General features: G+C 55.2%; 43 protein-coding genes (2 of these 43 only partly in view). 24 read left to right on the top strand and 19 right to left on the bottom strand.

Annotated elements, in window-relative coordinates:
- On the top strand, positions 1–200 hold the final stretch of the coding sequence (locus DDZ13_RS05810) for a hypothetical protein (protein ID WP_110130491.1). Its footprint begins 298 nt before the window's first position; only the last 200 of its 498 coding nucleotides appear in the window; its start codon lies beyond the left edge, outside the window; the stop codon is at positions 198–200.
- Between the two features lie 137 nt (positions 201–337).
- On the opposite strand, the gene DDZ13_RS05805 is transcribed toward DDZ13_RS05810, so the two are convergent.
- The 3 genes from DDZ13_RS05805 to DDZ13_RS05795 all read right to left on the bottom strand — a co-directional run bounded on the left by DDZ13_RS05805 (position 338) and on the right by DDZ13_RS05795 (position 3491).
- On the bottom strand, positions 338–1486 hold the full coding sequence (locus DDZ13_RS05805) for a phosphoserine transaminase (RefSeq protein WP_199221057.1): 1149 nt from the start codon (positions 1484–1486) through the stop codon (positions 338–340).
- A gap of 80 nt (positions 1487–1566) precedes the next feature.
- Positions 1567–2619 (bottom strand): glutamyl-tRNA reductase, encoded by a 1053-nt coding sequence (gene hemA, locus DDZ13_RS05800; RefSeq protein ID WP_110130489.1) that lies wholly within the window; start codon positions 2617–2619, stop codon positions 1567–1569.
- 11 nt (positions 2620–2630) lie between these two features.
- Positions 2631–3491, bottom strand: coding sequence for a cytochrome C assembly family protein (locus tag DDZ13_RS05795; protein ID WP_158279811.1), 861 nt, complete (start codon positions 3489–3491; stop codon positions 2631–2633).
- A gap of 322 nt (positions 3492–3813) precedes the next feature.
- Between DDZ13_RS05795 and DDZ13_RS15450 the strand changes: the two genes are divergently transcribed.
- A complete protein-coding gene (locus DDZ13_RS15450; protein WP_158279810.1) occupies positions 3814–3981 on the top strand; it encodes a hypothetical protein in 168 nt (55 codons plus the stop codon).
- A 9-nt stretch (positions 3982–3990) separates the two neighbouring features.
- On the opposite strand, the gene DDZ13_RS05790 is transcribed toward DDZ13_RS15450, so the two are convergent.
- Positions 3991–7104, bottom strand: coding sequence for a DUF6288 domain-containing protein (locus DDZ13_RS05790; protein ID WP_110130487.1), 3114 nt, complete (start codon positions 7102–7104; stop codon positions 3991–3993).
- Positions 7105–7154: 50 nt separating this feature from the next.
- Positions 7155–8816, bottom strand: coding sequence for a sialate O-acetylesterase (locus DDZ13_RS05785; RefSeq protein WP_158279809.1), 1662 nt, complete (start codon positions 8814–8816; stop codon positions 7155–7157).
- Between the two features lie 369 nt (positions 8817–9185).
- On the opposite strand from DDZ13_RS05785, the gene DDZ13_RS05780 reads away from it, so the two are divergent.
- Positions 9186–10511, top strand: a complete 1326-nt coding sequence (locus DDZ13_RS05780) for a sialate O-acetylesterase (RefSeq protein ID WP_110130485.1) — start codon at positions 9186–9188, stop codon at positions 10509–10511.
- 71 nt (positions 10512–10582) lie between these two features.
- On the opposite strand, the gene DDZ13_RS05775 is transcribed toward DDZ13_RS05780, so the two are convergent.
- A complete protein-coding gene (locus DDZ13_RS05775; RefSeq protein ID WP_158279808.1) occupies positions 10583–13477 on the bottom strand; it encodes a glycosyl hydrolase family 28-related protein in 2895 nt (964 codons plus the stop codon).
- Positions 13478–13704: 227 nt separating this feature from the next.
- Here DDZ13_RS05775 and trpA point away from each other — a divergent pair, with 227 nt between their 5' ends.
- Positions 13705–14526, top strand: a complete 822-nt coding sequence (gene trpA / locus DDZ13_RS05770; protein WP_110130483.1) for a tryptophan synthase subunit alpha — start codon at positions 13705–13707, stop codon at positions 14524–14526.
- Positions 14527–14559: 33 nt separating this feature from the next.
- Here the strand turns inward: trpA and DDZ13_RS05765 are convergent, their stop codons facing one another.
- Positions 14560–16920, bottom strand: coding sequence for a LamG-like jellyroll fold domain-containing protein (locus DDZ13_RS05765; RefSeq protein ID WP_110130482.1), 2361 nt, complete (start codon positions 16918–16920; stop codon positions 14560–14562).
- A 95-nt stretch (positions 16921–17015) separates the two neighbouring features.
- Positions 17016–17759 (bottom strand): PEP-CTERM sorting domain-containing protein, encoded by a 744-nt coding sequence (locus DDZ13_RS05760; RefSeq protein WP_110130481.1) that lies wholly within the window; start codon positions 17757–17759, stop codon positions 17016–17018.
- Between the two features lie 162 nt (positions 17760–17921).
- On the opposite strand from DDZ13_RS05760, the gene DDZ13_RS05755 reads away from it, so the two are divergent.
- The 3 genes from DDZ13_RS05755 to DDZ13_RS05745 all read left to right on the top strand — a co-directional run bounded on the left by DDZ13_RS05755 (position 17922) and on the right by DDZ13_RS05745 (position 21801).
- Positions 17922–19940, top strand: a complete 2019-nt coding sequence (locus DDZ13_RS05755; protein ID WP_158279807.1) for a sensor histidine kinase — start codon at positions 17922–17924, stop codon at positions 19938–19940.
- A 5-nt stretch (positions 19941–19945) separates the two neighbouring features.
- Positions 19946–20590: a response regulator gene (locus tag DDZ13_RS05750; protein WP_110130479.1), complete on the top strand. Its 645-nt coding sequence runs from the start codon at positions 19946–19948 to the stop codon at positions 20588–20590.
- A gap of 353 nt (positions 20591–20943) precedes the next feature.
- On the top strand, positions 20944–21801 hold the full coding sequence (locus tag DDZ13_RS05745) for a PEP-CTERM sorting domain-containing protein (RefSeq protein WP_158279806.1): 858 nt from the start codon (positions 20944–20946) through the stop codon (positions 21799–21801).
- 13 nt (positions 21802–21814) lie between these two features.
- Here the strand turns inward: DDZ13_RS05745 and hemE are convergent, their stop codons facing one another.
- Both hemE and hemF read right to left on the bottom strand, forming a co-directional pair.
- Positions 21815–22846 carry a uroporphyrinogen decarboxylase gene (gene hemE, locus DDZ13_RS05740; protein ID WP_110130477.1) on the bottom strand — a complete coding sequence of 344 codons (1032 nt, stop codon included), beginning with the start codon at positions 22844–22846 and terminating at the stop codon, positions 21815–21817.
- A gap of 58 nt (positions 22847–22904) precedes the next feature.
- Positions 22905–23828: an oxygen-dependent coproporphyrinogen oxidase gene (gene hemF / locus DDZ13_RS05735; protein WP_110130654.1), complete on the bottom strand. Its 924-nt coding sequence runs from the start codon at positions 23826–23828 to the stop codon at positions 22905–22907.
- A 40-nt stretch (positions 23829–23868) separates the two neighbouring features.
- Here hemF and DDZ13_RS05730 point away from each other — a divergent pair, with 40 nt between their 5' ends.
- The 6 genes from DDZ13_RS05730 (at position 23869) to DDZ13_RS05705 (ending at position 31463) form a co-directional block, all read left to right on the top strand.
- Positions 23869–24783: an NAD-dependent epimerase/dehydratase family protein gene (locus DDZ13_RS05730; protein WP_110130476.1), complete on the top strand. Its 915-nt coding sequence runs from the start codon at positions 23869–23871 to the stop codon at positions 24781–24783.
- A 370-nt stretch (positions 24784–25153) separates the two neighbouring features.
- Entirely contained in the window at positions 25154–26608 is a 1455-nt protein-coding gene (locus tag DDZ13_RS05725; RefSeq protein WP_110130475.1) for an ammonium transporter, read from the top strand.
- 45 nt (positions 26609–26653) lie between these two features.
- Entirely contained in the window at positions 26654–26992 is a 339-nt protein-coding gene (locus tag DDZ13_RS05720; protein ID WP_110130474.1) for a P-II family nitrogen regulator, read from the top strand.
- A 355-nt stretch (positions 26993–27347) separates the two neighbouring features.
- Complete coding sequence (locus DDZ13_RS05715) at positions 27348–28970, top strand: fatty acid CoA ligase family protein (RefSeq protein WP_110130473.1); 1623 nt, start codon at positions 27348–27350, stop codon at positions 28968–28970.
- 101 nt (positions 28971–29071) lie between these two features.
- Complete coding sequence (locus tag DDZ13_RS05710; protein WP_110130472.1) at positions 29072–30064, top strand: NAD-dependent epimerase/dehydratase family protein; 993 nt, start codon at positions 29072–29074, stop codon at positions 30062–30064.
- A gap of 58 nt (positions 30065–30122) precedes the next feature.
- Positions 30123–31463, top strand: coding sequence for a hybrid sensor histidine kinase/response regulator (locus DDZ13_RS05705; RefSeq protein ID WP_146209257.1), 1341 nt, complete (start codon positions 30123–30125; stop codon positions 31461–31463).
- Here the strand turns inward: DDZ13_RS05705 and DDZ13_RS05700 are convergent.
- Positions 31460–32269: a TrmH family RNA methyltransferase gene (locus DDZ13_RS05700; RefSeq protein ID WP_110130653.1), complete on the bottom strand. Its 810-nt coding sequence runs from the start codon at positions 32267–32269 to the stop codon at positions 31460–31462. The genes DDZ13_RS05705 and DDZ13_RS05700 overlap by 4 nt on opposite strands.
- Before the next feature lie 55 nt (positions 32270–32324).
- Between DDZ13_RS05700 and DDZ13_RS05695 the strand changes: the two genes are divergently transcribed.
- On the top strand, positions 32325–33545 hold the full coding sequence (locus DDZ13_RS05695) for a class I SAM-dependent RNA methyltransferase (protein WP_233246091.1): 1221 nt from the start codon (positions 32325–32327) through the stop codon (positions 33543–33545).
- Here DDZ13_RS05695 and DDZ13_RS05690 read toward each other — a convergent pair.
- The 3 genes from DDZ13_RS05690 to DDZ13_RS05680 form a co-directional block, all read right to left on the bottom strand.
- The gene (locus tag DDZ13_RS05690) at positions 33542–33754 is read right to left on the bottom strand and encodes a hypothetical protein (protein ID WP_110130469.1); all 213 of its coding nucleotides are present in this window, start codon (positions 33752–33754) and stop codon (positions 33542–33544) included. The two genes, DDZ13_RS05695 and DDZ13_RS05690, sit on opposite strands and share 4 nt — an antisense overlap.
- 311 nt (positions 33755–34065) lie before the next feature.
- Positions 34066–34791, bottom strand: coding sequence for a bifunctional demethylmenaquinone methyltransferase/2-methoxy-6-polyprenyl-1,4-benzoquinol methylase UbiE (gene ubiE, locus DDZ13_RS05685; RefSeq protein WP_110130468.1), 726 nt, complete (start codon positions 34789–34791; stop codon positions 34066–34068).
- A 62-nt stretch (positions 34792–34853) separates the two neighbouring features.
- Positions 34854–36452: an AAA family ATPase gene (locus tag DDZ13_RS05680; protein ID WP_110130467.1), complete on the bottom strand. Its 1599-nt coding sequence runs from the start codon at positions 36450–36452 to the stop codon at positions 34854–34856.
- Positions 36453–36544: 92 nt separating this feature from the next.
- Here DDZ13_RS05680 and DDZ13_RS05675 point away from each other — a divergent pair, with 92 nt between their 5' ends.
- The 5 genes from DDZ13_RS05675 to DDZ13_RS05655 all read left to right on the top strand — a co-directional run bounded on the left by DDZ13_RS05675 (position 36545) and on the right by DDZ13_RS05655 (position 40601).
- Positions 36545–36865 (top strand): HU family DNA-binding protein, encoded by a 321-nt coding sequence (locus DDZ13_RS05675; RefSeq protein ID WP_110130466.1) that lies wholly within the window; start codon positions 36545–36547, stop codon positions 36863–36865.
- Between the two features lie 31 nt (positions 36866–36896).
- The gene (gene hisS, locus DDZ13_RS05670) at positions 36897–38243 is read left to right on the top strand and encodes a histidine--tRNA ligase (RefSeq protein WP_110130465.1); all 1347 of its coding nucleotides are present in this window, start codon (positions 36897–36899) and stop codon (positions 38241–38243) included.
- Between the two features lie 176 nt (positions 38244–38419).
- Positions 38420–38833, top strand: coding sequence for a hypothetical protein (locus DDZ13_RS05665; protein WP_110130464.1), 414 nt, complete (start codon positions 38420–38422; stop codon positions 38831–38833).
- A gap of 56 nt (positions 38834–38889) precedes the next feature.
- Complete coding sequence (locus DDZ13_RS05660) at positions 38890–39375, top strand: NYN domain-containing protein (protein WP_110130463.1); 486 nt, start codon at positions 38890–38892, stop codon at positions 39373–39375.
- A 38-nt stretch (positions 39376–39413) separates the two neighbouring features.
- The gene (locus DDZ13_RS05655) at positions 39414–40601 is read left to right on the top strand and encodes a DUF2851 family protein (protein WP_110130462.1); all 1188 of its coding nucleotides are present in this window, start codon (positions 39414–39416) and stop codon (positions 40599–40601) included.
- A gap of 395 nt (positions 40602–40996) precedes the next feature.
- On the opposite strand, the gene rpmB is transcribed toward DDZ13_RS05655, so the two are convergent.
- Positions 40997–41227 carry a 50S ribosomal protein L28 gene (rpmB, locus tag DDZ13_RS05650; protein ID WP_110130652.1) on the bottom strand — a complete coding sequence of 77 codons (231 nt, stop codon included), beginning with the start codon at positions 41225–41227 and terminating at the stop codon, positions 40997–40999.
- Positions 41228–41307: 80 nt separating this feature from the next.
- Positions 41308–42300: an SAM-dependent methyltransferase gene (locus DDZ13_RS05645; RefSeq protein WP_233246090.1), complete on the bottom strand. Its 993-nt coding sequence runs from the start codon at positions 42298–42300 to the stop codon at positions 41308–41310.
- A gap of 79 nt (positions 42301–42379) precedes the next feature.
- On the opposite strand from DDZ13_RS05645, the gene tsaD reads away from it, so the two are divergent.
- The gene (tsaD, locus tag DDZ13_RS05640) at positions 42380–43405 is read left to right on the top strand and encodes a tRNA (adenosine(37)-N6)-threonylcarbamoyltransferase complex transferase subunit TsaD (protein WP_110130460.1); all 1026 of its coding nucleotides are present in this window, start codon (positions 42380–42382) and stop codon (positions 43403–43405) included.
- Positions 43406–43424: 19 nt separating this feature from the next.
- Here tsaD and DDZ13_RS05635 read toward each other — a convergent pair whose 3' ends face one another.
- The 3 genes from DDZ13_RS05635 to DDZ13_RS05625 all read right to left on the bottom strand — a co-directional run bounded on the left by DDZ13_RS05635 (position 43425) and on the right by DDZ13_RS05625 (position 47000).
- Positions 43425–44054 (bottom strand): hypothetical protein, encoded by a 630-nt coding sequence (locus tag DDZ13_RS05635; RefSeq protein ID WP_110130459.1) that lies wholly within the window; start codon positions 44052–44054, stop codon positions 43425–43427.
- Positions 44055–44490: 436 nt separating this feature from the next.
- Entirely contained in the window at positions 44491–45558 is a 1068-nt protein-coding gene (locus tag DDZ13_RS05630; RefSeq protein WP_110130458.1) for a type IV pilus twitching motility protein PilT, read from the bottom strand.
- Positions 45559–45560: 2 nt separating this feature from the next.
- Positions 45561–47000, bottom strand: a complete 1440-nt coding sequence (locus DDZ13_RS05625) for a type IV pilus twitching motility protein PilT (protein ID WP_110130457.1) — start codon at positions 46998–47000, stop codon at positions 45561–45563.
- Between the two features lie 108 nt (positions 47001–47108).
- Between DDZ13_RS05625 and DDZ13_RS05620 the strand changes: the two genes are divergently transcribed.
- The 4 genes from DDZ13_RS05620 to DDZ13_RS05605 form a co-directional block, all read left to right on the top strand.
- Positions 47109–47312, top strand: a complete 204-nt coding sequence (locus DDZ13_RS05620) for a SlyX family protein (protein WP_110130456.1) — start codon at positions 47109–47111, stop codon at positions 47310–47312.
- Positions 47313–47583: 271 nt separating this feature from the next.
- Entirely contained in the window at positions 47584–48135 is a 552-nt protein-coding gene (locus tag DDZ13_RS05615) for a sigma-70 family RNA polymerase sigma factor (RefSeq protein WP_110130455.1), read from the top strand.
- A gap of 55 nt (positions 48136–48190) precedes the next feature.
- Positions 48191–49660 (top strand): hypothetical protein, encoded by a 1470-nt coding sequence (locus DDZ13_RS05610; protein ID WP_110130454.1) that lies wholly within the window; start codon positions 48191–48193, stop codon positions 49658–49660.
- A gap of 458 nt (positions 49661–50118) precedes the next feature.
- Positions 50119–57671, top strand: partial view of a putative Ig domain-containing protein gene (locus DDZ13_RS05605; protein ID WP_110130453.1) — the 5' end (the start) only. Its footprint extends 7885 nt past the window's final position; only the first 7553 of its 15438 coding nucleotides appear in the window; it begins with the start codon at positions 50119–50121; its stop codon lies beyond the right edge, outside the window.

Here is a 57671-nt window from a genome sequence, read left to right as displayed (position 1 = left end):
AAGAAGGCGTCATCACTTACAGCGGCAAGGCCATGTCAAAAGTCTCCGAAGGCACTTATGGCACCTCCTCCACGCTCAAGTCCTCCGAAGTGATCTTTTATGGAAAAACCAAGTTGGCTGAGCTTGTCCAGGTCCAGTTCGAGGGTGCCGACGGCACCCCCGAGGAGATTCTCATCCACTTTGGTCCGACAGAAGAGTAGAATCTTTCAGAAGACAGAAGACAGAAGACAGAAGACAGAAGACAGAAGACAGGTTTTGGGGTCGACGCCGAGATCACTGACTTCGATACGGAATCGCTGTTGTTTTTTATCTCCTCTGATATCCTGTTCTTTGGCCATTAGGTTGACTTGATCTCTTCGAAGGCCCAATCGAGCCAGGGAAGGAGGGCTTCGATGTCGGCTGTCTCCACGGTGGCGCCCCCCCAGATGCGAATGCCTGCGGGGGCATCACGATAGCTGCCGAAGTCGTAACCAACCCCTTCATTATCCAGGAGGCTGACAATCTGTTTGGCTTTAGCGGCCTGTTCCTCTTCCGGCAGGGCTTGGTACCAGTCGGCCGTGATTTTCAGGCAGATGGACGTATTGGAGCGGGTGGCCGGGTCCTCGGCGAGGAAGTCGATCCAGTCGCGTGTTTCCGCCCAATCGGCAATGGCTTTCAGGTTGGCGTTGGAGCGTTCAAGCAGGGCGGGTAGGCCGCCGATTCCTTCGGCCCACTTTAGGCCGTCGAGAGCATCTTCCACGCAAAGCATGGAGACGGTATTGATGGTGGCGCCTTCAAAAATTCCATCGATGAGTTTGCCGCCTTTGGTCATGCGGAAGATTTTGGGCAGTGGCCATGCTGGGGTGTAGCTTTCCAGACGCTCGATAGCGCGGGGGCTGAGGACGATCATTCCGTGAGCGGCTTCGCCGCCCATGACCTTTTGCCAGGACCAGGTGACGACATCCAGCTTGCTGTAGTCAATATCCATGGCGAAGACGGCCGAGGTGGCATCGCAAATCGTCAGGCCGGCACGGTCGTCGGGAATCCAATCCAAATTCGGCACTTTTACTCCGGAGGTGGTGCCGTTGTAGGTAAAGACCACGTCGTTGTTGAAATCGACTTCGCTGAAATCGGGGAGCTGTCCGTAATCGGCGAGCAGTTTCCGGGCATTCTCAAGCTGCAGTTGCTTGATGACATCAGTCACCCAGCCCGAACCGAAGGACTCCCAGGCCAGCATATCGACACCACGGGCGCCGAGCAGCGACCACATGGCCATTTCCACCGCGCCGGTATCGGAGGCTGGAACAATTCCGCAAACGTAACCTTCGGGTATGCCAAGAATCGACTTCGATTTTTCAATGACCTCCTGGATGCGAGCTTTGGCGGCTTTGGCGCGGTGGGAGCGGCCAACGAGTGCTCCGTCAAGTGCATCGAGCGACCAGCCGGGGCGCTTCGAGCAAGGGCCGGATGAAAAGAATGGGCGGGTGGGTTTTGTCGTTGGTTTCATGATCAAATAAAAATTAAGTCCCTAGAAACTGGAAACCAAAATAGAGATGTCGAGATCGCTTGTGGGTCAGAGCAAATATTTTAGATCCCGCGCATCAATTCACGCCGGCGCAGTTGTAGCCAGAGGTTCCAGGCGTGCCCTTTCAGAATATCCCGGGCGCGCTCAATTTCGGACTGTCGGGCGGCCAGGTTTTCGTTGGCAATTTTGGAGAGGTCGTCGAGATTGTAGAGGTATACATTCTCCAGATCCTCAACTTTCGGGTCGATATCGCGGGGCATGGCCAGATCGATAAGGAAGAAGGGTTGATCCGGGCGTGAACGTATGGCGGTTCGAACAACTTCCTTGCTTAGAAGAGTTCCCGGCGCTGCGGTGGAACCAATCACAATGTCGAAATGGTAAAGTTGTTCGATGAAGTCGTCGAAGTCGATCGCCGCGCCCTTGAGTTCGTGGGCCAGGCGATGGGCGTTTTCGTAGGTCCGGCTGCTGACGGAAATATCCGCCACACCCCGGCTCTTGAGGGCCTGGGCTGTCTTTTCGCCGACCTCACCGCTACCCAGCAGCAGCACACGGCTTTTATCGAGGTTGCCGAAAATACGGCTGGCCAAATCTACCGCGACATTCCCGATACTGACCTGGCCGCGGGTAATACCGGTTTGAGTTCGGGCTGATTTGGCGGCCTGAAAGCTTTTTTCAAAGAGGCGGTTCAACACGGTGCCGGTTGCCTTGGCGGCTTTCGCCTGTGCGTAGGCCTCTTTCATTTGTCCGAGGATTTCTGTTTCACCGACCATTTGAGAGTCCAAACCGGCGGAGACCTCCAAGGCGTGCTGGAGCACATCAAGGTTGGTATGCCAGAATGAGTGTTCGTCGAGCAGTTCCCGGCTTACGCCCTGGGCCTGGCAGAGGTAATTGCGTACGGTTTCTTCCGTCTTTTCGCCGGGATTGGCTAGACCATAGATCTCAAGACGGTTGCAGGTATTGACTACCAGACATTCCCGGATGGCGCTGTCCTCCAGTAAAGTACGCTGAAGCTGTGCGAGTTTCTCCCCGCTGAGAGCCAGCCGTTCGCGCACCTCAAGGGGCGCTTCGTTGTGCGAACTGCCCAAGACAAACAATGACTTTAATGAATCACCCATCAGAGACTGCTTTACTTGGTGGCGGAGGCAGGTGCCTCGATAGCACTGTGCGCTTCTTTATGAGCTGACTGCACCGGCCATAGAGAGGCCATGGCCAGAAGGAAAAGGATGATGGCTGCGATGGCGTGACGCCGCGTGACAAGCCGCTTCTGCATGCGCAGCACGACGACGATGACGTAGCCTAGCCAGATCAGGCAGGTCGCCGTGAGTTTGAAAATGGGCACCAGGTCGAGGTTGTTGATCCAGAAGACAGCGCCGAAGACAAGCGCCGCGGTCAGGACGATAACACCGGTCACCAGCAAACGTTTGGCCATGAGATCGAGTTGGTGGACCGAGGGCAGGTATTGGTAGATGCCCTTGAACTGTTTCTTTTTAAGCCCGTGCTGCTGGATGAGAAACATGACCGAGACCAGAGCGAGAATAGCGAAGACGCCGTAGCTGAAAATGGCGAGCGCCGCGTGCAACTCAATCCACGGATTGCCGCCAAAAATTCCGGGTGGATAGGGGCGGTCCCAGTTTGGCACGAGAAGCGCCCCGCCGGCGATCACTGCCGCCAATCCCGAGGTGAAAAAACCCAACAGCCGAAGCTTGAATGCGGGTCCGACAATAAAGAAAAGCAGCACCAGCGACCAGGCAATAAACTGGGCGATTTCGAAGCTGTTGCCCAGTGGGCAAGCCTTGATCTCGGCACCACGCAGGTTCAGCCCCAGGGTCTGCATAAGAAAGCCCCCGGTCAGTAAGGCAAACATGACGGCCCGTGAGTAGGGCTTGCGCAGCAGCAACATCACCAACCCGAGAAGGAAGGCGACAAGGTAGATTCCGGCTCCGGCGGCAAAGGCCGTACGGTCCGTCAGGGCGAGCTCGCTGAACATAGGTGAAATTGAAAGGGCTTCGGCTCCTCTGGCAACCGCGAACACATGTTCGGCCAAAACAACGTGCATTCGTATTACCTGCGATAACGGTGCGAACCAAGGATCATGGCGAAGCGAACTGACGCGGGGCAGTTTTATCTCCTGTTCACGGAAATATTCGACGATGATAGCGCACCATTGCTACGGAAATAAGTTCAAACCTTCTTTTGAAAAGGTCTCTCACATTGTTTGGTCGCTTTCTTGTGACGACTGGTCATGTTACAATCAGGCCTGCGTCAATTCATGAGCGCGGCGCCGCAAACTGTCTATCCCCCATAAAAGATTGAAAAACATAATTACCCCTTCTCAAATTCTGGTCACATTAGGCGTGATTCTCTTGGTGATTGTCATGACTCAAAGCTCCAGCGACATACTTCGTGCGTCCGGCGGTGAAGCTTTGATCGCTGCGGCTATTTTTCTCAGCAGCGGGCTCATGCTCTTGAAGCGGTGAGACTTGGTATTAATCGCCAATGATATCGGACAGGCGAAGGCCTTCGACGTAGAGGTCCATTTGTGCGGCGGGCTCCTTGGTCTTTTTATGGTATTCCATATTCCCGTAGGCCGCGAGGACGTTGGTCCCTTTCTTTAGTAACTTGGCTTCCTGCGGACTGAGGGGGAAGCGCCGGTAGGCGGGCATATCTTTCCACCAGACGTAGTTTTCGACTAGCTTGCCGTTCAGGTAAACATCATATCCCTGACGGGCGAGGATGCGGAGCCGGAAGGCATCATAATCCAGATCCTCGACCTCGAAGGTGGTGCGCATGATAATGAACTCGCCTTCGCCCCAATCCGTCACGTTCGGGATTTGCACGCCGCGGAATTCATCGGGGCCCTTGCCGATCGGGCCTCTGCCGGTGCGCCAAGCGCGGTCATCGAAGTCGACGTTCTGCCAGCCATCGAGCTGCTGCGCCATCTGCACGCGGCGGAAGCGCTTGCGTTCGCGCGGGTGCATTTCGTCTTCTTCACGCATGGGATCGAAGGTGGTGAAGCGCCAGATCCGGTCTTCCGGTTTGAGTGTGCCCAGCGGCTGCCAGCCGGCAGCATCTTCTTTCAACTGGGTGAGATCGATCAGAGTGTCGACCAGAGCCTGATCGTAAGGGCGTTCCTCCTGCTTGATGCGGGCAATGAATTCCTCGCGGTAGGTCCCGTAGAGTGCATCGACCAATGCGTCATGCTGATCGCCTTGAAGGGTTTCCAGGGCAGGATAAAGTCCGTTTTTGGGCACGCGTGCATTGGAGTTGGGCGTACCCACAAGTGTGATCAAGCTACCGGTATCGAATGAGTCCATCCGCTGGCGGATCATTTCAGCGACAGCCATGGCGGTGGACGGGTCACGCTCCAGGCAGAGCTTGGCGGCCTGCATCACATTCCAGGCGCCCTCGGGGGCGCGTAGCCCGTCTTTAATCTCACTTTCCTGCACGGAGTCCTTCAGGCCAGCAACGATGGTCGAGCCGATGTCACTTTTCTCGCCGTGCTTTCTCAGCATGGCATTGAAATGATTAAGCATGCGGCCGCGGGGCATGGTGTGGTATTCATTCGCCAAAATATCGAGCATCAGGGGAAGCACCTTTTGATAATGTTCCGGATCCTTCTCGGTCCCGGAAAGGGCGACAAAGGCATCTTCCCGCAGCCACCAGTCGCTGTGCTGGGTCCATGGTTTGATAAGTGGCAGCATGGCAATAATCTCTTCGGCCGATGCTTGCTTGAGCAACATGAGCGCGCCATCGACGACCCACCAGGATTCTTCGGGGTCACTCAACATCCGACGTACGGCCTTGAGCATGCCGGGGGTGAACTGCTCCGGCTTGACCGGGTTCTTGCCCATCGCAAACCAGTAGCGGTAGTCGATCAGACCGTCGATCCCGGCCCGGCGCACCCGCGGGTCAGGGTCACTGAGCAGATTCTCCAAGTCATCGAGGCGCCCCATCACGAGCATGGCTTTGGCCGCCTGTGCCCGAATCATGTAGCGGCGGTGGTAAACGTTCTTCAGCATCTTTTCCCGGGTGTGCACCTCAGGGTCCCACTCGGGCGTCCAGTAGGCACTGCCGAAAGTCCAGTAGGGAATATGGGTCGGTTCTTCGCCGCCGTAATTGTAGTATTTCGGATTGTGGTCAATGGAGTGAAAGGCGAGGTCCGCTTCCGTCCCCCAGAGTTGCTCCGGCAGTTTGTAATCGACCGAGTGTTCCGTGCGCGGCGCCCCGGTAATGCGGAGGGTTTTGCGCGGCGCAGTGTAAGAGAGTCCGACGCCGGCCCCGGAGGAGCCCAAGTCGCCGTTGCGCCATTCGAGCGTCGCAAACTCGAGAGCGCCGCTGGGCAGGCGGCTCAAATCATGCCACCATTTCAGGCGGTCCATGGCGGTGCGGTATTGTTCGGGGCGCAGGTCCATCAGGTAGTGGCTCACAAGACTTCGCCAGATCGCGTCGCCACGGCCCTTATCACCATGGCCCACCACGAGGCCGGAGTAACTGGTCATCATGGAGAGCCCTAAATGCTTGCGGGCTTCTTCATAAATCGTGGTGTCTCCACTGGAACCACAGGCGATCTGCATGGCGGCGGCAATCATACCGTCCTTGCCATTTGAGCCGAGGGCACCTTCGCCCCGGTGGTCGCCGTAAGGTACGGTGCCCTTGCCGGCAAAACGGTAGAAATAACGCAGCGAGCCGAGCAGGGTGTCTTCATCCACATCCACACCGCACTCCTTGGCAAGAAGTAGGGTGGTGAGTACCTGGGCCCCCGCCGGATTCATAAGGCCGCCGGCGACGTAGCGCGGGTTGACACCATCGCCCCAGTGGATCCAGCCCACACCGAACTTCTGGCGGCGCTCGGCATCGTCGGCGTAATACTGAATAATCGGCAGGACGGACTTATCGCCGGTGCGTAGGTAGTATTCGGCACAGGCGATGCCGTTGTACCCGTTGTTCCAGGTGTGCTTGCCAATTTGCTCAACTTTATCGGGGAAGTTGTCGAAGTAGGCTTTGACTGTCGGCAGGTATTTATCGTCGCCGGTGGAGAGAAGGAAGAGAGCCGTCAACGCTCCGGGCATGCCGGTATCCTGGAGCCATTTCGGATCCGAGAAAAACTCGGCAGCCTCACGGACGATCTTGTCCGACTTCGCGCAATCGAGAGGCCAGGTCTCACTGTAGGGACCATAAACCGGAATGGTAATCGTTTGTTTGCGGGTGGCTTTTCCCTCGGGTGAGCGTACGTCGAAGGTGAGTTTTCCGTTCGTTGCTTCGGCTTCGGTCAGGGCGTTCCCGAGAACCACGAAAGGATTTTTGCCTTGCAGCTGCACGCCGTTCACGCCGGTCAGGATATCGCCGACAGCAAACTTTCCGTCGGCGGGCGAGCCTTCAATAAGTGATTCGACCCGGACTTCCACGCCGGGATAGATGCGTGCAAATATACCTGTCGCTCCAACGTGGCCAAAAGCGCGCTCTTTGTCTTCTGCCGGTCGTAACTGGTAAACTTGATCGGGCCCCGCGTTGTTGTTGCCGGCGGCTGTGGCCAGACTTGGTAGTAAAAGACCCAGCGAAATGAACAGGGGATGGGAGAAATATTGTATTAAGTTTTGCATCTAAATGAACTTGTTATGTTGGCTTCAGCCGGTGTGTCGACTTACTGTGCTTACTCGCAGGAAATGCAGGTGAGTTGTTCGAAGATCTTCGGTTCGCCGCCGGCCATCAAATTGGCCAGACTCCGGCCCATGGCATCGCCCATCAGCAGGAAGCATTTTGCGCTGCCGTGGTAGTGGAACCCTTTATTGCTGGTGGCTCGTTTAAGGATGTCCATGGCCTTGGCATGTTCCGGGTCCTCCTTATCCATGCCAGTGCGCACGTTGTGGGCCATGTCCAATTCGAGTGGGAAATAGGGGGCGGTATTGACGACATCCATCGTGCCGCGCATCCCGGGGAACTGTGCGGCCTGGATCATGCCGCCGTTCACGTTGCCTTCAAGAGCCATATGTCTGTAAGCAGGCATGCCAAGCGTTCCGGCCACAAAAGGCATGTCGGGTGTATCGACTTGATCACGCATGAAATTGACCAGCTCGACCAAGTGTTCCCCGTAAGCCGGATTGTTTTGATCGCTGTAGCCCTGGAACCAGACCATGCCGCCGATCTCGTAGCCAAGATCAGGATCATACTCGGGGTGGTATTTACCGGGGTCGGCCAGCACCTTTTCGATATGGGGCAGGGTCATGCCCCAGCAATAGGAAAGCTCACCGGTTTTTTTCGGCGCCGGTACAGGAGTATATTCACGCCCCTCGGCTTCGGCCCGGGCCGCCATCTTTTTGTTCCAGGCCTCGCGGGCTGCTTTCTCGGACGGTGTCTCGACACCGTCCAGTGTGGGCGGACGCCAGGCATCCTTGATCGCGGTGTTCCCCCAGGAGCATTTGACGAGAAGAATGGGCGCATCCACCATGCGTTCAAGTGCGATACCGATTCCGTATTCCGGGCCGATCTTGTTGATACTTCCACCGAAGCCGACGCTCAGCGGGCCGTGAGTGGTGTAGCGGTTCTTCTCACCTTCCGATCCATCCACATGACCATGGGCGACGATGTGGACGCGCTCGGCGATCGGCAAATTGACATGTTCCCGGGCCAAATGAGCATAGGTACTCCGCCATTGCTCGACGTCGCTTTCCAGATTCCGCGGAATCTTGGCGGCCTTGATGGCATCCTGAAAAGATTGGAAATCCGAATGGTCGGCATCCTGTAGGTATTCTCGGCGCACAAGTTCGATCTCATCGGCAATTACCTTATCCCGGGCGATCAGCTCCTGATAGGCGGCTTCGACTGTAAACTCGTTGTCCGGGTGTCCGATAATGGCGTCCATTCGTTCGTAGATGCCTTCCTCGGCGGCTTTCGCATCAAGATAGGGATACATCACGCCGCGGCCCTTGCCCTCCGGTTTTTTACCCCAGGCCTCCTGCCAGGGGCCATGTTGTCCCTTGACCCGCTGCCGCCACTTCATCCGCGACATGCGGCGCTCTTCAACGAGTGCATCGAGTTCGTCCTTGTATTTCTGCGGGCCCTTAAAAGTACGCACACCCTGCCAGTAAAGGTTTTGCCAATCGAAGAACTCCGATTTCTTGGTGACAAAATCTTTAGGCGGCACATAAGCGGGCTCGGTCAGGTAAACCGCCGTCTCCGGATCGGCCAGACCCACCATGTTGGATTGGCCCATGAGAAAGACGATCTGCAGCTTTTCTTTCTTGAGTTTGGTTTCGGCGTTAGCCGTCAGGGCGAGTAGGCCTGCTAAACTGCAGGCGATATATAGTGTCTTCATGAGATGGTTCAGGTGGGGATATTGGAAGTGTGTTAGCTTGGACCGCGCGCAGCGGTGAAAGTGCAGTAACAGGCTGAATTTTGCCAAGTCGGTTATGGCGAAGTTTTTTACAAAAACCTTCATTCCATATACTGCCCGGCGCATCGGACTGGCAAGGATGAATCAGATATTAAACGGTATGATTGCTGATATGATGCCGGCTAATCTTATTATTTAGACGTATTAACGGGGCAGATATTTTGTCAAATTCCTTGTCTGTCAGCGTGGATTGCCGATGATCCACCGAAGACCAATTACATCACACACGTTTGGGTCGACCATTGCTAAGTCTTATTCAGCCCGCCGCATATTTAAAATAAATCATAATCAATGAGAACACTCCTGACTCCTCTGCACCTATTTTCGATCCTCTTAATCACGATGCCGCTTGCCCGCGCCGAAGTTGTGCTGCCGGAGATCTTTCAGGACCACATGATCCTGCAGCAGGGGGTGCCCAACTGCATCTGGGGCACGGCGGAACCGGGCGAGAGAGTTACGGCGGGCTTTGCCGGCCAGCAGGTTTCCGCCAAGGCGGATCACGATGGAAACTGGAAGCTTTATCTTGCTCCTCTAGCGGCAAGTTCCGAGCCGCGGGAGTTGACTGTGGAAGCGAGTAACCGTATCGCGCTGCAGGACGTTCTGGTCGGTGAGGTTTGGTGGGCCTCCGGGCAATCCAATATGGCCACCGGGATCCGGCAATCGCGCGGGGATCAGCAGAAAGTCTTTGCCGCACAAAAAGACAATAAGCGTGTGCGGGCCTACATCCGGGGGAAGTGGTACCTTCTCTCAGAACAGGCGACACAAACCTCAGCGGTCGCCTTCTTCTTCGCCTTGAAGTTGGAGCAAACTCTGGATGTGCCGGTCGCTTATGTGGTGGTCGCCCAGAACGGCTCGAAGATCGAGCCTTTCGTCCCCCCGGCCGAAGCTGAGGCTTACGAGCTGGGCCCGAAAAGTTCAAAGATCTACAACGAGCGGGTGGCGCCTTTGACGGATTATGCCATCAAGGGCGTTATCTGGTATCAGGGAGAGTCCAACCGTGGTGCGGACAACTACTTTGATTCGCTCAAGGCCCTATACTCCGGTTGGTCGCGCGTTTTTGAGATGCCGGAACTTCCATTCTATCAGGTGCAGATTGCCCCCTTCAACAAGCAGGAAGAGAAGACTTCTCTGATTAGTGACAGTGTGTGGGCGGCCCAGTATCGTGCGGCCGAAGAGATTCCGGGCATGGGAATCATCCCGCTGCACGATACTGGCATCAGCGTCAAACGCATCCATCCTAGATCCAAGCAGCCGGTGGGCGAGCGTTTGGCGGCTCTGGCTTTGAAACATCAATACGGGAAGGATGTGGTTACCACAGGGCCGGTCTTTTCCCGGGCGATTCGCCAGAGCGACAAGATCTTGGTCCGCTTTGATCACGTGGATGAAGGCCTGACAACGACAGACGGGAAATCGCCCAGCTATTTCGAACTTTCCTCGGACGGGAAAAACTTTGTCGAGGCCGAAGCCCGGATCAAGGGCGAGCATGTCGAAGTCATGGCCGAGGGCGTTTCCGAGCCGGAGTTTGTCCGCATGGGCTGGTTCGACATCGCCATTCCCAATCTCACCGACAAAAACGGCTGGCCGGTCTTCGCCTTTCCGGCCCAGCCAGTCGAATGAGGAACAGGCGTAGGGCTTCAGCTTGCTGAATGCCGCATCCAGCTAGAAGCCGGCTACATTCTCCGGGGCGGTCAGAGGGTGTTCTGCTGGACCAGAATTCTGATAAAGAGCTGGGGCAAGACTTCGCTCGCGGTGGCGGTTACCGTCGTTATGCCCTCCACCGATGTCGAGGCGTCGAAGCTGACGGTTGCCCCGCCACTCGGCCCCTCGGAGCCGGGATACCAATCCTCCAGGTTGGGCGACCATTCATACGTGGCGCTGAGGTCGGATGGGGGGCGCAGATTTTTAGGGTGCGTGAAAGTAGAGACGGTGCCATCGGTCGTTATGTCGGCTACGTTGCCAGTGGCTGCGCTAGGATCGGTGCCGAAAAAGGCTTCGATACGATTCGGGATGCCGTCGGCGTCCGGATCATCTTCGGGAGCGGTCAATCCGCCCAAGTCGTAGGCGGCCGTCCAATCGCTGAGCGTCCCGGGCATGGTCCGTATCGTCAGTCCGGAAACCGACGCCGAATCTTCCAGAATATACCGGTTGAGGGCGCTGCCACCTAAGCCGCCGTAGTCCCGGTCGAGGTTGAAGCGCAGGGCGGCTTCGGTTTGGTTGGGTCGATTGCCGCTGTAGTAACTCTGTAACAAGGTGAGGGCTTCGCCGCTGTCGAGTGTCAACGTGACATTGGCCGGATCAGGCAAGGTGTAAGAGTTGTTATGAGGCGAGGATTCATAGTGACTGCCGATGAAAGCATGGCTGGCGTCATCGGGGCCATGGTAAAACAGGTCCGTGCCGGTCGTTGTGGGATCGGCCGTATTTAAGAGATAAACATCCAGTTCATAATTGTCGCCACTGTGATCCCGGATGGCATTAATTTGGAATTGAATGGATAGTCCGCTGACGACTTCACCCGCCGGCAGGGTCGGCAGGTTGTAGCGGTAGACGACATTGCTGTCGGTCCGGCTGCCGTTGCTTCCGGTGCCCCCGACGACCTTGTTGGATGAATCCACATAGTAGCCCAATGGATTTAAGTTCGTATCCTGCGAACGGCCCAGTATCTCATCCACCGCAACACGGGAGGCCGTGTTCTCGAGCGGAGGGATAATCTCCTGCACGGCGGTGATTGTGATCTGATCGGAGACGGATGTGGTTCCATTGTCGGCGGTCAGTTCCAAGACGTAGGTGCCTTCGCTCGGGAGGGCGACCGTGGTGCTCAAGGCGAAGGGGTCTTCGAATGTGGTGCTCGGGCCGCTGACTTGCGACCAGCTATAGGTTGGCTCCCCGCTTTCATAATTGTAGACGGTCGGGCTTAGCGGGTAGGCCGAAGTTATTTCGACGGTGGCATCCGCTTCCATGGCAAGCAGCAGGCCCTGGGCGCGTTTGGCCACTTGATCGGCGTAGATGGATTGAGGCTCCAGGTTGTTGCCTTCGCCGACCCCTTCCAGAATGTCGATGGGCGAGGTGTTTCCCCCGGTCGGGGTGGAGGCGCCGTTCTGACTGCCACTGGTTCCAATGATGTATCCGTAGCGGCCTTGTTCGCTTCGAACAATTGTGCTGTTATTACCTTCTCCGCTGGTATTCCAATACACGCCGTGAGCTGAGCTCAGGCCATGAGGGATCGTACCAGAATTACCGCGGTGGCTGGCGGTAAAGAAACTATTATAGACGTGGCACTGGTCGAAAAGGTTGGAGTGGCTGAAATGCATATGGTGGTCACTCCCGGAGCCGCCGGTCGAATAACTACCGCTCGAACCGGTCGAACGTCCTGTATTGCGGTCTTCACAGCGGAGGAAGACATTCCCGGACGTACCGCCATGGGAAATGACGAAGCCGTGGCGGGAGAAGTCGGCGATGGAATCACGGATCAGGTTCTCATGGCTGTGCTGGATGCGGTACATGTAGCCGTTCCCGCCGCCGCCTCCGTATTGAGAGCGTCGCATGGCACAGTCCGCCACCGTTACGCGGAAACAACGGAGCAGTCGCAACCCATTTGAGAGCATGTGGCAGGTATAGGTGTTGCCGGGCGCCTGATAGCTTTCCACGCCGGTGATCCATGAATCGGACGTGTCCTCTGCCGAAATCAGCCAACTGGCGTGGACTTGATAAGCCGGCTTGGTGGGGTCGTTGTAGTCACCGTTGTTCCAGGTGGTGCCGGGGTGCTGCAGGTTGCCGATGGAAAAATCCTCCAGTCCCACATGGGAAAGCATCCCGCCGATCGTATGTACTCTGGAATTATCGCGGGTTTTCATGCTGTAGCGGGTGGGGGTGTCGACTTCGATCCAGCCGGCACTGGTATCCACCGCGAGGACTTCCCTGAGGTACTGGGCGTCGGCGGGAGTCTCACCGGTTGATGCGTCCCAGTAGCTGCCTTGGTTATGCTCGTCGATCCAGGCCTGAGTGAAGGTCCATCTCATTCGTACAATATCCCCGACGCTGAAGGCAGAAGTGTCCGCCACCGGGATCCGGCGGGTCGGATTCAGCAGGTCATTCGTTATCGCAATTTCGTTTCCGAAACTGGTCGAAGGCGGCTTGATCAGCAGCACTTGTTTGCGGCGCATCTCATAGGACGTATTAAGGATGAAGGTCTGTCCCACGCCGTCGCCACGGAGCACGATATTTGAATCCTGAATACGTAGTGCGGAGTCATTCGTGCCGGGATCGACCCGGTAGGTCCCCGCCGGCAGATAAATCACGCCGCCTCCGGCGGCTGCTGCGTCATCGATCGCGGCCTGAATCGCCGCCGTATCATCGTTCGCATCGGTCGGGTCGGCACCATAAGCCGGGTCCGTCACGTTGTATACCGGACTGGTGATGTTTGGAATGCTCTCATCCCCGCTCCGGTAACCGGCGTAGGAAAAGTCCTGTATGAACGGGTCGGTATCAAAGGAGGCATTCTCGGGGGGTGTCCAGCTATCCGGGTACAAGCTGGACCGCCAGGCTTGGGCTGGAAGTGCGAAGCCAAGGAGGAGAAAGAGAAGCAAGGACCTCTTAAGGCCCGTGCTTAATCGTAAATCATGGGGAGAGGGCATTGAAAGCACTGTAGACGATGATTGTTGGAATGGTTACGGATAACTTAACAAAGCGATTGCACCAACCGTGTCAAAAGCGATGCAGCGGTCAAGTTGCCCCTAAAAGGGCTCGTTTTAGGTAATTTGAATTGCGCACTTTCCAACTTTACACCCTCTAAGCTACCCACCTTCATACCGGTATGAGTGATTCGCGAATTACAGATGCCTTTGCCAAAGCCCGGGACGAGAACCGTGCCGCTTTTGTGGCCTATCTCTGTGCCGGTGACCCGGATATGGAGACTTCTCTGGAGGCCTGTCGCGCTCTGATTGAAGCGGGCATCGATGTGCTGGAACTGGGCGTCCCGTTTTCCGATCCGCTCGCAGACGGCTTGACCAACCAATTGGCCGCCCAGCGTGCGCTGGAAAGCGGAATGACCGGTGAGAAGGTACTGGAGTTGGTCCGCCGCGTCCGCGAATTCAGCGAAGTGCCCATCGTATTCTACACTTACTACAACTTGGTTTTTGCCAAGGGGAGCGAGGCCTACGCCAAAGCCGCTAAAGCCGCCGGAGCCGATGCGCTGCTCACCCTTGATCTGCCGCCCGAGGAGTCGGCGGAACACCTGGCCGCCTGCGAAAAGCACGGCCTGAAGACGGTTTACATCGTGGCGCCGACCACACCCGACGAACGTCTGTCCATGATATGCCAGGCCACGACCGGCTTCGTTTACTACGTCTCCCGCGCGGGCGTGACCGGCGAACAGGCGGAAATGTCGGAGGGCATTCGGGAACGGGTGGCCACGATCAAGCAGCACACGGATCTGCCGGTCGTCGTCGGATTCGGAATTTCCAATGCGGATCATGTGCGCACCGTGGCTCAAGCCGCCGACGGCGTGGTCGTCGGCAGCGCTATCGTCAATTGCATCGCGGAGAACCCGGACGATAGGACAGCGATTATGGAAGCGCTGAAGGCCAAGATGGCCTCGCTTACCGAGGGTGGGGCTCTGGGAAAAAATACCGGGTAAAGTCATTGTCCGCTGCCTTCCTCTAAACTTTGCTCAAGGACTCGTCGTAATGGTCGTCTCGATACGTAGAAATTGCGAGTCGGACGAACTGACGGCTGTGTTGGAACGGAAAGTGACCTTTTCGTAGAAAGCGCCGATGTCGCTGGCTTCGGACGTGCTTTCCGAGCCGTCCGCTGATTGGAAGGTGCCGACATTGAGACTGCCTTGGTTGCTGACCAACCCCATACGAATGGTTTGCGGATCGGCGGTGATCCGATCAAAGGTAATTGTTGGATAAGACAGCTCCCCATCTTCCAAGAACATAAGTTCCATGGCCGGACTGCTGCCTGGATTATCCGGTAAGGTGCCGGCGGCGTATTCCTCGGCGTTGGGTGAGCCGTCGCCGTCAGGGTCGGCGCTCATGAGCACGTCATTACCCGATAGCCTGCTGAAGCCCTGCATGAAAGCATCGAAGCCGCCATCGGTGAATTTGGAGTAGAAGGTGCCGACGACGCGCGTGTTCCCCGGGCCGGGATCTCCGTCAAGGTCTCTCATGTTGCAGACCATGATAAATCGCTTCAGCTCGGGGATGTATTGAATCTCGGCGTCCTGGATGCGGTGGTTGTCCCAGTCATCCGTTTCGTCGGAGCGCGGTGCCAGGGCCACGCCGAGATATTTGAAGGGTTCGTCGATGTCCGTGCTGCGCCATGCCGTGACGCGATAAGGAACCCCCTGTTGCTCACGATCACAGAAGAGATAATAAATTCCGTCGATCTTGGCGATGGTCGCGTCGCCGACCCCGTAGGTATCCCCTCCGTCGGGATTCGGATCGACCGCCTTGTTGTCGACGAGGGTCCAGTCTCCGATACCGGTCGTTGAGGTATAGTGCGCCAGGCTGGTGCCGTCGGGGCCGTAAGGGAAATTGCCATGCTCGCCGAAGATATGAAAAAGGCCATCTTCGTAGTAAACACCAATATCATCCGCTTCAGACTTTGGGAAGCTGCCGGCCACCGTCCAGTTGCCGCTCGAATTCAGGAGGTCGCCGGTGTAAGTCAGAACACTTCCGTTTTCATAGACGTAGTAGGTGTCGCCGACTTTAACACCGTCGTCGTACTCGTATTGCCCGTTGATCTGATAGTTGCCTTCAATCAAGGTCCAGTCATCGCTACTCCAGGAAAAAGTATTGGTCCCCCAGAGAAAGGTATTCGAGGGCTCGTGGCTGATGATCAGGTAGTATTTGTAAGTGGAGCCACTTGGCTCGTAGAAGATGATCGGATCGTGATTATTCCCGTCTGTGGTGGAGAAGACGGGCTGATCCACCGGTCGATACCATTCCGTCCAGAGTGAGCGGCCCACCTTGTCTAAAAGTTGAAGATCGTCGCCCAAGATGACGATTTCGACACTTTGGCTCAGATCCGTTTTGTCGCCGCTAGCGGTTAGGGTGTAAGTTGTCGTTTCGTTGACCGTAATCTCCGTCGATCCGCTGCCGTCCGTGCTCAAGGCGGCGGCATCGATATTGCCGGGCTGGATGACCAGTGTGTCATAGTTGGAGGCGGACCAGGAGAGCATGACAACCGAGCCTTCTTCGACCAGGGTTTCGCTTGCCGTAAAGGATTGAATCTGCGGGAGGCTTCCTGCTTCGGAGGCCAGAGTCGCGACTTCGGAAGCACTCAGTGCAGAGTTATAAATGCGAACCTCATCGAGCAAGCCCGGGTATGAACTTTGGCTGCCGTCAGCATTGGCTCCAAAGCCGAAATCGGTGGTCGAGGTGTTCAGTGCTTGAGTCGCGTTATTCAAGTTGCCACCTGCGGTGTCGACTTCAGTGCCGTTAACATAAACAGTTAGTCCGGTGCTGTCGGAGCTCGAGCCTATGGGCTCCAGGTCGAGGGTGGTCCCGTCATAGACCACGGCCACGTGATACCAGGTGCCGGTGGCGAAAGGAGTGCCGCTATTGTCTGCGTTGAAGTAAACGTTGCCGTTGCCATAGCGTAGACCGATTCGGTTGGAGCCACCGGCATTGGTGCCGCTCTCGGCGACGATGTTGAATGCAGTCGCCGTTCCTGAACTACCGAGGCCGAGCATACGGTGTTGGTCGGCAGTGCCGCCAAAGCTTGGAGTTTTGAACCAGAAGGAGAGTGTTCGGGCCTTGTTGCCACCGATGCTGAAGTTGCTCACGCCGTCGGTGACACGTCCGTAGCTGCCGTTTCCGCCGGGCTCGTAGGCGGAGCCGATGATGCCGGACACATTGAGATCGCCGTTGCCGACGACTGTGCCGTCATAGCTGTTGGTTGCCGAATCGACGAGTGTGGTGCCGCTGGTTTCCTCAAACTCGTAGTGGGCCACCAAGGCCGCTTTCGCGGGCGCCAGCATGAGGGCGAATGATGTCGCGGCAAGTAAGAGCGGGATCTTTTCCATAAAGGGATGAGTATTTTATGGAGTGAAACCGGGCTTGAAAAAGCCCCGCCCGGCAAAAGCCAGAGCGGGACGCAATTAAAGCATACTGTAACCTACTATCGGCGGCGGCGAATTAGCAGTGTGCCGCCTAGTGCCAGCGCAAAGAATGAGAGCGCACTCGGCTCGGGGATGGCCCGCAGGTGTAGTGTCTGCGCTCCGCCGGACTCAGTTATCTCAAAATAGCGGCCGTTGACGGCATTAGAGGCAAGTCCTGAGTTTACTTCTGTCAGGTTTGTCCCGTCGTAACTCACTCCAGATGCGACCATGGTGCCATCAATGGCAAAGAAACTACCGACGCCACCGTCAGCACCGATCTTGTTTGCCATTTTTTGGTTGGTTGTACCGGTAAGGTCAAACTGTGTCACCGTAGCCGAATCAGCAGCGCCCGTGAAATTCAGGTGGCCGAGGAAGCCTCCAAAGCCTGACCGAAAGGCATTGAAAGATGACAGGTTGATGGTTCCTGACTCAAACGTGATCACGTTTTCTGTGTTACTGGTGTTATTAACCCTTAGAAAGTCGCCTTCAACAACGGCTCCGCCGCTAATGGTAAGAGTATCATCACTGGTAAAGTCTGCCGTGTTGCTATTGGTAAAGCCATTAACAGTGCCGGTATTAATAACTGTGTCGAAAGAACCGCTGCCATAACTTGGATGAGTCTGCAGGGAAGTGCCGTCGTCCCAGTTGCTATCAGTGAAGTTCCCAGTGCCGCCATCCCATACAAGCGTAACTGCATTAACGCCGGTGGCCAAAGTTGCGGCGAGAACAAATATAGATATGCGACGTTTGGTATTAATCATCATATGGATTTTTGGAGTCAAAAAGGATTCATCTATTATTGAGAACGGATTTCAAAACATACTACCATGGGAGTAGGTGTATGCCAATATGGTCAATTGACCAAAATTGCTTCTGGGCTCGACCAATTTGTTCCAACGGGGCAAGTTGAGAGGCAGTCACGGGTTTTGTCTACATCAGCGCAGTTCAGGTGGTTTTATGCGCCACCAGTATCCCTCGGAAACACCATCCATTTTTACTGGAAACGGGTTGTGCTTTGTGCCTTTGCCCTCTTCCCGGGTTTGTTAAGTGCATTTTCGATCTTTCCCTCGCTGACCGCTCCGATCCGGGAAGAGATGGAGGCGGTTCAGATTGAGCTGATCGATTTGCCGGTTTTTCCCGTCAACGTGAGTCCATGGACTCTCGGCTTTAGCTCGGCACAGCATCAAGAGCCGGAGTTGCCGTTTGTAATCGAAATCACATTTCCGGAGCCGGCAGTGGTCGATCTCGTCGCACTGATGCCATCCTCCTTTAAAGATCAGCGGAATGAGATCCAGTCCTGGGGATTTCCGTTGCGCTTTATGATCGAGCGCTTGCTGCCGGACGGGCAAGCCGAGATTATCGCCGATCATCGTGAAAGCGATTACCCGGTGCCGGGAGTCGACCCGCAGTTCTTTCCCTGTCCTGAACCGGTAACGACGACCGGCTTGCGCATTACCATCACCGAGCCGGGGAAAAATACCACCTGGTGGCGTTCCAACTCCATCGTCGCCTTCAGCGAGCTCTATGCCTTCGCCGGTGCCCGGAATGCGGCACTCAACTCGGAGGTGAAGGCAACGTCTTCCAACGAGTTCAGCTTTAGCTGGTCCACGAAGTGCCTGACCGATGGTTTTACCCTTTTCTCTCCACTGTTCCACAATTTGGAAGATCCGAAAAATAATATCGATGGGTTCGGTCTGAAAAAGCTGACATTGGATTTCGACTTGGGGCAGGTTTACAGAGTCGATGAATTCCGCCTCTGGCCCGTGGTGCATGCGATCCAGCATAACTTCCCGCCGACGACGGCCATGGGCTTTCCTCGGGCCATCCGCGTGAAGGCTGCAATTTCGGCAGATTTTTCAGGCGCGGAGGTGATTTACGAGAATATGAATTTGAATTATCGGCCCGGGGCGGGGCCATTCATGCGCCGCACCCGGCCCACCGATGCCCAATATGTTCGGTTTGAACTAAGTGAAGGCGTTCGAGATTTTATGCGGGATCAGTCGCGCGGAGTCCCCCGCATTGCCCTCAGCGAAGTGGAGGTCTTCAGTGCGGGTGACATTATTTCAAGGGGTATCCCGCTTCGCGCGGAGGGTCTCCGTCGTGGGGATCGACAAAGAGTGTCGAGCCTGACCGACGGCCGCAGCAATGAGGGCCAGATTCTTCCCCTCCGGCAATGGCTCACACAGTTCAAGCAAAGAGTGCAGTTGGAAGACAGGTTGCAATCTCTGCGTGGGGAGTTGAACGCAGCGCAGCTTCAAGAAGCGCAGCGCTTCAGGACGGTGGTTCTGGTGGCGATCGGTTTGATCCTGATTCTCCTTCAGCTCGTCTGGTTGGTCCGTGTCGCATCACGACGCAGGGCGGCGCGCATGCGGGAGCGGATCGCCTGCGACCTGCACGACGAGATCGGAGCCAATGTCAGCAGCATGGCGCACACGACGGAGTTGCTGGCGGAGAGTATCCGGGAGCCCAGTTCGGCTCAGACCCGCCTGCTGGGAAACTTGCAAGAAAGCGCCCAACTGACCTATCAGGAGACCAAGAACTTCATCCGATTTATCGAAGCTGAAAACCACTCGAGCGACATTGCCGAGCAATTTACGCGGGTAGCCGATCAGATTCTTGGCACGATACCACATATCTTCTCATTGGAGAACACACGCAGTTTCAATGCCCTCGATCCGGCGACCAAGTGGAACCTGCTTCTTTTCTACAAGGAAGCGCTCAACAACATTATCAAGCATGCAGAAGCCACGGCAGTAACGATCAAAACGCGCCGTGAGGACCGGGTGCAAATTCTTGAGGTGATTGACAACGGTCGCGGGTTTTCCCAAGACGAGCAGAGTTGCCGACGCCTTGAAGAACGGGCGACCATGTTGAGGGGAGAGCTGAAAATTGACAGTCAAGCCAAGCGAGGCACACAGGTTACACTCAAGTTCAAAAATTGCTAAGCTCGATGAATCAGGAAATACGCATTGTCCTCGTCGAGGATAACAAAGCCTACACGAAGTCGCTCTTGGAAATCATCGGCTTGAGTGGAGACATGGTATGTGTCGAGACCTACGCGACGACTGGCTCGTGTGAAAGTGCCTACAGCGCGGATGCGCCACCAGAGGCTGATGTTATTCTGCTCGATTTGAAAATCCCGCAAAAGGGCGGACTATCGCTGGTTCCTATGCTACGGGAACGTGCTCCAGATTCAGCTATCGTCGTGCTGACGAGTAATGACGACTATCGCACGGTCCTGGAAGCGATCAAATTAGGCGTGGTCGGCTACGTCCTGAAGGATACCTCGGTGGCTGATTTGAGGCGCATCATTCGCGAGGTCAATGATGGCGGGAGCGTGATCGATCCGCAGCTCTCGCGCCACGTCTTGGCTGCCTTTCGTGAGGACGAAGGGCTGGAGTCAGGACTTTTGAGTGACCGGGAGCGTGAAGTGCTTGAGCTCATGGCCGAGGGCCTGGTCAAAAAGGAGGTGGCGGAGAAGCTAGGCATCAGTTACAGCGCGGTCGCGCTCTACACCTCGAACATCTACGAAAAGTTGCAGGTGCCTAACGTCGCGGCGGCAGTCGCGACGGCGATTCGTAAAGGGATAATCTAATTTTTCTGTAGTCGGTTCGACTTGTCGCCCGACACGTAACTTGCGCCGAATCCCGCGCTTTTGAGGCAAGGCGATCGGCAGGTTGAGCCAGGGCGGCACCTGGCCACCATAGCTCGGAAGGCAAAGGCAGGAGTTTGCCCTGCTACAATCGACCGGATGTATTGTTGTTACAATCTGACAGGGCTGCCGAGAGGATTGCATTTGTCGCCGTGACAACAAGGACTGGTAGAATAAACAGAGTTTAAATAAGGACGAGAAAAGGATTTGCCCGTTGACGGTGAAGCCGGTCTGTTTATTTTCATTCTATGGTTCAGGCAAAGGTTTCCTTAGGTGCCGCGGCGAGGAGCGGATTCTTGTTGCTGACGTTCGTCTCGCCGCTCGCTGCGATTCAGATTGCGAACTACGACACCTTGACGAATGACCGTTTCGCCAATGACAACAGTTTTGTCGCGGACCAGTTTGACCTTTCCGGTGTTGGCTTCAACGGGACAGGTTCGGGTGGTGCCGGTTGGGTGACGATGATAAGCGAAAATGTCTACATCACTGCAAACCACGCCGATCCAGCTGTAGGATCCACTGTTACCTTTTACGCAAGTAACGATCCGAACGGAACGAGTGTGAATCGGACGATCAGTTCTAACCGACAGCAAATCCAGGGCACGGATATTCTGGTTGGTACCTTGGATAGTGCGCTTCCTTCGGGGTTTACTTTTTACGATTTCGCAACGGAGGACATTGTAAACAACGGTGACCTGCAAAACTCCCCATACAACGGGGCAAACGCCTATATCCTGGGCCGCTCGCCAACCGGTTGGCCGACGAGTCAGAATATGGCGGTCGGTCGCAACGTTCTGGACGGTTTTCAATCGAGTGTTACGGCCCCCGGGGGCACAGGCAGCGCCTTCGAGGCTACAGATGACGGGGCTTCGGGTGTAACTTACGAGGCCATGCTCCAAGGCGGCGATTCGGGAGCTCCCTTGTTTGTCGAAAATTCGCAGGGAGGACTCACTATCGTCGGGATAAATTGGTACATCAGAAATAGTTCGACCATCTTAGGTGCAACTTATGTCGGCAATTACGACGACCAAGATACGAACGGCAATGATGGGATACAAACTTTCATCGACGCCAACCCCGTGCCCGAGCCGAGCACTGTCGCCTTCCTGTTGACTGTGGCCAGCGGAGTTCTCGCCCTGCGTCGCAAAGTCTGAAAGGTCCGGCTGCCTAGGCGTTTGCCCGGCCGGTCACAGTTTCCATCAGTGCCTCCACGCATTCGATTTTTGCGGTCGGGATCATGCCGTGCCCCAGATTAAAGATGTAACCGGGCATGCGGCCGGCATCCTCGAGCACGCGTCGCGCTTCGCGGCGGGTGATTTCGGGAGTGGTGGTGAGAATGACCGGGTCGAGATTGCCTTGAACGGCAGCACCGTGGCCGATGGTTTGCCGCGCACGACGGAGGTTGATCGTCCAGTCGAGGCTGATGACCTTTGCCCCGGTATGCATGAGGTCGGCGGATTTGTGGCCCATGCCCTTGGCATAGAGGATGACGGGGGCCCGTCCTTTGAGTTCGTGAACGATATGGTGGATCCAGCGCAGCGACCAGGATTCATAGTGGTTGTCCGGGCAAATGGCGCCCCAGGAGTCGAAGATCTGCACGGCATCCACCCCGGCGTCGATTTGCATGTGGAGGTACTCGATGATGGCAGCGCTCAGCTTTCGCATGAGAGCTTCGAATTGATCGGGCTGGCCGAGCGCGAGCTGTTTGATCGCGGTGAAGTCCTTCGCCGAGCCGCCTTCAAGCATGTAGCAGGCGAGGGTCCAGGGGGAGCCGCAAAAGCCGAGTAAGGCGGTGTCTTCGCCCAGCTTGGAACGGGTCAAGCGGAGGGCATCGCCCACGTATCCGAGCTTTTCCCCCATGTTGGTCGAATCGAGGCTCTCGATTTTTTCGGGGCTATCCAGAAGATAGTCCATTCCGATACCGCCTTTATCCCGGAAGTGATAGCCTTGCCCCAGTGCTTCCGGGATGACTAGGATGTCGGAAAAGATAATGGCGGCATCCAGGGGGAAGCGCTTGAGCGGTTGAAGTGTGACCTCGGTGGCCAGTTCCGGTGTCCGCACCATGGTGAGGAAATCGTGCTTTTTTTTCAGCTCGCGGTATTCCGGCAGATAGCGCCCGGCCTGGCGCATCAGCCAGATAGGCGGGCGGTCTACCGGTTCCTGATGGACGGCGGCAAGAAATCGTTCGCGGGGAGTCATGAGAGGTGTTGTTCGTTGGCGGTTGTTTGGGTGGGTTCTAGCAGTCAACTAACAACAATCAACCAACAACCTTGCTTGCCCAGTCGCTGGGTTTTAGATAAACGTCGTAAAGTTCGGCTTCCGGGCTGCCCGGTTCGGGGTGCCAATCATAGTCCCAGCGGACGAGGGGTGGGAGTGACATGAGGATCGATTCGGTGCGGCCCTTCGACTGGAGGCCGAATAGGGTGCCGCGGTCGTAAACCAGATTGAACTCCACATAGCGCCCGCGGCGGTAAAGCTGGAATTTTCGCTCGGGCTCGCTGTACTGGTCACCCTTGCGGCGGGAAACAATGGGTTGGTAAGCCGGAATGAAATGGTCCCCCACCGATTGCATCAGGGCAAAGGCATTCTCAAAACCGCCGTCATTGTAGTCATCAAAAAAAATGCCGCCGATGCCGCGCGGTTCGTTACGATGAGCCAGAAAGAAATAGTCGTCGCACTGCTGTTTGAATTGGGGGTAGATTTCTTCGCCAAAGGGGTCGCAGGCGGCTTTGGCGGTCCGGTGCCAATGAATGGCATCCTCGCGGCGGCCGTAGTAGGGAGTCAGGTCAAAGCCGCCGCCGAACCACCAGACGGGCTCGCCTTCTTTCGGCTCGGCGTGGAAAAAGCGCACGTTCATGTGCGTGGTGGGCACGTGCGGATTCTCCGGATGGCAAACCAATGAGACACCCATGGCGCGAAAGCTGCCTCCGGCCAGTTGGGGGCGTGCCGCTGTGGCGGAGGCTGGGAGTTGGGCTCCCCGAACGTCGGAGAAATTAATCCCGGCTTTCTCAAAGACGGCTCCCCCTTCCATGACGCGGGAGCGGCCACCGCCTCCTTCCTCCCGCTGCCAGGTCTCTTCCTGGAAGTGCTCCCGGCCGTCCTCAGCTTCAAGCGAAGCGCAAATTCGATCCTGTAGATCGAGCAGATAGGCACGGACATTTTCTGGCTTTGCGGTTTGCATAAAAGCGGGATGTTGTCGCAGCTTATCCTTTTCGACAAGCATGACATCAAAAGACACAGAAAAAAGCGACTTCCCCGAATCAGTTATGATCTTTGGCTGCGGCTATGTCGGGACTGCTCTGGCGGCGGTCTTGATCCAGCGAGGGGTTCGGGTGGGCGCACTCACCCGCAATCCGGAGCGTGCGGATGAGCTTCGGGCGCTGGGCGTCTCCGAAGTCATTGTGGCCGACTTGGACTCTCAGGATTGGAAAAACCAACTGCGGGAAAGTTATGCCGCGGTGGTCAATTGTGTCAGCTCCGCAGGTGGCGGGTTGGACGGGTACCATAAGTCCTACGTGGAGGGTCAGCGGCGCATTCTCGAATGGGCGAAAACCCAAAAGATACGTAGCTACCTCTACACCAGCAGCACCTCCGTCTATGCACAGGATGGCGGCGTGGTCGTGGACGAAGATACGGAGACTTCCGGCGCCCCTGCCACCGGACAAGTGCTGATCGAATCCGAGCATTTGATTGAAACGCATGCCGAGTTATTCGGCGCCTGGTATGTCTTTCGCCTGGCTGGTATCTACGGGCCCGCGCGACACTTTCTGCTCAATCAGTTAAAAGAGCGACGCGGCACGATTCCTGGCCGGGGCGATTATCATATGAATATGATTCACCGCGACGATATCGTGAGCGCAGTCCTGGTGGCACTGGCGGTCAGGGCCCCCTCCGGCGTCTATAATATCGCCGATGACGAGGCTGCGCCCAAAGAGACGGTGCTGACCTTCCTGGCGGACCGGCTTGGATTGCCGGTCCCGGAATTCGATCCCAACGATATTCCGCCACGGTTGAAGCGGCGGGGCGGACGTATGCCGGATCGAATCGTTTCCAACCGAAAAGCCAGAGCTCAACTGGGTTGGGAGCCGAAATACAGGTCCTACCGCGAGGGCTACGCGGCGCTCCTGAAGAGCTGATTTTCGTGGCGTAGTCAGGCACCCCGGTTGCGGTGAGTTGCGGTATCAACTTTCGGCACAGGTCGTTGGGAACAGTTCGTTTTTGTTTGCAAGAGAACGGGGAAGGCACGGTCGGGATCCAAAGAGATTGCGAAAATTACGCAAAATTTTACAAAAATCTATAAGTATCTGTTTATTAGGACTTAAAGATTTTTAAAGCTCTCATTGTATCGGCTGGGAAGAGGCTTTTTGACGCTTCTGTGATCGGGTCAGGTTCAGTTGGCACAGGGGTTGCTTAGATGTGGTGTTCGCGTTTTCGCGTTCCGGTAGGAGCCTCACTCATCCGCTCCCTCCCAAATCTAAAAAAGCAATAACCTGACAAAATAATACAATGAAGATAAAAAAATACCTTCTCGCTCTGCTGCTTGGCAGCTCGGCGTTTCTGACGTCCGGCACGCTCGGCGCACAGGACATGCCGGAGGAAGTCGCTGAAGTAGCCGAGGCAGCTGAAGAAGCTGCTGCGACTCTTGTGCTTTCAGCCGAAGCGGCTGTTGCATCTGGAGATGAACTCGCTGGTGACTACCTCGCCTTGCTCCAAGCTCAAGGCGAATACGCCTACGCATTCGATTTCTTCACAACCTCCATGTTGTGGACTGTGATTGCTGCGGCCCTCGTGTTCATCATGCACCTCGGCTTCGCCACACTCGAATCGGGTCTGACTCAATCGAAGAACGCCGTGAACATCATGTTCAAGAACGTGTTCATCATCTCGATTGGTATCATCTCGTACGCCGTCATCGGCTTCAACACGCATTATCCCGGAGATTTCAACGGCTGGTTCTCTATCGGTGGTTTCATCGGTGACCTCAGCGGTCCGGGTATGGACACTTTTGATTACGGTGGTGTCGGCCTCGCCATGACCGCTTACGGTGACTTCATTTTCCAAGCCATGTTTGCCGCAACTGCCGCAACGATCGTATCCGGTGCTGTTGCTGAACGTGTGAAACTTGGTAGCTTTATGATCTTCGCTACACTGCTCGTTGCGATCGCTTACCCGGTTGTCGGTTCATGGCACTGGGGTGGTGGCTGGCTCGGTGGCCTTGAAGGTGGCTTCTACGACTTCGCCGGTTCCACTGTGGTTCACGCTTTCGGCGGTTTCGCTGCCCTGGCCTGTGTGATGATTCTCGGACCGCGCGCTGGCAAGTATGTCGACGGCAAGATCAAGCCGATTCTCGGTCACAGCATGCCGCTGGCGACGATTGGTGTCTTCCTCCTTTTTCTCGGCTGGTTCGGGTTCAACGGTGGTTCGGTTCTTTCGGCCAACCCCGCTGGTCTTGGTCTGGTATTCACCACGACCGCTCTGGCCGCAACCGCAGGCGCACTCGCTTCGATCGTCGTTTCCTGGGTCTTCCTCAAGAAACCCGACCTTTCGATGGCGCTTAACGGCATCCTTGCCGGTCTTGTCGGTATCACTGCCGGTGCCGATGCCATGGGGCCTGGTGCTTCCATCATCGTCGGCGCTATCGCCGGTGTGATTGTCGTCTTCTCGATTATCTTCTTCGATAAGATTAAGATCGACGATCCGGTTGGTGCCATCTCCGTACACGGTGTCTGTGGTATCTGGGGTACTATCGCTGTCGGTATTTTCGGTGGTGCTGTCTTCATGACACAGCTTATCGGTACGCTTGCCGTTTCCGCCGCTGCATTCATCTTCTCGATTATCCTCTTCGGTATCCTGAAGGTAACCATCGGTATTCGTGTTTCTCCCGAGGAAGAGGCTGAAGGTCTCGACATCGGTGAGCACGGCCAGGAAGCTTATCCTGATTTCGCAGCGAGCTCCCGCTAAGTTTCGCCTAGCCAATTAACCACACAACCATTACAGAATAATATTATGAAATTGGTAAAAGCAGTTATAAAGCCCTTCAAACTTGAAGAGGTTAAAGAAGCTCTCGCCGACATCGGCATCGAAGGTATGACAGTCACGGAAGTAAAAGGCTTCGGTCGCCAAAAAGGCCACACCGAGATCTACCGTGGCAGTGAATACACCGTCGACTTCCTTCCCAAGGTTATGATCGAGATCGTCGTTGATGACGCCGACTCCGAGAAGACCACGGAAGCAATCGTCAAGGCCGCCAAGACGGGCAAGATCGGAGACGGCAAGGTCTTCGTCCTTCCGGTCGAAAGTGCGATTCGTATCCGCACCGACGAATCCGGTGCTGAAGCGCTCTAAGCCTGACGGAGAGAATTCTCTAGCAATCAACGAACGGCCACTCCTCGCGGGGTGGCCGTTTTTTGTATCATCAGTGGAGCTGCGCTTGCGCATGCCAGTATTCCAAGGCCGAATAACACCGATACATCGGGTTTTTTGTTCAGGTTTTCCCGTATATAGGCTTTGTATGAATTTTTGCGCATCCAGGCATGCGCAAGCGCAGCCTTTACAGGTCAAGGATTTTGATCGGCACACTCAGTTTCTCCAAAATTGATCTTTCATCCCTTGCCGGCAGAACCATGAGCCTGCGACGTCGACGCGTCAGGTTGGCGATTGAGGCTTTCCACCTTTTCAAAATTCCTTCTTCCTCGGGGCCATGCCGCACAACGTTGCTCACTTTCTTGCCGCACAGGCCCGTCGTCAGCCGGACGGTCCTGCTGTGCGTGCACCCGATGGTCGTGAGGCTGAAGGCTCGATAAAATATATTTCCCGAAGTTTTGCCGAATTGGAGGCTGACGCATCGGCAGTCGCGCATTACCTGTCTGAACTTGGTGTCTGTCGAGGCACCCGCGTGCTGCTTATGGTGAAGCCCGGCTTGGATTTGATCCGGATTGTCTTTGCGCTTTTTAAAATTGGGGCCGTTCCCATCGTGATCGATCCAGGAATGGGCCTGAGGCGGTTTTTGAAATGTGTGCGACATTCCCGTCCTGAAGCCATTGTCGGCATACCGGCTGCGATCTGGATTTCGCGCATCTTCCGCTCGAGCTTTGCTGGCGTTCGCGTCAAGGTAACGGTGAACCGCGGTTTTTCCCGGAAGTTGTTATCGGATGCACGGGGGGATGCTTATCCCGTGGCCGATTCGGCGTCTGACGAGCTTGCTGCCATACTTTTCACATCCGGTTCGACCGGACCCGCCAAAGGCGTTCTTTATGAACATGGGATGTTCATGGCCCAGGTCGAAGCCATTCGCTCGCAGTATGGGATTGGGCCGGGGGAGGTGGACTTGCCCATGCTTCCCGTTTTTGCTCTGTTCAATCCGGCTCTGGGCATGTGCACGATCGTCCCGGAAATGAATCCGAGCCGTCCGGCGACGGTCGATCCGGAAAAAATCGTCCGCGCCATCCAGCAAAATCAAGTGAGTAACAGCTTCGGTTCACCCGCGCTGTGGACAATAATTGCTCGTTACTGCGAGGCGCGGGAGGTGACTTTACCGAGTGTAAAACGTATCCTGATGGCCGGTGCCCCCGTTCCGCCGGCTTTGATGGAAAGAATGCAGGCGGTCATTCCGAACGGGGAGATTCATACGCCCTATGGCGCCACCGAAGCCCTGCCGGTAAGTTCCATATCTGCCAGTGAAGTGCTGAAGCATACGGCTGCACAAACCCGTCGGGGAGAAGGCACTTGTGTGGGGAAGCCTTTGCCCGGGGTTGAGGTTAGAGTGATTGAAGCCTCCAATGGCCCCATCGAGTCGATCGAGGGGTCGAAAGTGCTTCATGCTGGAGAAGTGGGTGAGCTGATTGTCAAAGGGCCTTCGGTGACCCGGGGGTATGACAAGCTTCCGGAAGCGGATGCCCGATCAAAAATTGCAGATGGCGAAGGGCACTGGCACCGCATGGGGGACCTTGGTAAATTCGACGCAGCGGGCCGTATCTGGTTTTGTGGTCGCATGGTCGAGCGGGTGCTGACCCAAAACGGTCCCCTCTACACGGATTGCTGCGAGGCTATTTTTAACCAGCATGCCAAAGTTTATCGCTCGGCCTTGATCGATACCGGCGGTGGTCATCCGGCTGTCGTGATTGAGCCCGAACCAGGGCATTATCCATCGAGCGAAGCGGATAAGGAAGAATTCTGTTCAGAGCTTGGACAACTGGCTCGAGCAAACGCGGTGACACAGTGTATTGAGCGATTCTTTTTCGAAAAATCGTTCCCCGTCGATGTGCGGCACAACGCGAAGATTCATCGCTTGTCGCTTGCGGAGAAGTACTCAATGGAAAATTGAAGCCTGAGCCTCTGCGATAGAAGGAGCATGAGCGGAGTGAAACAAAGAATTGGTATGACTCGGGGCTCGCACTCGCTTGTTGGCTTCTTCTAATTCAGGGCATGAAGATTTTAGTGACCGGTGGGGGCGGCTTTGTCGGCGGGTATATTGTCGATCTGTTGCTTGCGCGTGGCTATGCGGTGAGAAGTCTGGGGCGCTCTCCCCAGCCTAAGCTTGAAGCAAAGGGAGTTGAGGTTATCTGTGGCGATCTTGCCGATAATCAGTCTGTTTCCGATGCCGTTGCCGGAGTTGACGCGGTGTTTCATGTTGCGGCCAAGGCGGGGGTTTGGGGCTCATGGGACAGCTATTATCAGGCCAATGTCGTCGGCACCAAAAACGTGGTCGAAGCCTGTCAGGCGCACGGGGTCACTCGTCTGGTTTACACCAGCACGCCCAGCGTGGTCTTTAATCGTCAACCGTTCAGGGGGCAGGGGAACGAGTTGCCCTATGGGAAGAACTGGCTCTGTCATTACGCCCATACCAAAGCAATCGCCGAGCAGGAAGTACTGGCTGCCAATACGGATTCGTTGAAAGTGGTCGCACTGCGGCCCCATCTGGTTTTCGGGCCGGGAGACCCGCATCTGCTGCCCCGCGTGGTGGAGAGCGTTAAAGCCGGGCGTTTGAAAATCGTAGGCGACGGCCGCAACCGGGTGGATGTGTCTTTTGTCAAAGACGTGGCGGCAGCCCATCTCGCCGCCTTCGATGCACTCGATTCCGGGCGCGGGGCCGGGCAGGCCTATTTTATTTCGCAGGGACAACCGGTCGAAATCTGGCCTTGGTTGAATCAGGTACTGGAAGGACTCGGACACCCGCCACTGACAAAAAAGATTCCTCTGCCCTTGGCCTATGCGGCAGGAGGTGTGGGCGAATTGGTCTGGAAATTGTTCAACAGGTCCGGCGAACCTCCAATCACCCGTTTCGTGGCGGTCGAGCTCGCGAAGGATCATTACTTTGATTGTGCGCAGGCAGAGCACGACTTGGGAGTTGCACTGGGGTACACGATGAAAGACGCGCTTAACCAGACCATAAGCGATCTTAAAGAGCGTGGGTTTTAGCCGCGCACAAATTCCTTAGGATTTGACCCAAGATTCGATCTCATTTCTTGTTTTTCGCGTGTCCCCACTACTCCTAATCACGCTGGTCAGCGCTTTGCTTTTTATTGGTCTGTTGGTTGCGGTTATCATACTGTGGTCTCAATTAAGGACGGCTCGATCAGACCTTTCAGTCCAACCCCGGGATGACGATCGTCCGATTATCGTCAGCGAAGCTAGCCGGGTTGGCTCGGATGCGATGTTCGCGACGCTTTCACACGAGTTGCGTACTCCTTTGAACGGTTTGCTGGGGATAGCCCAGATGCTCAACCAAGAGCGTAATGATGACGACCTCGAAGCTATCGAAGGCTGTGCCCGGCACATGCTTTCCGTTATCACGGCGATGTTAAACCACTCCAAAATACAGTCGGAATGGGAGGATTTGCCTGAGTACCGGGAATGGGTCAGCCCCTTTGAGCTGATGGAGCAAATTAAGCGCCATCTTTCCTTCCGAGCAGGTTTGCGTGGCTTAAGTATTCAATTGGAGCATCAGGATAGGGTGACTCGCTTGCGCGGGGATTACGATCACTTGAAAAATATTGTCGAAAATGCGATTTTGGGGTCTTTGGAGTGTGTTTCCCTGGTGAACATTCCTTCCGGGACGAAGCCGCTGACGATCAGTTGGGAGTGTAGCGACGGCGAGATGCGTATTCGCATGCGAAACCCATATGAGAATTACTCAGAAGACCGCCGAAAAAACATACGCACGGCCGGCGGTCTGACGACGGGTGAAAATCATTCCCGCATCAAGATGGAGTATCTTTACTGGGCGGTGTCTTCTTTACTGCTGGAAAAATATAGAGGCGCAATGTTTTCGCGGCCTGATGAAGTCAGTGGTGGGGTGGAAACATTGATTTCTTTTGAAATGGAAAGCATGAAAGCTTCGCCTACCGAAAAAATGCCCATCGGTGGGCTGTCATTTGAGACCAAGACGAAACCGCTCAAAGCGGTCAAGCAATTGCCAATGAGTCTGTCGATCCTTGTCGCAGAAGATGATCCGATCGCCCGTAGTCTTATGTCTACGGTGCTTAAAAACATGGGGCAGGAGGCTACATTTGCGACCAACGGCCGGGAGGTCCTCGATTTGGTCAGCCAATCAAACAGTTCTTACGACATGATTTTAATGGATATTGATATGCCGATCATGGACGGTGTCAGCGCGGCGATTGCCTTGCGCAACGGTGAGTCCGGGGAGTTTGGCACCAAGGTTCCGATCGTTGCCGTCACGGCCTTCAATACGCTTTCTGACGAAAGCAAATTCAAGCGCGCGGGGATGAATTATTTTCTTCCGAAACCGGTCAAGCTCAGGAACCTTCGTGAGGTCATTCTTGAAGTGGTCCGTCAGGATAAAAACATAAGTTAGCTGTTTTTCCGCTGGCGTCTGGCTTCGTACAGGCAAACAGCGGTAGCTGCGGCAACATTGAGTGAATCAGCCCGGCCCTGCATGGGAATGCGGATCTTTTCCGTGGCACGTTTCAGCCAGTAGTCACTGAGACCGTGACTCTCGCTTCCCATGAAGAGGACGGTCGGTCCGCGCATGTCAACGTCCCAATGCATCAGCTTCGTGTCCGGTGTGGAGGCAAGCATCAGAATGGAGTGATCGCTCAGCCATTTGGCCAAAGTATCTTTTTCCGCCTGAACGATAGGCAGGGCAAATACAAGTCCTTGGGAAGAGCGAATCGCATTCGGATTGTAGAGATCCAGCACACAATCCACGAGAATGACGGCATCGACTCCAGCACCATCCGCACTACGCAGGATGGCTCCCAGATTTCCCGGTTTTTCGATGCCTTCCAGGACGAGAAGGAGAGGCGCAGCCGGCAGCTTCAATTGGGAGAGGGCGGTCCCTTCCTGTCGTGCCACCGCGAGTAAACCGTCCGATCCCTCGCGTAAACTGGCTTTGCTGAAGGCTTCCTCGCTCAAACGTGTCAGGCGAGGGGTGTCATTTTGACGTACTTTGCTGATGAATGTGGCATGGTCTTCTCCGGGGAAGAATTCCGGGCAGTAATAGAGGTCCTCCAACTGGTAGTTCGCTCCGATGGCGTGACTTATTTCGCGCAGGCCCTCCACCAGAAAACGCTCCTGCCGGTCCCGGTGCTTTCGCTCGCGCAGCTTGACCAGATTCTTCACCTGGTCGTTTTGGCGGCTTTGAATGTAGGGCTCGGTCATCGCTGGTTGAACTTTTTTTATTGCAGGATGCTTTTGCATAGTCGAGGCCATGCGGATGCAAGTGCCAAAAAATTTCGTGGCGGAACCCTTCGAGTACCACCAAGAGCTGGAATTAACCATCGAACGCCTCACCAACCTGGGGATGGGGCTGGCGCGCGTCGACGGATGGGTCGTTATGGTGCCTTATGTGATTCCCGGTGAAAAGGTACGGGCGCGGATCTTTCGAAATTTCCAAAATTATTCCGATGCGGATCTGATCGAGGTCATAGAACCTTCTCCGGAACGGGTGGAGCCCAAATGTCCGCTCTACCAAACCTGTGGTGGCTGTCAGTATCAGCATATTGAATACGGGCAGCAGTTGAAGGAAAAGACCGGTCATGTTGAAGAATTGATGCAAAAACTCGGTGGGATTGATCATCCTGTTGAATTGGCCCACGGCTCCCCGCAGGTCTATCACTATCGTTCCAAGATTACGCCGCATTACAATCGTCCGGACAAAGAAGGGCGCCAACCGATCGGCTTTCTGCAATACGGGCGGCGCAACCAGATCGTTGACGTCCAGCAATGCCCCATCGCGACGGAAGCGATCAACGAGGCTCTGCCGGAAGCGCGCGAAGAAGCCCGTCGTGCCGGAGGTAAAAAACGCCGTAAGCGTGGCGGTACGCTACTGATGCGGCATGTTCTCGAAGGAGTCGTCACCGATCCGCAGGAGATCGTTTCCGAGCGCGTGGGCGAGGTCTGCTTTCAGTTTAAGGCGGGCGAGTTTTTCCAAAATAATCCCTACATCCTGCCCGAGCTGGTCGAGTATGTGGCCGCCGAGGCGGCTTCGGAAGGTGCCCGCTATCTGGTGGACGCTTATTGTGGAGTGGGGCTCTTTGCATTGTCCACGGCGAAAAATTTTGAACAAGTCGCCGGTGTCGAGATCAGCGAACCTGCGGTCCGTTGGGCGCAGGCCAACGCCAAAATCAGCAACGTGAAGAATGCCCGTTTCGTGATCGGTAAGGCCGAAGCAATTTTCAACGGCTTGAAATTTCCGGCCGGAGAAACTGCCATGGTCATCGATCCGCCCCGGAAGGGTTGTGACGAAAGCTTCCGGCAGCAACTACTCGCCTATCGCCCGCAGCGGCTGGTTTATGTTTCCTGTGATCCGGCCACCCAGGCACGTGACCTGAAGGAATTTATCGCGGGGGGGTATCAGATCACCCGTATCCAGCCCTTCGACTTATTTCCACACACGCGGCATATCGAGAACGTAGTTTCGCTCAGCCTGAGCTAGCCTTCTGAAAGCTCGGCGCCCTTTATCATTCGGCAAAATTGTTTCTTGGTCGCGTGTTTATGCTGACCATTGCCGGTTTTGGGGTCGTGCATTTCTTTGTAGTCGACGGACAAACGTTCGAGTTGGACGATCCGAAGATAGAGCGGCTTCCCGTTGTGGCTGTGGGTTTCCGGATTGGTTTTCCAGATTTGTCCTTGTTCGAGTTTCATCAGCGCAGCTAATTTAATATCACACTGAGAGGCAATGACCAATGCGCCTGCTCACCCCATCTGGCAAAAAAGCTTGATCAGAATGATTACTTGTCGCGATGGCACGATACATGTCACGCCGTCTTGTCCGGGGTAACCCAGTGAAGACGGAAGCCTCGTTGAGCGTAGGCGGAGTGCCTTTGATTGCCACCTGCTTCAATAATAACAGATTTCCTCAGCAGATTTTAACATTAGACACACCGCTTCGTCTCTTGCGTAAAGGCACAGACGGGGTGCCTGTGCTACGAGGCATGCTGGAAGTCTTGGCAGCTTTATTCACGCGACCCGGATACTGCCGGACTGGCCTTGGTTGCTTCGTGAATCGCAACAATGGAAAAGGTCAGCCCGTCGGCATCAACTGTTTCGAAACCTGCCAGCTTAAGCTGCTCGGCGAGCGCTTCTTTCGTGGGAAAGTTCTCGATGGTTCCGGCGAGATAGTCATATGCGCTTTTGTCCCCAGTCGCGATGGCAGCCACCCAGGGCAGGATATATTTGAGATAGAAGTAATAGACTGGACGGAACCCGCGATCGGGCTGGGAAAATTCCAGCACGTAGAGGCGCCCGCCGGGACGGAGGACCCGTAGAATTTCCTTCAGCCCTTTTTGGCGGTCTTCAAAATTGCGCACGCCGAAAGAGATGGTGACGGCATCGATTGAATTGTCCTCCAGAGGCAGGGCCATACAGTCGCCAAAATCGAAGCGGAGGTCACGGTAGAGGGGATTCTTCTGTCGCTTCTCCCGAGCTTCATCGAGCATCGGTTCACAAAAGTCGAGGCCGGTAACCGGTACTTCCGTGCCGAGGCGGTCACGCAGCTTGAAGGCCACATCGCCGCTACCCGTTGCCAAGTCGACAACGTCTTTCGGAGCAAAAGCCTCCACCTTGCGGGTAAGGATTCGACGCCAGTAGAAATCAATACCTCCGCTGAGTAGATGATTGGCGAGATCGTAGCGCCCCGCGATACCGGCAAACATTTGGCTAACCGCCTTACCTTCTGGCATGAAAATTGAAAGTGAAAGTGAGAGTGAAAGTGAGAGTGTCAGGAATTATGGGTGGATTCCTGTTAGGACTGCTGTTCCCGTTTCACCGTTTCAATGCTGCGGACCACCCATTTGGATAGTTCCTTGTCGGGATCCTCAATGGCCAGCTTGCCGATCTTGAAAACGGTTTGTCCGGTGTTCCGGTTAATGATGTTCAAGCCGTGTTCAAAGTCCCGAAACTTCTCCTCGCAGAGGGATTGGATCGTCTGGTCTTTCTCGGTCGACTCCTTGATCAAGGCGTCGATAGCCAGCGGCTTGAACTCCAGCGTGAACCCGTGGGCTTTTTCGAAAGATACGGAGTAGTGCTTGATGTCGTCAACGTAGACGTCGTGCTGAAGGTGGGCGTTGTTCTCTTTCAATTTCTTTAGGTAGGTTGTTGGGTCGGCGATCATCGCCGGGCTGACTTCGAAGCGCCTGATCGCAGTGGACGGAAGTTCAAATTTAAAGTCCCGGAAGATGCGTTCCAATACGGTCAAAAGTCCGCGGGCCCCCGTGCCTTCCTTGCTCGCTTCTTCGGCAATCGCGACAATCGCTTCCGGTGTAATATCGAAATCAATGCCGTATCCACTGAAATCGTCACGGTACTGGTGGAGAACGCTGCCTTCCGAGGTGGTCATGATATGTGCCAAATCGTCGGCAGAGAGAGAGCTGCAGGCGACACGAACCGGCACGCGTCCGATAAACTCGGGTTCGAAGCCGTATTTGATGAAGTCCTGTGTTTCCGCCTGATTCAGATAAAGCGCGGTGTCCTCGTCCGCTGCGCTGCGAGCAGCGCCGAATCCCAGTTCGTTGCTGGACACACGCTTTTTGATCGATTCCGCCAACTTGTCGAAGGCGCCGCTGACAATGAAGAGAATATTGCTTGTGTTGATCGTGCGCTTTTTGGGCTTACCCCCACGCTGCATTTCCATGACGGCTTGCATCTGCGACATCATGTCGGTGGGGCTGAAGAGGTTCACTTCCGTTTCCTCCATCAGTTTGAGCAGGTTGATCTGCACACCACGGCCGGAGACATCCCGGCCGCCAGCGCCGGCTTCGCCGGCGATTTTATCGATTTCATCCACGAAAATGATGCCGTTTTCCGCCAGTTCGATGTCACCATCGGCCGCTTTGACCAGATCCCGCACAAGGTCTTCGACATCCGAGCCGACATAGCCGGTCTCGGAAAACTTGGTGGCATCCGCCTTGACGAAGGGGACGCCGATCAGTCGTGCGATATTCTTGATCAGATAGGTTTTACCGACACCGGTGGGTCCCAGAAGCAGGATGTTTTGTTTGGTGTACTCAGTCGCCATGCCGGATTTGCCACTGAGGAGCCGGCGCACGTGGTTGTAGTGGTCGCAGATGGCAACGGAAAGGACTTTCTTAGCATCGTTCTGCCGGATGACGAATCGATTGAGGTGATCCCGGATCTCTTTCGGCTTGAGGCGAAAATTGCGAATTAGCTCCATCGCCTCCTCGTTTTTGTCGTACCCGGAAGGCGGGGGCGAGGCTTCGTCGTCCTCCGTCTCACCTGATGGGTCGTAGGCGTGCGTGGATACTTTGACGTTGGTATCTTTAAAGAGGTCCTTCAGTTGTTTCTGAATTTCCTCAAAAGGGTTGGGTGGTTCTTTATCTTTCATGTTTCTGGTTTGACAGGCTATTTCCCATCAGAAGTATCGCAGCAACAATAACTTTTGATTTTCCATTCGCAAGTTCTAGAAGTAATCAGAGCATGTCCAAGAATCTTACCAAACGCGATATCGTCCTCGACATTTATGAAAAAACGGAATTTCCGCAGAAGGAAGTCCGTGAAACTGTGCAACTTACGCTAGATGCGATTGCCAAGGCCCTGAGCGAGGGCCGCAATGTGGAATTGCGCAATTTCGGCGTGTTTGAGGTGCAAATCCGTAAGTCCCGCATCGGGCGCAACCCCAACAAGCCGGAGACGGATGTCGTCATTCCGAAGCGTGCTGTCATCAAATTCAAGGCAGGTAAAGAGCTCAAAGCCAATCTGGCGGATCTTGATGTGGATGCGACTGAAGCCGGGAGCTGAATCTTGAGCAACCCCGCCGAAAAGGCACGACATGCAATTTGAATCGCTACCCGGATTCAGGGAGTTTTATCCGGAAGTCTGCAGCCGGAGAAACTACATCTTTTCGCATTGGCGCAAGGTTGCGCGCGCCTACTGTTTCAGCGAGTATGACGCACCGGTTCTGGAGCCGCTGGAACTTTACATAGAGAAGTCCGGTGAGGAAATTGTCGGCCAGCTTTTCAATTTTGAGGACCGCGGGGGACGCGCCGTGGCGCTGCGCCCGGAAATGACGCCCTCGCTTGCCCGCTTGATTGCGGCAAAAGCCAACAGCTTGAAGCGACCGGTCAAGTGGTTCAACATCGGTGAGCACTATCGCTATGAACGGCCGCAGAAAGGGCGCCTGCGTGCCTTCTATCAGTTTAATGTCGATATTTTCGGTGAGCCCGGCCCCGCCGCTGATGCCGAGCTGATTTGCCAGTTGGTCCAGTCATTACAATCCTTCGGGCTCAATCATACTGATTTCAAGGTCCGCCTGAGTGACCGCGACTTATGGCTGCTCATGCTGGCCTCGGAAGGTCTGGATGAAGCTGCCAGTGCAGACGTGTTGGGAATCGTGGATAAGCTGGAACGGACGGACCGAGCCAAGGCCCTCGAAAAACTGATACCTATTATCGGCGCGAATGCAGAGCAATTTCTTGAAAAAGTGGAGCGTGTTATCGCCATCCACGATTTTGATACTCTGCGGGCCTTTATCGAAAGTTTGCCGCTGGAAGGGGAGCGCAAGACAGCGGCGGAGCAACGCCTTTCGGATTGGACCTTGTTGATGGAAAACATCGAGTCAGCAGGACTCTCGGACTATCTTAAAATTGATTTGGGCATCGTACGTGGACTGGCCTACTACACCGGCTTTGTTTTTGAGGCTTTTGAAGCCAGCGGCCAGGGACGCGCCCTTGCCGGTGGCGGTCGATATGATGCGCTGGTCAAAAAGCTCGGAGGTCCGGATATGCCGGCTGTCGGTTTTGCCATGGGGGATGTGACCCTCGTAGACCTTTTGGAGTCAAAAGATTTGCTCCCCGAGATTCTGGATGCTCCTGATTTTATGCTGGTCATTGGTGGGCCCGAGGAGCGCAAGGCGGCCATGCTGGATGCAGCCATGCTCCGATCCATCGGTTACCGGGTCAATTATCCCCTCAAGGATCAAGGCTTTGGCAAGCAGTTCAAGGCCGCGAATCAATCCGGTGCGCGCTTTGTTTTGATTTACGGAGCGGATGAATTGGCCAAGGGGATGGTGAAGGTCCGCGATCTGACCAGCGGAGGTGAATGCGAATTCGACCGATCTTCGTTGCAGCAGAGCTTGTCCGAAGTTGTCGAAAATGGTCTATCGTCGACTGAGGGGTAAACCTTAGATAGCTCGGGTGACAGTGACTAGGGCGCGTTAATGGCTTGTTAATTTTAGGCTAAGTCATTGTTAAAGCCTAATTTATGGCATTTAGCGACTTTACTCGGAAGTGTTCTGAAGTATGCTGATTGCAACGAATACGAGTCATGTTAGGTCTAAAGAAATTATTGTTTTGGATGCTTGCGCTAACCGCCGGATATTACGGGTTGGATTACGTGAAAGTGCACACCAGTGGTGACGTGGTGGCTTACAAGCGTTTCGCCAAGGCTGTTATGGAAAATGACCATCACGGGGTTCGTAAGGTGTCCAATAAAGAACTGGCCGCAGAAACCTTCCGTAACAATGAAGAGCGTCGGAAGGTATACCAAGGCGCACGGGTTCTCTTTACCTATTTTGAGGTGATTAGCCAGAAACTGGCTAGAGACGGCAAGTCATCGTCTCTGGTTGTGGAGCAGGTATCCCGGGTAAGTTCCGGTGGGCAGACCGGCATTTGGGGGGACCGTGAGATTCGCGTGCGGCACACTGCTCAGCTGGAAAAGGAAAACCACACCTGGAAAGTTGCAGGCTTCATTGATCCGGCGATGCGTTAGACAAATCGTCGGGTAATAGGCTTTTCTTTCGGTAACTGTTTATCCAGCCTGACGGAATGTCAGCAGGCCGCTATTTATTGGTTGATGCCTACAACGTCATCTATGCGACGGATTCGCTGCGTCGCCTTCTCCAGGAGGGGCAGGATGCCGCTTGTGATCGGTTGGCCGAAATCGTCCGCGCAATACACGATGCTGAAGCGGTCCGAGTCGCGATGGTGCTCGACAGCCGTAATGACAAACTGGAAGTGGAGCACCCCTTCGGTAAGAAATCTTTCGAGTATCTCTACGCCCCCTCTGACTTGACGGCGGACGGAGTGATTGAGCGGATTGTTCGTCGGGCCCATGATCCCGGAAAAGTGACAGTAGCCAGCAATGACAATCTTGTGCGCGAGGCGACTCGGTCAGCCGGTGCAATTGCGCTTCGTCCGCAAGAGTTGATGGAATGGGCCCGGGGTTGTGAGAAAAGACTTGAGCAGGATGCGATCCGGCGGAATGCAGAAAACGCCAAGGCATTTCGTAACGGTCTGGACATTAATTTCTGATCATTGACCGGGCGGACCCTCCGCTGTCTAATCATCATATGCCGACTATTGCTGTGCAGGAAGTTCAGGGCCTCTACGGCCCTTTTTCTATTTCGGAAAAAATCATCCAGAAGATATGGCTACAGGGTGACTTTTATAAGCAGGATCTTAAAACAGTTTCCGGGAAACGCCTGAAGATTAAGGACCCGGGTCACTGGAACATGAATGAAGGTCCTGACTTCAAAGAGGCCCGATTTGAAATCGACGGTGATGAGTGGGTCGGGGATGTGGAAATTCATTTTTACCCGAATGATTGGTTTCACCATGAGCACGATAAAAACCCGAACTTCGGAAAGGTGGTGCTGCATGTCGTGCTTTATGCGGGGACAACTCAAGGTTGGGAGAGGGAATACCCGATGGAATCGCTTGTCCTTTTGCCACTGCTGGAGCGTGATTTGGAAGAGTATGCCATGGAGGCGGCCTTGCTCGACTTGGAGCAGGTCAATGAACTGGAGTGGTTTGAGCGCTTAATGGAAAAGTCCCTTTCCGAGCGCAAACTGCTGCTGGAGCAATTAGCCGTAAAGCGTTGGCGGCAGAAAGCTGACTATGCCCGCAAGCGCCTGGAGCGGACGGATTGGGCGGGGTGCTGTCATGAGTCGACACTGGACGTGCTGGGCTTTGCCAGAAATCGAAGTACGATGCATAGAATCGCCTCGCGCTATACGATAGCGGACTTTGCCGGTAGCCTCGACACCGATGAGCTCTACGAAGCGTATCGGGAGGAATGGAAGTTGAGTGGTTGCCGGCCGGCAAACCATCCGAAGCTACGGCTGAAGCAGTACGCAAGAATTTGTCAGGCCAATCCGGATTGGCCTGACAAGTTAAGACAGCAGCTAAGCCTGTTTTCTACAGTCGATGAAAAGGAAACCGGGGCCTTCCGTAAGGCGGCCGGTACCAAGGAACGGCAAGCTCAGATATCAGAGGATGTTTTCCAAAATATAATCGGTACGAAGCGGCTGAATTCCCTGCTCTCTGATGCCATCTTTCCCTTGGCTAAGGTGGACCTGAAAGAAGACTACATGACTTATTGGCAACACTGGTACCCAGGTGATTATCCGGATGCCTTTTCCCGCTTTCACCGCCAGGCAGGCTTTAGTGCTGCGCGCATACCAATGAGTCATGGAATGATGCAGGGAATTCTCGCCCTCTTTGCAAGCAAGGGAGAGGCCTTGGATGGAACCTCGTAGTCTTTACACAGGATCGATTCGCTGCATACGGAGTCAGGACATTTCTGTCCTGATGGTCCTATGGTGTGAGGCTACTCGCGCGAGGTGGACAGAAATGCCCACGCTCCGTTCATGAACAGTGGTATTTTATTGCCGATTCATTAAAGGCTTACACCAGTTTCAAGAAGGTTTATCCTCGTAGCGACATTGCGAGAGCAAGGTCGATCGATCTACTCGAGCGATAATCGACGGCACTATCGTGCCATCGCTACAAGCGAGCCTACTGCGACAGACCTTTCTGAATTCGGTATGAGGCAGAAGGGGGGCAGAGGACGCCCGATAATCGATGATGAACCCAAAAAAAGCCCCGCTTTCACGGGGCTTGGTCGAAATGAATAAGTCTGTGTCAGCCTTGATTAGGCTTTGGTCACTTTGCCGGCTTTGATTGCCTTGGCGGATACCCACATGCGCTTAACTTCTCCGCTGGGGAGTTTTACGCGGATGCGTTGCACATTCGGGCGGAAGCGGCGCTTGCTGTTCTTAACCAGCGATGTGCCGATACCACCACTCTTTTTGGTGAGACCTTTACGGATGATGCGGCCACCTTTGACGGGGCGTTTTCCTGTGATTGCGCAGATACGTGCCATGGGATTTACCTTGTTGAAAATTGGAAAAGTGGTGGAAAGTAGGCCTGTGTGGTGTCCTAGCAAGCATTTTCCGGAGAAAATCATGGATTTTTCAGGCCCCAGAGTACTTGAAAGCGCTGCCCCATGTTGGCCGGATGGATGAGTTCCATCAGGGTTTGGCGGTCGGCGCTGAAGGCCCCCGCGCTAGCGGTGACGATCTTTTCGGCAGTTTTTGCCGCACGTTTGACAAGAAAAGATTCCTGGCTTTCGAGGGTGATGTTTCGAAGGCAGGCGTCCTTGAGCTGTGTCTCCAGCGGTGTCCAGCAGATGTCACAGGTGATGTCTTTCTCCCCGGGCCGGTCGAGCAGGTCGTTGCCCGCTTCGTGGCGGAAATACGTGCGGGCGGTGCCGTTCGGGCAGTCCTGCAGCAGAGCCTTCAGGGTCTTTCCGTAGTCGAATAGAAGTATCAATCCGGTCCAGTCCTGTGCGAGCAGATCAGCGAGGGCAGCCTCGGCCCGCAGCGGTAGATCCAGCTGATATCCCTCCTCAATCTCGCGGGGCAAGTCTTGCAGTACCGCCTGCACTTCGGGAGTGGGGTGGTGTAGAATAGTCTCACGCAATTCATCGCTTTGAAAGAAGACGCCGCGTTCCCGCCATTGTCCGTCTTTGAAAACCAGCCGGTGGAAAGGTAAAGCGTCGAGCCATTCGTTAGCGAAAATGACGACCGGACCGCTTGCTTGAATCGGCTGGCCGAGGCGGAGGACTCTATTGTCGGCAAAAGGATGGTTCGATGCCTTTTCGAGTAAGCTTTGTTCGGGCTCGGCGGCAATTTCAAGAAAAGTGCTTTGTCTTACCCGCTCGGGCCCAAGCAATTCTTCCGACGCGCCCACCACAAGTTGGGCGAAAACTTTGCCCAGGCTTTCGGCGGTGTAGAAATCACGATCTGCCTTGCGGCCGACACGCTCCGCATCACGCTGGTAGTAGCCGCATTTTTCAGCGTAGAGCGCAGTCTCAATGTAGTCACGATAGCTGATCGGGCCGTCCGCACACTTTCGGCGGAGAAGTTTGAAAACATTTTGCTTGGTCTCGGGCACGTACGACAATGTGAGCGCTTACGATAGGGAAACAAGAAAAGTCTTCTAACTTGCGGTGGTTCGCCACTAAGTTCTGCCCATGCGACTCTCTGTAGAAAGTTCCTGTGACGAATCCGCTATCGCGCTTTTTGACCCGGCAAAAGGTATGGTGGGGGAGTGGGTGCACAGCCAAATCGATTTGCACAAGGAGTATGGCGGAGTTGTGCCGGACCTCGCCAGTCGCGAGCACCTGAAGAATTTTTTTCCTCTCCTGGAGGTCGCCGAATTGGTGCAGCGCAAAGAAGAGATTACCGAAATTGCGGTGACCAATGGCCCGGGTCTTGCGGGTTGCCTGGCCCTGGGAATTGCTTTTGCGAAAAGCCTTGGTTTGGCGTGGAGCGTTCCGGTTGTTGGGGTGAATCACCTTCGCGGGCACGCCTTTTCCCCGTTTATCGATCTGCATGCTTCGGCTCCCGACGAATTTGAAGCGAATTTGAGCCAATTACTTCCGCATCTCGGACTGATCGTCTCCGGGGGGAATACCATTTTATTTCAGATCGACCGGGAACGGCGTGTCGAGGTCCTGGCGGAGACCGTCGATGATGCCGCCGGCGAAGCTCTCGACAAAGGAGCGAAACTTCTGGGCCTGCCTTATCCCGGCGGACCCAGGGTCGAGAATATCGCGACCAGTGGAAATGCGAAGGCCTATGATTTTCCCAAGGCCATCGCGCCACGAAATGAACGTCGTTTCAGTTTTTCCGGACTCAAGACCAGTCTGCGTTATCGTCTTGAGAAAATCAGTGACGACGAGTTGCAGAAAACACTCCCCGATATCTGTGCTTCCTATCAGGCAGCGGTTATCACTCAGCTTACTGGCAAGACCAAGCATTTGCTCGAAGGGGGAGGCTACAAGAGTCTGGGACTCTCGGGCGGGGTCTCAAACAACAAGTCCCTGCGCGTGGCCATGGAGAAACTGGCCTCGCGTTTTCAAATGCCCTGCCTGATCGCCCAGCCAAAGCACACCGGTGATAATGCCGCCATGATTGCCTTTGCCGCATTTGCTGACTCTGAAGCTGTGCTCGATGAATTTACCATCCAGCCGGCGCTTCGTTTGGATCGTTGCTAGGATCGACCCGGCCTTCGCGCTACAATTTGCCGATGATCAGTTCGCCTTCCTCAATGCGGAAGCTCAGGTCGTGTGTGGCCAGCAACTGTTTCAGGACATGCAGAATTGTTCCTGACTCTGGCATTTCCACGATGCCGGCCTTTTTATATCGCCTCTTGGTGTAGTCGACATCGATCGGTTCGGCTTCGTCGCCTTCGGGCTGTAGTGGTAAAATGAGCAACTCAATCGCTTCCCCAATGGTTTCCACGTCCGCAGGTAATTGCTCGGCGGGGCGTGTGTAGAGCTGTTCCAGTAACCGGATCGATGCTTCCGCCTCGTCGCAAATTGTGTCGGAGAAGACGCCCTTCACTTCGCCGGATTCAACCAGCTTGATGTCCGCCGCGGAAATATACTTCGATGGCATTTTTATGAAGCGGCCGTCCTCATTCGCTTCAAACCAATAGTCTTCCCCGAAGGAACCGAGAAAGACCGCTTTAATGGTCGAGCCGGAGGTGGACTTCCAGGTCCTTGGTTCCGCATGAAGGCTGACCGCCAGCAGGTATGCAGTCAGCAAGTAAAAACAGACCCTTCGGTTGAAATTCTGGTAGCGACAAGCCTTGGCCGTTAGCCGCACTTGCATCATCGTGTGGGCATTCCAAATGATTTTCATGAGTTCAGTACTGTAGTGAGTAGTATTATGTCAGTGCGTGACTTTTTCCGATAAAAAGGCAAATCTCGCATTTCGATTACCCCGCTTTAACAAGCGAGGTGACGTGGCCTGAGGCTTCATTGGATTACGCCCGCACAAGTCAAAACTCTGTTTTGGGGATTCGTATTAAGGATAAAAGTAAGTCGTTGGTATTATGCAAACCGGGTAAACAAGGAGTTTTAATTTGAGACTGGCTGTACTGACTGTGGTTTCGAGGAGATTTGTTTTTAATGAAAAAATCCAGCTCCACCTAAGTCGTAGCTGTAGGATCCCGGATATTCTTGCTGTGTAATGGTTTTCAGCTGCTTTGAGTCCCAAGTAAGCCAAAAGATAAGCGTGCATCAGCGCTCATTAGCGGTTTCCGGTTAAGCCGGTTATGTGACTTGTAAGAGTCAGCTTAGACTTGGACGTCTTCAGTGCGGTATTTCTCGAAGAGATCCTTGTTGGCGGCTTTCATGTAAGCTTCTTCCGGGGAGATAAGCTTCGCCTTCATGAGGTTCGTCAGTGACGCATCCATCGTAATCATACCCTGTTCCATGCTGCTTTCGATGATCCCCCGCACCTTACTGATCTTACCGCTGCGAATACAGGTGGGCAGGGCATCATGTTTGAGTAGAATCTCATGGGCCGCGATGCGACCGCCACCAACTTTTTTACAGAGCAGTTGGGAGACCACCCCGTTCAGGCAAGCCCCCAGCATGGTACGAATTTGATTCTGTTCATCCGCCGGGAAAGCGTCGATCACCCGGTCAATTGTCATGGGAGCATTATTGGTGTGGAGCGTACCAAAGACCAGCATGCCCATCGAGGCACAATTCAGGGCCAGACGGATCGTTTCCAGGTTACGCATTTCCCCGATCAGAATGATATCCGGGTCGGCCCGCATTGCGCCCCGCAGGGCGTTGGTAAAGCTCTGGCTGTGTTCGCCGACTTCGCGGTGCACCAAGACACTGCGCTTGTTGGTGTGGACGAATTCGATCGGGTCCTCGATGGTGATAATGTGTTTTTGTGAGGTCTCGTTGATCAAATCAATCAATGCGGCCAGGGTCGTCGATTTGCCACTACCGGTCGGTCCCGTTACAAATACCAGGCCCTGGCTGGACATACAAAATTGTTTCAACACTTCCGGGAGCTGAAGTGACTCAAAGGAGCGGATCTCGGCCGGAATCGTGCGGAGCACAGCCGCAATGCCCCAGTGGTTGTAGAAGTAATTGCAACGGAATCGGTCGCCCGTGCCCAACTCATAAGCGAGGTCAAGATCCTGATGTTCAAGAAAATGCTCCCAGCGATCTTCGCTGCAAATTTCTTTCAGCAGTGCTTCGATCGATTCCTCGGTGAGCGGGGCTTCATCCAGTTCCGTGATCGATCCGGCAATACGCACACGGGGCGGTGAGCCCACGGCCAGATGTAAGTCAGAGCCGTCGGACTTCAGCATGTATTCGAGATATTTATCGATTTGAGCCATGCTTATTCGTGGGCGTAGGTGGGCCGTTGTAGTTTGATCAGTTCCCGCAGTTGATGTCGCTTCATATCGCTTTTCAAGCTGGAGAGTGCCACTTTATCGCTAATGATATCTTTCTCCCAGAGCGAGAGTATGGACTTGTCCATGACCCGCATGCCTTCGGATGCCCCTGTTTCCATGACGTTGACGAGGCCCTCGGGTTTATTTTCGTGAATCAAGGCACGTACCGCAGTGTTGCAAATCAGTAACTCGTAGGCGAGCGCCATCCCGCCGTCGACAGCAGGAATGAGGTTTTGACAGATGATCCCCCGCAAGGCGTGCGATAACATGATGCGGATCTGCGTTTGCTGTGACGCGGGAAAGACATCCAAAACGCGGTTCAATGTATTAGCCGCATCAGCGGTGTGTAAGGTACCGATCACCAAGTGCCCGGTTTCCGAGGCGCTGATCGCCATCTCAATGGTTTCCAGATCGCGCATCTCACCGATCACAATAATGTCCGGGTCCTGCCGAAGCGCCCCTTTCAGGGCACTGGAAAAGGATTTAGTGTGTCTTCCAACTTCACGTTGTGTCAGGTGGCATTCTTTGGAATCCTGAACAATTTCAATCGGTTCTTCCACCGCGATCACGTGGTCGTTGCGGGTCCGGTTGATCTCATCCATCATCGCGGCCAGAGTAACTGTTTTTCCGGAGCCGACCGGACCGGTTACCAGAATAAGCCCGTTATTGTAGCTGAGTAGCTTTTTGATGCGCTCGAGATCGTCGAATCCCACTTCGGACAGGGTCGGCACTTTGTTCGGAATAAGCCGGTACGTGCCGGCAATGCCTTCTTTGTGGCACATTAAATTGACACGGTAGCGCTCACCCTTGCCCAGGGGCAGAGCAAAGTCCAAATCCTGCCTGTCGGTAAATCGCTTTTTAAGGTCATCGGACAAAAGAGAGAGATTGAGCAGCTCGCTTGCCTCGTCGGTCAGATTTTCATCGGATAAGTAGGAGAGATTCCGTGTATGACGGGCAAAGGGGCGCGCACCAGCCGAGAGGTGTAGATCACTCGCCCCCATTTCGTGGCAGGCTTGTAGTAACTTGCGCATGAAGTCAGCAGCAGCTGTCTCATCTGTCGGTAAATTCGCCGTCGAGAGGTCGGGCATCCCTTCGGGTATTATGGCCTGTTCCGGTTCTTCCTCTTTCGTCTCCTCAACAACCGCGATTTTTCGCTGAAAGGGATCATCCGGTGGCGTGTCTGCCTGCGCCAGGCCGTAGGCCTGCTCGACCAGGGTCTGCAGTCCGTCAAAATCCGTGCAGGCCTTTTGCTCCAGTAAGGCCTCGGCGAAGGCGACAATATCGACTTCTTCCCCCAGACTTTGTTTTAAGTCCAAACAAGGCTGCAACTCGAACAGCTCCTGTTCGACTCCGAGGTAAACCAGCCACTTAATGTCACGTTTCAAGACTCGCCATCATTATGATTCGACTAACCTAGTCCACGAAAATTTATCAGCTTGGACTCTTAAAATAGAAGTTTGAATACCGGTAACGATTGCGCATCAAATTTGCACATGCAGGAAATTGATGAACTCAAAGCCGCGATCACCCAGCTGGAAAAACATATCGAGTCTCAGGATGTCGAGGTGTATTGGCAGCAGCGGACGATCGACATCCTGCGCAAGCAGCTAAACAAAATGGAAGAGCGTATCGAATCTCTGGAACAGAGTGGCGGCGCCGGCCAAATGCAACCGGATGAAAAACCGCCGCATTACTGAATCGTGTAATGTGATAATCCAACAACCTCTCGAGAGCCCGGAGTAGAAGCGAAAGGAGTGTCGCTTCTACTGATCACTCTCGATTGATAAGGGCGCGTAAGTTAGTGCCATTTGGTCTAATGTCTGTTTAGCCGAACGAAGGATTTTGCAGTAAACCAACCAGCTGTTATCGCAAGAGCGCTGCTTGAAGAAAAAATTTACGTTTTCTTAAGTCATCTCCTAATAGTGGTCTCTTGACATATCGTTGGCATCATCATTTACAGCGTTAACGATGGGCGTAAGCCATAGCAGACATGATGGATCGAAATCGGAATTTTCCGATGAGCAAAAGTCTTTCAGTGAGTTGATCTCTCGAGAGCAGCAATTTCTGCATGCCCTGATACGTACTATCGGAGTTCCTCCCTCCGATGTTCAGGATATTCTACAAAACGCGAACCTGTATCTGGTTCAGAATCAATCGAAGTTTGAACCGGGAACCAACTTCAGGGCCTGGGCGGCCCAGGTCGTCCGTTACTGCTGCCTCCACTACTTCAGGCAGGTCAAAAAATCCAGAGGGCTTATCGATTCAGACGAAGTGATCGAAATGCTCACCGTCGAGTCGGTGGGCTACTACGAGGAGATTCAACCTCAGTTGCAGCGCCTCAAGACCTGCTTGTCGAAAATCAGCCCACCGCAGTTCAAGCTCCTGTATGCCGTTTACGGGAAGGGCAAAACTCTCAAACAAGTCGCCGAGGACTATGGTCGAAGTCATGTGGCCGTCCGGAAAGCGGTTTCGCGCATACGAATGTTGCTCAAAGAATGCATGACCAAACCGGCTGAATGATAAAATTTATTAAATGATGAGTCACAGTTTGGCTCTTTTTGCTATTTATTAACAAATGAACACTAACTTCCATAATAACGCCGAAGACTTTCGGGCTCTGGTTGAGCGCGTCCTGAACGGCGAAGCAACGTCAGGGGATCTGAAGCGCTTTAACGAAGCGCTGGCCTCGGATAAGGCGGCCCGTCGTTGCTACATGGAAATGCAAATGTTCGATGCTGCACTCCGTGATGAAGTCAATGCTGCCTCGGGCGAGCGCTTGGAAGCATCCGGCGAGGCTATCGTTTTTGAGCAGGAACCGCCAGCCACTTCGGCCGACAGCTCCAATGAAAAGCCATCGAGCCGATGGGCATTCAAATACTATGCTTTGGCGGCAATGTTGGCTCTTGCCGCGGTCATGGCGGTGCTGTTCACGACGAAGGCCGGGGTGTTTGAGGTGGTGTTCGTCGATGGCGTGGAGAGAGGGGATTTCTCCCCGTCCAGCAAGTGGATCTCGGCGGGCGATCAAATCGTGCTGCCGGAGGGAGGGGTCGTTGAGTTCAAATCCGAGGATAACCGCTTCGCGTTGAAAGGTCCGGCTGAATTGCTTGTCGGGGCGCGTGACCGGCTTTCACTGACAAAAGGCAGCATTTGGGCCGAACTGGAGGGCGACCCGGTCCGTATCTCAGTCCCGAACGGAGAGATTGTCGACATTGGCACCATACTCGGTGTTTTTGTCGATGAAAAGACGGGTACCCGGCTGGATGTGTTTGATGGGAAGGCGCGTATGACGTCGGCGCAGGATGTGGCCCGTTCGAAAGTTATCAGCGCAGGGCAGTCGCTTATGGTGGAGGGGCTGGATTGGCGGCCTTTAGTCGGCGTGGCCGATATGGGGTTCTATGTGACGACAGCACCAAAGCGGCTCGGACTCAATTTTATCGAGCGGGAGGAAGAGGCGGTAATCATAAATTCGACCCGTCCTTATTCGGCAAAATGGCAGAATGTTACCGGGTCACATGGCAGTCATCAACTGGCGAACAGCCCGGTTCGGGCGACCTGGGCCGGTGGCCACACCTTTGGTCGGGGAAAAAGCGATACCCCGGAAGATGCGATTCTCAATGGTGGCTTGACGACCAAAGCGTGGAGACCTGTCGAAGTTAAGGCCGCGCAGTCTTACGGGTTCCGTATCCCGGGTACCTCGGAGCAGGGGGCGGTTGTCCAATTGAGCAACCTGGGTGCATGGTTGAAGTCATCACAGGCGGATAAATACCGTCTCACCCTTTTCTGCAATGTGGTTAGGAGAACGGATGGGCCGTATTCCCCGATACGTATTTACGAGGACGCGACCATGTCCGGCAGTCCAATCCACCAATGGAATCCGGAAAGCGAAAATATCGATACGTTTATACGTAAGGACCGCGGTCCGGGGCGGGAGTACTATATCAAGGAGATCGAGTACGATTTTTCAGGGGATTCCTTGGTGATCCATGTTCCCTCCGGAGCGGAGCGAACCCATTTGTCGGCAATCATGCTGACGCTGGTCGAATAGTTTTCCCGGACAAGGTCGGTTTGGGGCGTACTTCCGCCGCTCAATCCCGGACAAAGCGGGCCGCAGCATTTTGGAGCCGGAACATGCCTGTGCCGGTCAAATTCCGAATAAAGGCTTTTAAATTTCGGGTTCCCAGAGATCGGGGCTGAAATCTGGTACTCATTCGCCATTCGGAACCGGACGCCTGGTGGGCAGGGCGTCCCTACCTTTCTACCGGCCCGAAACCGGATTTCGGCCTAAACGCGCGTAAGCCCGGGAAGCGCCAGGCCATGGCGCCTTGTGGGGGCGTCTGAATTCAAGCAATCCTCTCTCGCTGGAAAAAGCCACTCGTGCGTCAGCGCGATACCAGCATTTGCCTGCTTTTTTGAAAAACCATGTCACACATCGGGCAGTCTCGTTATTAGGGGGAAATGTAGGTTTATCTCAATCTACACGTATACCCCCTAAATCTACTGACTATGAAGCAATACCTCTGCCTAATGGCCCGGCACGTCCGGCTATTCACTGCCGCCCTATTATTTTTAACCTGCGCTGCCAGCGCACAGATTCCCGATCTGACCAATGGCGACGTCCGCTTGGACGACAAAAGCTGGAACCTCGGGCCGACCGGGATGACCGGCTGGATGTACCGCCCCAATCATCTATCGAAACACGATGGCTGGGACACCAAGGACGCCCGGCAAATCGAGGTCATGGAGGTGCATGCGGGCTCGCCGGCCGACGGGATTTTTCAGGTAGGAGACGTCATTCTCGGCGCGGAGGGAACGGGGGCCGCGCCAGTCGCTTTTAGTCGCGATGCGCGCAAGGAGCTTGCGGACGCAATTTCCGCCGCGGAGGCCAACAATCCGGCGATTCTGAAGCTACTGGTTTGGCGTGCCGGTACGACCTCGACCATGTCGCTGACGCTCGAAACCCTGGGGGCTTACAGCGCGACCGCACCCTACAACTGTCCCAAGTCGGCGGCGGTTCTGGAAAAAGGACTTGATACCATCCTGGCGAACGGAACCAAGGATGCGTGGAGTTTACAATTGGTCACCCTTTTGGCCGGAAATAACCCCGCTTATGCCAACAACGACGCGCGGATGACTCTTGCCCAGCAATGGGCGCACGAGCTGATCCTGCCCCAGGCGGAGATTGATGCGATCATGGCGGGATGGGTCCCCGATCAGCCTAAGGATGGCTGGGTCTATGGCTTCAAACTGTGGGCGATTTCGGAGTATTATTTGGCGACTGGCGATCCGGCGGTCTATGATTCGATGCGTGCCTACGCCACCGCGTGTGCCAATGGGCAAAGTATGTTCGGCACCACGGGACACCAGCTGACGAAGCCGGATGCAGAAGGTAACTTCAACGGTCCCTACGGAATCGGTTACGGCACCATCAATAGTGCCAATATGCAGAACTTTTACGGGCTCACCCTGGCCCGTGAAGCGGGTATCACCGACCAGCGTGTCGAGGATGCCATCGGGCGTGTCACGAAATTCTACAAGGGCTACGTCGACCGGGGCGGGATCCCTTACGGTGAAATGCGCCCCTTTGATTACTACGGCGAGAACGGGAAGAACGGTATCGCGGCGCTTTGCTACAAGATGCTGGATGGCCGCAATTACGATGCCAACTACTGGGCGACGCTGGCCGGTTCCGCCGCCCACAACCTCGACGCCGGACACCTGGGTCCGTGGCTCAATTACCTTTGGACACCGCTCGGCGCGAACGCCGGGGGGGAACAATCCATGATTCAATTCTTTGCCGAGCAACGCTGGCGTTTCGAGTTGGCCCGTACCTGGGATGGCCGGTTCATCCTGAACACCTACCAGAATGGCGGCGGTGCGCAAGACAACGGAAAGGAGGGCTACCAACCCCAGCAGTTCCAGATGTCGATGGCTTGCCTGCTTCCTTACGCCGCCCCTTTGCGCCAGACTTACGCCACGGGGAAAAATACCAGCGATCCCGTGGATTGGCTGACCAGCGCCGAGTTGGATGATGTGGCCAATTCCAGTGGCTACGATGCGAGCACCCGGACGACCAATGAATTGCTGAGCGACCTCGGTTCATGGTCGCCGATGACGCGGAAATGGGCCGCCGAGGAAATCGGCTTGCGCACGTCCGAGCACGCGACCTTGCTGCCGACGCTGGAGAGCATGGCAACCGATACAAATGCCGCTCTTCAAGACCGCATGGGGGCCTGTAAGGCACTCGGTGCGATTCAGGATGCGAATTCGATTCCTCTGCTCGTTGGTCTGCTTTCCGATTCGGAAGATTTGGTTCAATACGCAGCCGCCCTGGGCCTTCAGAAATTCCCCAATGCATTGCTGATGCCACACGTGGATGCTCTGCTGGTAGCCTGTGCTTCGGCGGGCAAGCCGATTCTGCCTCTGGACCCGAACGACCCCTTGCATCTCACCCACGCTGAGATCATCAATATTCTTTATTACGAGGAAGGCGGTGGTCTGCTTCGGGGGCACGACCTCGTCGGGATCGACCGAAATCTTCTCTATCCGGCCATGCGCGCAGCGGCGAGTCATCCGAGAGGAAAGATCCGGAGTCAGATTGCAAAGACCTATCCAACGATGACGAATGAGGACGTGCTGGCTCTGGCCGACACGATCATTCCGGTGGCGTATGATGAAGCCCCAGCCGATCGGATGTTCTCGGGCAGTGTCCAAGAGGAGAGCGTAAAGGCGCTGCAAAAGTTCGGCTATGCCGAGGGTGTTCCTCTCGCGCAAACCGTCATCAACAAAAAGACACGCGACTACAAATTTGTGATCGAAGCGCTGGAGCTGTACGGGGCCTCCTTTGAATCCGTGGAGCCGGACCCAAAGACGGTCGAATTTCTTGAATATCTCATCGCTCAAAACGATTTCCCGACTTACGCGCAGTCGGCGCTGGATACGATCGCGGCGGATACGAATCCCGAGGTGCTCGCTCCTCTGAAAGGGATTCACATGATGGTTGCCGAGGATCCCGTGCTCACATTGCCTCAGGATCGCACCACCTTACGCGCATTCGGTTACGACCGGGTTGGCGCTGATTTGGTTTATACTTGGCGCAAAGTGCATGGAGCCGGGGAAGTGACCTTCGTTCGCAACGGATCGACCCTGGCCGGATCGACCGAGGTGGTTTTCGATGGCACGCCTGGTGAGTATCTCTTCGAGGTCACGATTTCGGACAAATGGAAGTTGACCGAAGTCTCGGACACGGTCGCGGTGACGCTGAACGATATCGGCGGGAGTCTGCCGCCGAATGATCCGCCGACTGCAAGCCCCCAGACTTTGACGGTGGATCCGGGTGTGCCGACACAATTGATTTTATCCGGAACCGATCCCGAGGGGAATCCCCTGACCTACACGGTGGTCAGCGGTCCTGATTACGGCATTCTCAGCGGCACAGCACCCAACTTGGTTTATACTGCGTTCGGCAACTATTCCGGAACCGATACCATCGTCTTCGAAGTGATGGATAGCGAAGGCAATGTCAGCAGCGCCAGCGTGGACATCACCGTGGGCACCGGCGCGACCGGGCTGGCCATTTACGAGCCCTTCGACTATTCCGTGGGCACCCTCGACGGCGCCTCCGGCGCGACCGAAATTGGCCTGGAGGGTACATGGACGACGTTGAATCCTTATCATTTCATGGATTCGCCGACTCTAAACTACAGTACCATGCCCGCGTCGGGTCTCAAGGTTTACAGTGAGGGAGGCTTTGGCTTCGGATGGTCGAGAGCCAATGCATCGCGCCCCATCAGTGCGAGCGCACTCGTCAACCGAGGACTGATGGATGATGGAGCAACGCTCTGGTTCAGCGCCGTCATGGGCAATGTCGGCGGCGCGACTGCGCAACGAATTCAGTTCGCACTCGCGAACAGTAGCCTGCATCATGACGTCAAGTATGTTTTGGATGATGGCGCAGAGCCCGGTATGGGCATCGGTGTTTCACTTGATGGCGCACAGGCCTATGCCGCGCAGTTCTACGACAGTAGTAATACGACGCCACTAACCGGCAGCTGGGATGTGGAAGTGGCCGGTCAATTAAACGACGACACACCGCGCCTGGTGGTCGGTAAGATCGTCTGGGGGGGCAGTGAGGACCTTGTCGAAATTTATCTGCCTTACGAGGATATGGTATTGCCCGCCCAGCCCAGCTCTACGCTCGTGGCCAATCTGGACCAATCGAAACTGGATGTATTGACTTTTGCCACCGGTTCCGGCGGCAGCAACGTGACTTATATCGACGAAATTCGCTTTGGGGCGACCGCGCACAGCGTCCTCCAGGGCACTGTTGATATGACGGCGGATACCAGTGCGCCCACACCGAACCCGATGTCCTTCGACATCGCGCCCACACCTGTGGGTGGTTCGTCCATCTCCATGACGGCGACTCCGGCGCATGACACCATGGAGGTCGAATACTACTTTAGCTGCACGGCTGGCGGCGGCAACGACAGCGGCTGGCAGGACAGCAACGTGTACACCGACACCGGGCTCACGCCGGGTGTACAGTACAGCTACACCGTCAAAGCCCGCGATAAGTATCCCAACCTGAATGAAACCGCGGCATCGGCCGCGGCATCGGCCACGATTCCATCTCAGGGAACCGTACCTTCGGTGCTTGGCATGGAGCAGTCCATGGCTGAAGCCATGATCACGGATGCCGGCATGGCGGTGGGCACGGTGACTTCGGCTGCCAGCTACAGCGTCACAGTCCCTGCCGGGCACATTCTTTCCCAAACGCCGTCCGGACCGTCTGCTTCGGCTTACGGGACTTCGGTCGACCTGGAAGTTTCGATCGGCCAGGACCCGGCTCTGCCGACCTTGAGCCATCTCGATATCACCGACGACACCTTGGGCTACCCGGTTGATTTGGCGACGCCGATCACCTACACGCTCAAGTTCAGCGAAGCGATGGATCTCTCCAGCATCGGTGCGGAGGATTTTGTGAACCTGACCGGCTATCCGATCGCCATCGGCACAATCGCCCAAGTTTCCCCGGAAGAGGTAACCGTTGAGGTCACCGCCGCCGGTACCGAAGCCGGTTCAATCATCCTGGCAATTGCGCAGGGTGCCGTGATCTTGGATGCGCAAGGCGATGCCCTGAATACCACATCCTCCATCGCGGATGATACCTCGATTACGGTCATTTCCGGCAATCCGACCTTGGCCGGCGGCGATATTGTCGACGACCGGAGTGGGGCGGATGTGAGCTTCTACTCGCTCGTCAACTATACCGTGAGCTTTAGCGAGGATATGGATGCGGCCACGGTCGATGCCGCCGACTTCTCAAATGCGGGCACCGCTTCTATCTCGATAGGTGCGATTACCGAGACCTCCCCCGGTGTCTTCACCGTGGACGTGACGCCGACAACGGTGGGTAGCTTACAGCTGCAGGTTTCTGCGGGTGCGGTGTTAACCGATACAGACGGCTTCGCGCTGGATACGGCATCCGCCATTGTCGACGACACCACGATCACCGTGTTTGAAGTCAACGTCGCTCCGGTTTGGGATGCAAATCCGGTGAATGAGGCCGATGCCATTCAGGGAGAGGCTTACAGCGGCACGCTCGCGGATGATGCCAGCGATGCCAATACAGGGGATACGCTGACCTTCGCCAAGGTGAGCGGCCCGGCCTGGCTCAGCGTCGCTTCCGACGGCACGCTCTCCGGTACGCCGACCATGGGCGATGTGGGCGTCAATGACTTTATCGTGAATGTGACCGATGGGATCATTGCCTCCCCGGTTGAGACGACTCTCAAGATCACGGTCACTCCGAGCGCATCCTATGAAGGATTCATTTTTGGCGAATCCAGTTTGATCAGTAACGGTAGCAATTTCAACCTGTCCGTCTATCCGGGTAAGGCCGGTTATAATGGTGACCTCGCGGGCACCTTCGGCGACGGGACGGTGGAAGCGTATGCATTGTTCAACAATGCCGTGACCGGGACGCCCGGCTCGGTGAATACCTATGCCTCCGGGGGGAGCGCCATCACTTTGGATACCTGGTCAGCTGTCGCCAGTTTCGCCGAATTCGAACGCGGCGATGTCTGGACCAGCAACGATCCGGATTCGCAGACCGCGAATTTCGGGGGCACCACTGAGACGATCTCGGGTGCCTACGAGGCAAATGGAACAATCGACATATCCAGCTATAGCTCCGGCACGGTCTATGTGCTACTGGGTGGTTGGGATACTCCCTTCGACCTGTCACTGACCATGAACGGTTCGGGGCAGACCTCCATTGTCGAGAGCATGCCGCAGATCGATCCTCCTGGTTCACGCAACCTTTACGTGGTCGCCCTCAGCTTCTACAATCCGAATCAAAATTACGATTCCATCACTTACGCCTACACCGGATCGACCGCGAGCCGGGCTCGATTCATGGGTGTCGTGGTGGATGCAACCGTGGGTAGTGGAGGTGACACAACGCCGCCGACGCTCGCTGCTTCCGACATTGTGGATGACCGCAGTGGGGCGAACGTGACCGAGAATAATCTCGTCACCTACACGTTGACCTTCAGCGAAGACATGGACGCCGCCAGCGTCGATGCGGCTGATTTCGGCAATGCCGGGACCTCTGCGATTACTATCGGCACGATCACCGAAACCACCGCCGGCGTCTTTAGCGTCGAGGTGACCCCGACAAGTGCGGGTAGCCTACAACTGGAGGTCGTTACCGGTGCGGTGCTTACCGATACCGCCGGGAATGCTCTGGATACATCGGTTGCGATCGTTGACGACACCACCATCACGGTGGATGTCGCGACAAACAACCCGCCAAGCTTTACGACCGATCCGATTGCGGGTATGGATGCCACGGAGGATGCGCTCTACAGCGATACGATCGCGGGCAGCGCGACCGATGCGGACACAGGGGATACCCTGAGTTACGCCAAAGTGAGCGGACCGGCTTGGTTGGCTGTGGCCGCCAATGGCGATCTCTCCGGCACACCGGACAATTCCGATGTGGGGGCCAACAGCTTCACAGTGAATGTGGATGACGGCAACGGCGGCAGCGATACTGCGACCTTGAACATCACGGTGATCAATACAAATGACGCGCCGGTCTTTACGGTCGATCCTATCGTCGGTTCCAGCGCGACCGAAGGTGTGGCTTATGCTGACACAATCGCCGGCAGTGCCAGCGACGAGGATACGGGAGATACTCTGACCTATGTCAAGGTCAGCGGACCGGCTTGGTTGAATGTGGCTGCCGACGGCGCGCTCTCAGGTGCCCCGGGTAGCGCCGATGTTGGAGCGAATGCATTCACAGTTAGCGTGACGGACGGGATTATCGCAACTCCGGTTGAAGCGTCGCTCAATATCGAGGTCAATGCGGCAGCGCCATCCGTCGGGCTCAGCTTTGGCACTTCGACTTTGATTAGTGACAACAGCAATTTCAACCTGTCAGTCTATCCGGGCAAGGCTGGCTACGATGGCGATGCAGTCGGCACCTTCGGTGACGGTACCGTGGAGGCTTATGCCTTGTTCAACAATGCTGTGACCGGATCTCCCGGTTCGGTAAATACCTATGCCTCGAGTGGCAGTGGTATCACTATGGATAACTGGACTGCGGTCGCCGCCTTCGCCGACTTCGATCGCGGCGATGTCTGGACAAGTAACGATCCGGATTCGCAGGCCGCCAACTTCGGTGGCACGACCGAGACGATTTCGGGCGCCTATGAAGCCAACGGCAGCATTGATATTTCCGGTTACACTTCGGGCACGGTCTATGTACTGCTGGGTGGTTACGATACTCCGTTCGATCTTTCTTTAACGATGAACGGGGCGGGACAAACGCCAATTACTGAAAACATGCCGCAAGTCGACCCTCCCCCCAGTCGCAACATGTACGTTGTTGCCTGGAGCTTTGGGAACGAGGGACAAGCTTACGATTCGATTACCTACAACTATACAGGTTCGGTCGCGAACCGCTCTCGATTCATGGGTGTTGTCGTCGACGGTTCCACCGGAGGCGGTAGTGATACGACCGCTCCGACGCTCGCAAGTACGGACATCGT

It is taken from the genome of Coraliomargarita sinensis (genome assembly GCF_003185655.1).
In the GTDB taxonomy this organism is placed as follows: Bacteria; Verrucomicrobiota; Verrucomicrobiia; order Opitutales; family Coraliomargaritaceae; genus Coraliomargarita_B; species Coraliomargarita_B sinensis.
Note: the sequence above shows the minus strand (reverse complement) of the source record. Positions and strands in the feature narration are given on the sequence as shown.

Coding starts and splice junctions, on each gene's coding strand:
- DDZ13_RS05610 (WP_110130454.1), top strand. CDS start 48,191: ATGAACACTAACTTCCATAATAACGCCGAAGACTTTCGGGCTCTGGTT.
- hemA (WP_110130489.1), bottom strand. CDS start 2,619: ATGGGTGATTCATTAAAGTCATTGTTTGTCTTGGGCAGTTCGCACAAC.
- DDZ13_RS05790 (WP_110130487.1), bottom strand. CDS start 7,104: ATGCAAAACTTAATACAATATTTCTCCCATCCCCTGTTCATTTCGCTG.
- hemF (WP_110130654.1), bottom strand. CDS start 23,828: ATGCAAACCGCAAAGCCAGAAAATGTCCGTGCCTATCTGCTCGATCTA.
- DDZ13_RS05675 (WP_110130466.1), top strand. CDS start 36,545: ATGTCCAAGAATCTTACCAAACGCGATATCGTCCTCGACATTTATGAA.
- DDZ13_RS05615 (WP_110130455.1), top strand. CDS start 47,584: ATGGGCGTAAGCCATAGCAGACATGATGGATCGAAATCGGAATTTTCC.
- trpA (WP_110130483.1), top strand. CDS start 13,705: ATGAGTGATTCGCGAATTACAGATGCCTTTGCCAAAGCCCGGGACGAG.
- DDZ13_RS05630 (WP_110130458.1), bottom strand. CDS start 45,558: ATGGCTCAAATCGATAAATATCTCGAATACATGCTGAAGTCCGACGGC.
- DDZ13_RS05695 (WP_233246091.1), top strand. CDS start 32,325: ATGCAAGTGCCAAAAAATTTCGTGGCGGAACCCTTCGAGTACCACCAA.
- DDZ13_RS05725 (WP_110130475.1), top strand. CDS start 25,154: ATGAAGATAAAAAAATACCTTCTCGCTCTGCTGCTTGGCAGCTCGGCG.
- ubiE (WP_110130468.1), bottom strand. CDS start 34,791: ATGCCAGAAGGTAAGGCGGTTAGCCAAATGTTTGCCGGTATCGCGGGG.
- DDZ13_RS05750 (WP_110130479.1), top strand. CDS start 19,946: ATGAATCAGGAAATACGCATTGTCCTCGTCGAGGATAACAAAGCCTAC.
- DDZ13_RS05710 (WP_110130472.1), top strand. CDS start 29,072: ATGAAGATTTTAGTGACCGGTGGGGGCGGCTTTGTCGGCGGGTATATT.
- DDZ13_RS05680 (WP_110130467.1), bottom strand. CDS start 36,452: ATGAAAGATAAAGAACCACCCAACCCTTTTGAGGAAATTCAGAAACAA.
- DDZ13_RS05780 (WP_110130485.1), top strand. CDS start 9,186: ATGAGAACACTCCTGACTCCTCTGCACCTATTTTCGATCCTCTTAATC.
- DDZ13_RS05665 (WP_110130464.1), top strand. CDS start 38,420: ATGCTTGCGCTAACCGCCGGATATTACGGGTTGGATTACGTGAAAGTG.
- DDZ13_RS05655 (WP_110130462.1), top strand. CDS start 39,414: ATGCCGACTATTGCTGTGCAGGAAGTTCAGGGCCTCTACGGCCCTTTT.
- DDZ13_RS05720 (WP_110130474.1), top strand. CDS start 26,654: ATGAAATTGGTAAAAGCAGTTATAAAGCCCTTCAAACTTGAAGAGGTT.
- hemE (WP_110130477.1), bottom strand. CDS start 22,846: ATGACTCCCCGCGAACGATTTCTTGCCGCCGTCCATCAGGAACCGGTA.
- DDZ13_RS05760 (WP_110130481.1), bottom strand. CDS start 17,759: ATGATGATTAATACCAAACGTCGCATATCTATATTTGTTCTCGCCGCA.
- DDZ13_RS05690 (WP_110130469.1), bottom strand. CDS start 33,754: ATGAAACTCGAACAAGGACAAATCTGGAAAACCAATCCGGAAACCCAC.
- rpmB (WP_110130652.1), bottom strand. CDS start 41,227: ATGGCACGTATCTGCGCAATCACAGGAAAACGCCCCGTCAAAGGTGGC.
- DDZ13_RS05620 (WP_110130456.1), top strand. CDS start 47,109: ATGCAGGAAATTGATGAACTCAAAGCCGCGATCACCCAGCTGGAAAAA.
- DDZ13_RS05795 (WP_158279811.1), bottom strand. CDS start 3,491: ATGTTCAGCGAGCTCGCCCTGACGGACCGTACGGCCTTTGCCGCCGGA.
- DDZ13_RS05715 (WP_110130473.1), top strand. CDS start 27,348: ATGCCGCACAACGTTGCTCACTTTCTTGCCGCACAGGCCCGTCGTCAG.
- DDZ13_RS05765 (WP_110130482.1), bottom strand. CDS start 16,920: ATGGAAAAGATCCCGCTCTTACTTGCCGCGACATCATTCGCCCTCATG.
- tsaD (WP_110130460.1), top strand. CDS start 42,380: ATGCGACTCTCTGTAGAAAGTTCCTGTGACGAATCCGCTATCGCGCTT.
- DDZ13_RS05805 (WP_199221057.1), bottom strand. CDS start 1,486: ATGAAACCAACGACAAAACCCACCCGCCCATTCTTTTCATCCGGCCCT.
- DDZ13_RS05785 (WP_158279809.1), bottom strand. CDS start 8,816: ATGAAGACACTATATATCGCCTGCAGTTTAGCAGGCCTACTCGCCCTG.
- DDZ13_RS05660 (WP_110130463.1), top strand. CDS start 38,890: ATGTCAGCAGGCCGCTATTTATTGGTTGATGCCTACAACGTCATCTAT.
- DDZ13_RS05700 (WP_110130653.1), bottom strand. CDS start 32,269: ATGACCGAGCCCTACATTCAAAGCCGCCAAAACGACCAGGTGAAGAAT.
- DDZ13_RS05730 (WP_110130476.1), top strand. CDS start 23,869: ATGACATCAAAAGACACAGAAAAAAGCGACTTCCCCGAATCAGTTATG.
- hisS (WP_110130465.1), top strand. CDS start 36,897: ATGCAATTTGAATCGCTACCCGGATTCAGGGAGTTTTATCCGGAAGTC.
- DDZ13_RS05635 (WP_110130459.1), bottom strand. CDS start 44,054: ATGAAAATCATTTGGAATGCCCACACGATGATGCAAGTGCGGCTAACG.